Genomic DNA, 57,671 nt, shown 5'->3' on the forward strand with positions numbered 1-57,671 from the left:
TCATTGGACGGTGTGGGTCTAGCTCGGGCTATCCCCACCGACCATTTGGTCTAGCAAGAGCACAGCAGAGCAAGAGCAAGAGCAAGAGCAAGAGCTAATGTTTGGCAACTAACACCCCGCCGACGCCGGGTGAACTCGTCGGCATAAGATAGGGTGATCAGATGTAAAAATTTACATTCGGAGGAATAGGACTGAAAGACAGGCCTGTTCCATCCGGCGAAGACTCATAAGCCGCAAGAGTTCATGCTCCATGCGTGCACCAGATCGAACGCACCGCACGACCGATCGACGATGACCTGCTTGCCGACCAGCATGCCCAACTGACGGAGTTCGGTTGCGGCGGCCACAACACGTCGCGCAAGCGATAGATGTCCTCGTCGAAGGAACCGAATCTCCTGCCCTTCGCTGCGACCGCCGACGAGCCGGAGCTCGAGGTGGTCGCAGCCGGGCATGACCTAACGATCATCAACATCAGGCCTGAGAAAATCGACGCCTGGCTCAACCCTGATCCGTCGAACCTGGCTGCCCTCTATGCCATTATGGATGACAGGGGGAACCCTTATTACGAGCATCGGCTGGCCGGGTAGACACCTGCACAAGGAACAGTTATGACCACGCACCCGGACTGTAGCGCCTGCTCTGAACGCACTTGCACGCATGGGCGCAGACGCTATCTAGCCATTCACGTGCTACAGCGCCCCACCGCAATCCAAGGGCAGGTGATGGTCGTTCGTGCCAAGGAGTGCATGGGCGGGAAATGGGACTCCAAGGGTTAGATAAGCTCTTGGTTCACTGCTGCCGACGTCGAAGGGGTGCGTGCGACGAGGACAGTCAAATTTCGTTGAAGAAGCAAAAGGGGGGAATGAATGTACGGCGAACACGGACATCATGTTGACCGAAATGCAGAAGGCTACCCTTCCTTCATCGACACACAGTTAAGCGCAAACAAGGAAATGTCTCTCGATACATACCTTCGCCTGTGCGGTGTGCGCGAGATGGATTCGGACAAGATATTTTTCTCTCCGAACATACCGGCGAAAAAGTTGGATGGGGCGTTGCGATCCATCGGTCATCTGGTGAAGCCTCAAGACATCCTGGTTGTCATTGATGACACCGTTTTTGGCGGTGCCAAAGAAGGGCTCTTCATCACCAATAGCGCAATCTACGTCAAAGAACCTTTCACGGAATTGGCCGTGTATCCGATGAACTCGATCGGCGTGATCAGAGCTGAAAACACGACGATCTACATCAATGACGACAAGGTCGTTTCTTTGACGCAGCCGGAAAAGATGCCGCTTGGATGGCTTTTCAGCCAACTAGATGACTTTGTCAGGTCGGACAACTGGAAAAGAGAGAAAGTGGAGATCGCGCGCTGGATCCCGTGGGAGGGGCTCCAATACCTCTGTGAAGACTTTCTCACTATTTCCACGAACGGCGAAACCAAGCCCATTTCAAGCATTTATATAGGAGACCGGATCAGTCCGGACATGGCGCTCATGGCCCATTTCAGCATGGGTATGGCTGACGATGAGGCCATCATCGCTGTGTCCGATCTGACACTACATGACGGACATGCCAGAGTTGGGTTTGCATTGACCACAGCGGGCATTCGGGCGAAGTCGCCACGGGAGCCCATTCCTTATCCTGTTTTCATACCCTATGCACACTTGGCCGACGTCCCGGGCGCCGAAGATTTTCAAGAGTCCATTTATCAGGCCGTCCGGCTCTCAAATCATCGAACCATTATCTGCACCAGAATAATGCCGAGTCATCCTGTCCCGGTGGCCGCGATGTTCGTCAAGCTGGCCTGGTTCTGCCACTTTCTCCTTAATCCCGATGACTATGACGACGGCGAAGGCGAAGATGCGGATCGCGACGAATCTGATCAAGGGAATGAAGAGCGTCACGCTGGCGCTACCCATGAGCAAACCAACTTTTACGACATTCTTGGCGTCAGGCCGAGCGCGTCGGTGAAGGAAATCGAGCTCGCGTATCGAGCCCGGCGCGCCCAATACCACCCCGACAAATACGCCACTGAAGATCGGGAAACGATCGCGTGGGCGACGCGCATGATGCAGCAGGTCAATGATGCCTATGCGAAATTGACCAACTGAGTAATTCAAATACGTTCTTCCCACTTACAAAAAGGTAGCCATTGATGAAGGGATTTGTGAAATTCTGGGTAGGCGCATTCATCCTATCGATGATCGTCTACTACATTCCGGTTTATTTGTTCTCGAACAATCTGACTCAGTCCGTGATGTCCTTGAAGTTCGAGAAGGCCGCGCCAGTTGCCATAATCAACGCGCTTCCACCTGGCTTGAACAATGATCAGGTCGAAGGAAAGCTCAAAGAGTTGACAGAAAAGGCTGCCAGTTCGGGCCGTTTTGATACGGACATTTCTCTCGAAGACGCCTTGAAGAACAACCCAAGCGTAAAGAGCGTCGAGCTTGTTCGAGGCGGAACACCGGAGGACTATGTTCCGGCGATTGATCCGGTTTATCACGACCTCGATGTCGGCCTGAAAATCACGTTTCAGGATGGAAGCGGCCTGATTGCGATCTTCGATGCGATCGGCAAAAGCTTTCTCGGCGGCCATGGTGCCAAAGTGTTCCATGTCCAAGCCGGATATCGATTCAATCCCGACGGCCACATGTTTCTCGTGCATGGCGAGGACACGATGACAGGTCTTGTCCTGATGATCTTTGCGAAGGATCACGACGCCCTGCCGGGTCTTTACAACCATGTGTTCGGAACGAAAGTACCGGTGGGCCAGATTGCTGGCGTTCCGCGCGGAAGCGTTGAGGATCAATTGAGGGCAGCAATTGCTGCACCGATTCCGAGTTCCACCACATCATCGTCTCCGTCAGCCGCTGTGCAGGCACCGGCAGCAGCGCCGGCAGCAGCATCGGGAGACACGAAGGCTTCGGCACAGGCTCCGCTTCCTGATCCGAACAGTCCGTGCGTGAATAACTGGGTTGTCGCCTTCCATAAAGAGCAGCCAAACGCCCCTGTGTCCGAAGACCAAATCACTGAATGGCAGCAGTGGTGCGGCCAGGGCAAGCAGGCGCCTCAGTCGTAAGCGCCGACAATTTCTAATAACAGTATGAGCTTACTTCGCAACTTTCGGTGGTGCCAGGCAGCTGAATTGAAACCTTTCGAATGACTGCTTTGCGGCGCCCATTTGCGCCAGCAGAGTGGCTGTAGTTGGCCGATCCCGGCCGGTTCCCTCACGCTGATCAGGATGCCGGTGCGCTGATCATGATCGGTCGGGGTTACTGATCAACTTCATCGGTGTGCGAGCACTCCATGTCCCCCTCTCTTTTTTTGCCCAAGGCGCTGATGCTTTTGCTACCGTGGGATGGAATACACAACATGCTCATCGCGGTCAGCTCGATCAGGATCCGAAATGTGCTATTCGGCGCAAATCTGGGCGGACTTCAGGAAATACGAGCGCATTGGCGGAAAGCTCAACATAAAGGAATTCACGAAGCTCGCGGGCTGGACTAAGAGGAAGGGCAACTGGGTCAAGGTCATCCCGAAGGCGATGCGCCGCGCCATGACCGATGCCACGGGTGGCGTTCTGGATATCGGTACGGTCGAATTGGCGCGCGAAGCAGAAACTGAGGCTATCGCCTTGATCGCCACAGAGATCGGCGTCCAGGAAGCCCGCCTCGTAGAGGCGAACGCCAAGCTCGCGTCAAGCAAGCCGACCAAAAAGGCCGAGAACGACCGCCGCGTCGCAACAAACAAGATCGAGGCAGGAAGGAAGAAGCTGGAAGACCTGGCGTTACCAGCATCGGCCGATGGCATCGACAGGATCTGGCCTGGTCACTTTGCTCCGGTGATGATTCGTGATCCTGAAACGGGCGGTCGTATGGTCGTCCCGATGCGCTACCGTTGTCGCCTGCCCGGCTGGACAGAAGCCGATGAGATCGAGAAACCAGGCACGTACAACGCGCGGCGCGACAAGCTTTCGACCGTATGGCGCAAGGTGTTCGGCTACAACCACGGCATTATGATCGTGGATCGATTCTACGAAAGCGTGTATATCCACAATCTGCAGCAACGACCGCTGGTACCAGGTGAGCGCGAGCAGAGTGTTGAAATCCTCTTCTCGCCTTCGACCGGTGAAGAACTCTTCGTGGCCTGTCTCTGGAACTATGTTGAGGCAGCCGGTGACGATCCGGGGTTCTACACATTCGCCGCGATCACCGATGACCCGTCTTTTGAAGTCGTAGAGGCGGGCCACGACCGGTGTCCCGTTCCGATTCAGGAAGAAGACATCGATGCATGGCTCGATCCGGACCCGAGTGACTACGCGAACCTGTATGCGATCCTTGACCGACGTGTGCGGCCTTACTACGAACATCAACTGGTGCAGCACAAGTAGTTTGCTTCTTCCTACCGCGACAACCGGAAGCTGATGCTGGACAGCTTGTATGTCGTCATCGCTGCCACCCTTCCCGCGCTTATCCGGGGCATCTAGGCTTTCATTAACCGACCCGACCACCGAGGGCGTAAGACGCTATGCAGCAACGGCCTGGATGCACCCGGGCGGCGGGCGGAGGCGTTTCTTGAGTATTCCGGTCTGACTGACCACCCGTTCCGGCAATTTCCGACCACTGTGCCAGTGCTGACTACCGTGTCGGCGGGCTAGGCTGGAGCTGAGGTCAACGGCCTGAACTGACCCGTTGCAGCCGGTCGCGAACGGCTGCTTTGAACGGTCAGTTTCTGTCGATGAGGTGATCCGCGTGGTGATATTCAGTGTTCCGCATGCGAAGATGCATGCAGTCGCGAGGATGGCTTCATTGGCGACGGCATGAACGCTCCGAACAATTCGGAATCATAAAACTTGGGTGTGGCGCTTGCTACGACCGATTTCACGCGCTGCAACGGCTCTATCTATTCGTTTAAGGCGGACGGCTGCGCCGCCGCTTAACCTAAGCGCTAGCCATTACAGAAGGATCTGACCCTCAATGAACCAGCCTAAAACCAAACCAGCCCTAGTCGATCAATGGCGGATAGAGTGCAGTGCTGCAGCTGACGCACACTACGACGCTGCCCGATACTCGGAGAGAATGCATTTTTTTTTAGGGATAGCCTCGGCTTTATTCTCGGCCATAGTCGCGTGCGGCGTAGTCTTGACACTCGACAAGTCGCCTAGCCTCTGGCTTCGTTCTGTCGCAATCCTGCTTAGTGTTTTTGCAGTTGTGTTTGCAGCAGTGCAAACCTTCTCCAACTACTCGGTTCGTGCAGCAGAGCACAAGTCAGCCGGCTCGCGTTTTGATTCCCTTCGTAGAAGCTGTGAGTCCAAACTCACAAATGGCATTCAGCCAAATGAAAGTATCAGCGAACTCGAATCGGAGTTCAAAAACGCGAGTGATTGTGCCGTAGCCGTCCCAGAGAGATTTAAAAAAGCGATCATTGCTTCTCGGCAAGGTGGCTAACAATTCGATCAAGGCGGACGACTACCCGCCGCTTGACTCCAGCCTTAGCCACCACAAGGGAGATAGTCGCAATGCCAGCAAGCTTTTTCTGGACACCCTTCGAAACGGTAATTAATAATTACGCGGATCTCGTCGCAGCAATTGATGGCATTCTCAATAAGGCAAAGGCTGAGAACAAGCAATTTGCATGGCGCGGCCAAGTCAATGCCGGCTGGGCACTTCATAGCTCACTCTATAGGCGCCTGAAACTGACACTTGGATCAAACCCAGTCGAATCGAGATTCAGTTCAGAAGAACAGGGGATCCTAGCAAACCTACACCGCTGGGGACTTTACAATATACAAGGCAGGGGGCGGCTTTCAATTTTGAACCAGCTTGCCATGCTTCAGCACTTCGGGGCCCCCACTCGGCTGATAGACGTGAGCTTCAATGCTTGGGTTGGCGTCTTCTTTGCTGTGGAGCAAAAGTGGTCTAATGCTGAGCTATCGAGCGAAAATGATGACGCCAGATTGTTCGCCATTGACGTAACAAATAAGCTCATCAATGAACATGCGAATCGCCGAGAATGGGAAGATGCCTACTCACGCTCATGGACGGATCCAGCAATAATAAATTCCAAGGAGTGGACAACTTCATTTTTCGCTTGGAAGCCGCCAAGTCTTGATGCTCGGATCTCAGCTCAGAACGGAGGTTTCATTTTTGGCGGAGTTCCGAGCGCCACGGGTCCAAACAACACACGCTTTCAATTCCCGAAAAGCGCGGACTATACGCAGGGATGGTGGCCAATTGACACGGGTCGTGGTGCATGTTCACTTGCGCTTCGGCCGCATAAGTTCTCTGCCAATGTTGGCGCCATTCCAAATAGTGCTTGCTACACATTCAGAATTTCGGCCGCGGCAAAAGAGGACATACGCAAACGTCTTGAGCTCATGTTTGGCTACAAGCACTCAACAATCTACCCTGATTACACGGGATTCTCAGAATTCGCCGTCTCTCACCTCAAGCGCTGGTAGTGGCTAACGACTCAATTGAGCGCCCCCTTCGCGGGTCGCTTAATTTTCACGTTGAGTATCCCCAGTCATTTTGTGTGGCCGCTTTGCGGCGTAGATCTGAGGTAGTCGACCGGCCAGTCTTGGCCGGTAAGCGACCGTTGGTTCGCGGCTGTTGCCCGATGGTCGCTTTGCGACCCATTTCAGCCCATCGCAAGCGTCCGCTTTCAGGAAGGCTGGTCGTCAAGTACTGAATAGGCGGATTTGTCGTCGCGGTGGGTGGTGGCTGCGAAAAAGCCGGTGGGCTGTCCAGAACGATGACGAAAGGTGGTTGAGGACTGCACGTAATTTAGTTTCGTACTAGGCCGGCTCAAGCACCTTCGCAGCCCTGGGCTCGACCATCTGGAGCATCAAAGCAAGTAACAGGCACCCGGCCGAACCAAGCCCCGCTTCGACGGTCAGTCTCCCCATCAGACCACGCCATTGATAAGCGCGCCCGCCCACGACTTTCATGTAAACGATGGAAAAACTCGATGCCGCAATCGGCACACTGAAAGTCGTAGCCGCCAGCGGATTGCTCTGCCCGCTACTGAAAGCGGGGGCGTCGCACCAGCGGCCACGGTGAAGTACAGTCAATCTATGGCCGCCGAAGCAGATCAGGAAATCAGTAAAGCGAGCGCGTATACCCCTTCCGGGTATATGCGCCAAAGACATCCTCACTTGTTCTCGGACTCTTCTGTTGAGTCCGAAAGCTGCCTCACGCGCGAAGTTCTTTCCTATCATCTTGAAACCCTGACCAGCCAAAAACAGGAGGCTACGTTCGAGGCGTTTGCGCACCGAATGTGCGAGAAGTTTGTCGCGCCAAACCTCCGTCCGCAAACGGGACCGACTGGCGGCGGCGACGGCAAGACAGATGCTGAAACCTATCCGGTTGCAGAAGAGATCGCCCTGCGATGGTTCGTCCCTGGGTCACCAAAGACTGGGGAACGTTTCGCTTTCGCTTTCAGTGCAAAGAAGGATTGGCGCGCTAAGGTCAAGTCCGACGTAAAGAGTATCGCCAGCACCTCAAGAGACTACGATCACATCTACTTCGTTACCAACCAGTTTGTTCCTGCCAAGGACTCTGCGTCCGTCCAGGACGATTTTAAGAAGCAAGACCGTATCTCTGTAACCATCCTCGATCGAACCTGGCTGCTGGATCGTGTCTTCGATCATCATAGCCTCAACATTGCGGTAGAGGAGCTGGGTGTTGGTAACGGTACAGAGCGACAAACCAAGAAGGTCGGACCCAGAGACTACGAACGCCAGCAGGAACTCAATGAGCTCGAGCGGGCGATCCAAGATGGGACGAAGTATCAAGGACAACCGCATGCTCTCGCTGAGGACACCCTGCGGGCGGCAATATTGGCGCGCGGGTTACAAAGGCTGGCGCATGAAGTAAACGCCCTCTTCGACCGGGCCGTTCGCATCGCAAGAGACCGCAAGTTGGAGATTCATGAGTTAGCGGCTACTTACGACTGGGCATGGACGTCGTACTTCTGGTTCGAAGATCACGTACGTACAAACGAGCTGTACGCCGAGATCGAGCGCTTAGCTCTCACTTCGGAAGAATCCACTGATCTTGAGCGGCTGAACAATATCTTGCCGCTGCTGCGCATGAGCGTTGCCTCCAATAACCTGTCTAAAGAGGACGCGAAGCTAGACGAGCGAACTAAGGTGCTAATGGATGCTCTCGAGCGTCTGAGCTTTATGACCAGCCGACCAAATAACGCGCTACACGCCAAGGCTTTGCTGCTAATGACGCGCATGACTGCGCGTCTCGCGGCGGATCGGTCCGACTCGTTGGTCGACATCTGGAAGGAATTTACTGTCGTCATCCGGGACGCGGAAGGCCTGGGCACCTTTCCTTTCCTAAGTATCGCAAACGCGCTTGGTGAGATCGGCGAGCATGTACCTGAAAGCACCGAATTCGATACTTTGTACGAAGCGGTCACGGACACTCTGGCCGGACGCAGCGGCGAAGGTGAGGCTGCAACCAAGAATGTTCAGCGAGCGTACCAGAAGCTTCACAAGGGACTTACCCACGAAGCGATCCGATGGTTCGGTCGCGCGGCGCATCTTCTGATCAAAGAGGAGTACGAAGACGAGCTTATCAACGCGCTGATTGGCTCAAGCTTTGCCTACCAAGAAACCGGCTTGCTGTGGGCCGCCAGAAACTTTGCACTCGCGGCGTTGTCCGGCCAGCTCCAAGCGCTCCGAAGAAGTGGTTCCATTTCGGATGTTAACCCCGCCGTAATTCGCCGATACTTTTACTCCGAACTCAAATTGGGGCGGCTCCCGCAGATATTCACCGCGCACGAGCTCGAGTTGATTGTGAGAAACGCACGCGCGCGAACGGACGGAGACCATAAGAAGATCGCAGAAGTCGAAATGGACCATGCGGGGATGATCGGAGCACTTTTGCTGCGCACGCCTTCACAGGAATTCGCTGCCATATGCCGCCTTCCGGATGCGCTGGAGCGTCTCGGAATTTCGTTCGCACGAGCCGCACTGCTCTATCCGATGGGGTACGAGGACGTCCTTCGCACCGAAGGATATATTCCGGCAGAAGAGACACCCGAGGGCGTCACCAGCTTCTTCAACGACTGGTACGCGCAAGGTGCAAAAGCGGGGCTTCCAGACAAGCCCGACTACGCCCTCTGTGAGCGAGTTTTCCTGAAGTCGCGCGTACTCGGATGTGAAATCACGCTGGAGACAGCAAATAATTTAACCTCCACCGGCATTGCTGAGGCCATTCTTGGAGCGCTTGAGGCGCTTCTTGCGACCAGCCTGAACCACCGTATGCTTCCGCTTCTCGATCGGCTGACAATCCGTGTATATCCAGCAGAAATGCCGGGCGTGGTTCCAAAGCTTGAGTTTGTCGATGAGGGTGGCGAGCCGGTCGGTCTGGTTACCCACCCTAAGCTCCTAGTCTTTAAGGATCGTGAGGAGGTTCTCACCTTCCCAAACTGGCTCAGAGACTCGGTCCTCAGCATCATGCTGAAGTTCGCTATGCCGGCCGAACACGAGGCGTGGGGCAAGGTAGTGTTTGAGGATGAAAGTGCGTTTGCCCGTTCGCTGACGTTCTCGAACATTCCTGTAATGCTGGGAAATCTTTTTGGTGAAAAATGCGCGCTTTCGATCAACGACTGGATCGAGAGTGACGATCGATCCTATCCACCCAAAAAACCGGCGGCCTGGATTCCACCGGAGGAGCCAAGTGACGCCAAGACTCTAGGGGAATCGCTGCGAGGGGAAGGTGATCCGCCGGAAGGTTTCTTCGATACTGAGCGACTACGGCATAGCGATATCAAAGTGGTGTCCCCAATTGATGTCGTGAAATGGGATGCCGCGCGTTGGGATGCGGCACTGTTCATGTTCTCGCCTGGCGACGTCCAGCACTATCCTCCTGTCCTTGGGCTTGCCTACAAGAACCGGGAACCTGCCCGTAGCATCTTCGAGGGGCTCATAAAGCGTTTTGGGCAGGACGACGTGGAGAATGCTCTTCGTATCGCGATTGTCCGTGGCATATCCGCTAAGAGCCCGCTGGCGTACGCTGTGATCGTCGGACCAAACATGGACAAGATATCACTGCGTCCCGGCAAGTTCTTCGCGTCCGCTTCGCGCATTCAGACGATGTCTCCCAGTAGTCCAAAAAATCTGGATGGTTTTTTGGAATCGTTCCAGCTCCATAAGCGCTATCTGCTTGTGCCTGCTCACCTGCCTACACGCGAGAGCACACCAGAACCTATGTTGGACCTCGCGCTCGGGAAACATAATCTGACTGTACGCGAAGCCTGGGAGATCGATGAGAACGATCCAGATGGCATGGTTCTGGACCTCGATGACCCGCCGTTTATTCCCCCTGATCAGCCTAACGCTCCGGTGATGAGAGCACTTGAACAACGCCGGCGCATCCGAATGCGCGGGCAAAGCTAGCGACGTGCAGTGGCGAACCAAATGCTGACTGAAGTTGCCAGGACCGAGGCAGAGCGCTCGGCCTAGTGACCTCTATATGACGAAGTCGGCCAGACGACTAGCTTGATCAGCATTAATGGCGAGTCTGGTCTGCTGCTGTGCCAGGCTGGACCAAAGCCGTCGAGCGCAAATACCCCGGCACCTACAACGCCCGCCGCGACAACCTCGAAGAGTTTTGGGGACAGCTGTTCGGCGATCACCACGGGATCTCCCGGCTGATCGCCAATGTATGCTGAGATCAAAGACGCCTATGTCTTACAAACTGAAACCGAAGCTTAATTGAGTACGGCATGGCAAATCACCTGAATCTTTTTGTCCCATACGAAAACGCCGGCGCGTCGCATGAGAACCAGTTAACACGGGCGCTGCTTGTAGTCCTTCGATACAGCCCGCTTGCACACGCTGCGTGGCTCCGACTTGTTGCACCCGAAGTGAATCTTTACGACCTGTCAAAGGCGGATTTTGCTACTCAGCGTCAGCATGTTCTTAGCCCCGGTACTGAGGTGCCCTTGGGCGACGCTGTGCCTGGTATCAGCGTTTGGCTTGCGCCCGATGCCGCGGAGGTCACCGCTCGGATGGCTCCTTCGGATCGCCAGCAAATTCTCGACGGAATCGTCACGTATGGAAACGATCTCGTCATCGTCATCGAAAACAAAATATCGTGGGGCGCGACGACCGACCAGCCGCATCAGATAAACCTCCACGGATCGCCAGTAGAGTTTCGGGAGAAGGTTTGTTCGATCTCGTGGCAACGGCTTCTCGGAGTTCTAGCGGATTTGGCCGAGCACGATCTCGTGTCCGGAGCCGAACGCCTCTTGATAGGAGATTTTCTAAATTTTGTTGAGGAGCGATTTCCCCGCATTGGACCATACGCCACGCTTGTACAGTGCGGTGACAATGTGTTTCGACTTGAGCGGCGCCTAGACACTGTTCAAGGACAGGTCGTAGGCACCGAGGTTGGCAAGGGTTTAGGGTGGCGCGACATCGCTGGCTGTCGAAAGATCTTCATGGCATGGCTGGGACTATCGGAAGACAGCGCGGATGTGAGCCTTCGCATGTATCCCGCCGACACGTTGGGACAGTCACGTGAGTTTTACGGTGACCCGAAGTCGGTGAGCGCAGTTCTTGCCCTCCGCTCTCAGGAATGGTCCGTTAAACCGAACTTCCACTGGGGGTTCATGGCAGGCGGGTATGCGTGGATGAATACGCCGTTGCCAGTAGAGGACTATTGCACCTACTGGATGCGCGAAGTTGGCTCGGCGCGTGAACTCGGTCGCCCTGAGTGGGAAAGCTATTGGGCGCGGCTAGAGTCGGCACGTATTGTTGAAGCAACGGCGAAGGAGGCGTTCGATCAGGAGTTCACACGCAGCCAGCGTCAGAAGGTAAGTCCTCGCCCTGGGTTGTATTGCGAGTACAGGTGGCCGCTTCGTGAGGCACGCAGACTCGACGTCAACGGCAAACTCGTCGAGACTATTCGAACGGGGGTAAACCAGATGTTGGCTGCGCTTGGTGCATCATTGGTCTGAATTGGCCCAGCATTGGGGTGCGCAATAGAAGATGGTGCGTGTGCTCGTGTCCGGAAGGTCTCAATGAAAATCTCGGGATCGCACGTCCAACCCACCGAGCAGCCCGCTCATGTCGAGCAACCGACTGGCAATTAGATGGCACACGCCATCGACCGCCTCCCACCGTCCATCGATTCCCAGCAATTCTGATTCCAGCAATACTCGCCGGTGGGTTTCGGCGACATCGCGCCAGACGATGACGTTGACCATGCCGTGTTCGTCTTCCATCGTCAGGAACGTGACTCCGCTAGCCGTCTGTGGTCGCTGACGCATCGTGACGACGCCCGCAACACGCGCATAGCTGTTGTGAGGGCGCTTGCGCAGCGTTCGCGAGTCTGTGCATCGAGCGGCGCGCAACCGATTCCTGATCTGCGCCACGGGGTGCACCCCCAGCGTCAGGCCGGTTCGCGCGTAGTCCGCCAGCGTGTCCTCGGCCTGTGTCGGCTTCGGCAATGCCACCTCGATCTCCGCCGGACTGATGTTACCGAAGAGAGGCAGCTGCTTCTCTACACCGGCTACCTCCCAATGCGCGTGGTGCCGGTGCCGCGACAGACCCCGTAACGCGCTGGCTTGCGCCAGCAAGTCCTGATGGCGTTTGTCCACGGCCGCTCGTGCGCAGAGATCCGCGATGTTTGCGAACGGGCACTGTGCTCGGGCCGCCATGATCCGCCGTGCTGCTTCTTCGCTGAACCCGCGCACCTGACGCAACCCAAGCTGGATCGCAGGAGCTTCTTCCTGACGAGTGATCAGCGTGTTGTCCCAATCGCTGCATTGCACTTCGATGGGGAAAACGTCGATGTCATGACGTCGGGCGTCTTGCACGATCTGGCTCGGTGCATAGAAGCCCATGGGCTGGCTGTTCAACAGCGCACAGGCGAAAGCCGCCGGCTCGTGACACTTCAGCCAGCAGCTCGCATAAACGATGCCGGCAAAGCTGGCAGCGTGAGATTCGGGGAACCCATACGACCCGAAACCCTTGATCTGCTCGAACAGCTTCTCGGCAAAGGCGGTGGTGTAGCCGCGGTCGGTCATGCCGGTCAGGATGCGTTCGCGGTGCTTCTCCAAGCCGCCCCGTCGCTTCCACGCAGCCATGTCACGCCGTAGCCCGTCCGCTTCGCCTGCTGTGTACCCGGCCGCGATCATGGCCAGCTTCATCACCTGTTCCTGGAAAAGCGGCACGCCCAGCGTGCGCTCGAACACTTCTTTCAACTCTTCCGACGGATAGTCGACGGGCTCCTCGCCTCTGCGCCGACGTAGATACGGGTGCACCATGTCACCCTGGATAGGACCGGGCCGAACGATCGCGACTTGCACCACCAGATCGAAGAAGTTCTCCGGGCGGTGCCGCGGCAGCATGGCCATCTGGGCACGGCTTTCGATCTGGAAAACACCGATAGTGTCCGCACGCTGGATCATGGCGTAGGTATCGGGATCTTCGGATGGCAACGTGGCCATCGAGTAATCCTGTCCGCGCTGCTGGCGCAGCATGTTCAAGCATTTCTGCACGCAGGTGAGCATGCCTAGGGCCAGGCAATCGACCTTCAACAAGTTCATCGTGTCCAGATCATCTTTATCCCACTGGATGATCGTGCGATCGGGCATCGCGGCGTTCTCGACAGGCACGAGCTCGCTCAGGGGCGCATCGGCGATCACGAATCCGCCGACGTGCTGTGACAAGTGCCGAGGCATGTCCAGGATCTCGGCCGTCAGCTTGAGGATGCGTCGGATTACTGCGTTCTCGGGATCGAAGCCGCGCTCGCGAAGCTGCTCAGCAAGTGACTCGTCGCCATCCCACCAGGCAAATACCTGGCTCAACTGGTCGACCTGATCGAGCGGCAACCCCATGGCCTTGGCCACGTCCCGCACGGCACTCTTACCACGGTAACAGATGACGGTGGCCGCCAGAGCAGCACGCTCCCGCCCGTATTTCCGATAGATGTATTGGATGACCTCTTCGCGACGCTCATGCTCGAAGTCGATGTCGATGTCCGGCGGTTCGTTGCGCTCCTTCGAGATAAACCGCTCGACCAGCAGGCTCATCTTCATCGGGTCCACCTCGGTCACACCGAGGGCGAAGCACACCGATGAATTCGCCGCAGATCCTCGGCCCTGACACAGGATTCCTTGGCTGCGCGCGAAGCGCACGATGTCGTGCACGGTGAGGAAGTACGACTCGTAGCGCAGCGCTTCGATCAGCCCCAGTTCGTGTTCGAGCTGTTTGTGCACTTTCTCCGGCACACCCTCGGGCCAGCGCCACCGAGCACCTTCCTCTGTCAGCTGGTGCAACCAGCTGGTGGCAGTGTGGCCATCGGGCACGAGTTCGGCCGGATAGCGGTAACGCAGCTCGTCGAGTGTGAAGGTGCATCGGGCGGCGATTCGCGCGCTCTCCTCAAGCAGGGTCTCGGGATAGAGCTTGGCGAGAACATGCCGACGGCGGAGGTGTCGCTCGCCATTGCGCGCGATCAATGCACCCGCCTCAGCAACCGGCACGCGATGTCGAATCGCGGTGAGCGTGTGCTGCAGGGCCAGCCGTCGCCGGATGTGCATGTGCACGTCGCCCGCCGCGACCAGCGGCATACCGATCTCGCTGCCAATCGCTTCAAGCACCCGCACCCGCCGTGCGTCATTCGGTCCACGATGCAGCTCAACGGCCAGCCACGCGCGGTCGCCGAACGTCTGTCGCACCCATCGGCCATGGGCCATGTCGACGACCAAGTCAGGTGCCCACAGAACCAACGTGCCCGGCAGGCCACTGGCCACATCGGCACGGGTCAGGCGGTAGGTGCCTTTCTCCGATGCGCTCCGACCCTGTGTGATGAGACCACAGAGGGACACGTAACCCTCTTTCGTTTCGCACAGCACGACGATCTTCGGGCCGTCGTCGAGCTGGATCTCCGAACCGACGATCAACGGCACGCCCGTTTGGCGTGAGGCTTCCAGCGCACGGACGATGCCGGCGAATGAACACTCGTCGGTGATCGCCAGGGCCGCATAGCTGCACGTCTTCGCACGCTCGAACAACTCGCGCGCACTGGATGCACCACGGCCGAAGGAGAAGTTCGAGAGGCAATGGAGTTCCGCGTAGGTCGTCATGCGAACCACCCGTGGATCATCCAGCCGGTCTGCTCATCGGGTGCGCAGAACGCCCAGGCTTCCTGCCCCAGTGAGGTCTCGATGACGTAGTAGTCACGACAGACTTGACCGTCATCCCACCAGCCTGTTTCGAGGCGCTCCGGACCGGCGAGGATGATCGGGTTCTCACCGCGCAAGGGGATGGGGCGGGGAAGCAGCCACGTGGGGCGTGGATGCGGCTCGATCGGCGCTTGATCATGCGTAGCCTCGTGCTGCGCACGCTCGGGCCGGGGATCCTGCGTGCTGCCCAGCCGATAGACCGCGCCATCCCCCAACCGCGCGCGCAGTCGTTCACGCACCTGCTCGATTGGCAACGCATTCGCCGGCCGCTCGTCGAACAAATCGCGTCCCGCGGGCACGAAAGCGGGTAGATCACGGGCAATCAGGCGCAGCGCCAGTACCGGCTCAGGCAGCGTCAGGTGTTCCAGCCGGCCACGTGCAAACTCGAACAGCAGAGCGCCATCACGTTCCGAGGCTAGCAAGCCCACTGGCACATCGGTGAAGCGACCTTCGCGGTGCTCCAGACGCAGCAGGAAGCGTTGCACCCCGCCATCGCGACCGGCCAGATACGCGGCCAGATCATCGACCATGCGCCGCACCGGAAAGACCAGCGCGGATTGGTTCTCCACCTCGTGAAGCAACTCAATGTGCAGATCGAAAGTGTCCGGCGGCCGATACAGCTCCAGGCCAGACGCCAGATCGCCCGTCAGACGATCCAGTGACGCCAACAGTTCCGCGCCGAAGCGTCGACGCAGTCCGTCGCGCGGTAACGCCAGCACTTGGCCCAACGTGCGAATGCCCATGCTCGGCAACGCCGCAAGGGCGTTAGCGGGCAATCGACTCCTTGCGATCGGCACCCTTTGCAAGGCGTTGCGCAGTGTGTCGGACGACAGGACCGCTTGTCCGTCGGAAACCATGGTCAGCACATGCGCAGCGTGAGCCGTCGGCGCCGCTGCTATGCGATGGCGGAAACCCAAGTCGGTGAAGTCCGCGCGCAACATGGATTCAAGCCGTGGCCATGGTCCGAACAAGCCCATGCTCTTGCTGACCTCCAACACGATCGCATGCGGCAGCAGGCTGACCTCGGAGCTGTAGCGGTAGGCCACAGCGGCCAGGAACTGGTGCCACCGCTCCACTGACTCGCGGTCGTACGGGATCGCTTCGAACTGCGACAGAAGCGCCTGCGCGGCGCTCAGCCGTTGACCGACATGCAAGCCTGCCGCTCGGGCGGTTTCATTGGCTGAAACGATCGTGCGCGCATTGATTGGCCCGTCGACGAGTACCAACGGTCCCTCCGTGGGACGGCGTCGGAGAATTCCGTCCAGCGCCAGACTTGGCAGGTAGATGCAGAGCCAAAGCATGTCTGGCCGGCATCAATGAACAGAACGCGGCAAGGGAATGGCTTGGGCGGGTACGGCCCCGCCGCGGCATTTGCGCACCCAGATCTGCGGACGCGGCGGGGCTTCCAGTTCCAGGCGCAGCGCAGCCGGCGATGCGTTGGACAGGTGGGAGCGATCGCGGAATACGAAGGCAAGCGTCTGCCCGGTGACCGCGGCGACCTGCAGACGACGCAAGGCACGATCGTCGGCGTGATGCGGCCACGCGAGCACGGCGGCGCAGCTTCCTGATCGCAGGCACTGCTCGGTGGCCCAGAGCACATCCTTCTCGCCAGCATCGACGAATTCTACGCGACGCATGTTCACGCCTTGCTGACGCCAGCCCGCCACGCATGGCGTATATGGTGGCGACACGATCACGACGTTGCGCTGACCTTGAGTCAACCGTGCAAGTGTGGGGAGCACAAGGCGAAGTTCGCCCACGCCATCGACGGGCAACAGGATCTCGGACAACGAGGCTTCGGGCCAACCGCCTGCTGGAAGCACCGCATCGAGTGCGCGCCAACCGGTGGGCTGATCACCGACCCGCACCTCGGGAGTTCGACCACGCCAGACCTGACGAGCATCGAGCAATGCGGACAGTGGAACCACGGCGTTCATCAGCAGCCCCGCAGCAGGCCTGCAAACAGACCTTCAATCGCGAAGTCTTCGGTGGGGTCCACGTCGATGGGTTTGAAGCCAGGACTGTTTGGCATCAACCGGATCACATCGCCTTTCCAGTGAAGGCGTTTGATCGTGAAACGGTCGCCCTCCACGCGCGCGGCCACCACTTGGCCGTGACGGGCCACCGGCGTGGCGTGCACTGCCACCAGATCACCGTCCAGGATGCCTTCGTCGCGCATTGAGTCGCCCACTACCTTCACCAGATAGTCCGGCCGCAACCGGAACAGCGAGCGTGACACGCGCAGGCTGCGATCGACCCGTGACTCCGAAAACAGGGGTTCGCCGGCGGCAATGCGACCGATCAGCGGCAGTTCCAGCGTATCGGCATCCAAGGGATCGGACTCGCGCACCAGTCGGATACCGCGGGCATGGCCGGGTTCGATCGTCAGCCGGCCTTTTTCTGCGAGCGACCGGACGTGTTTGAGCACCGCACTGACGTGGCCGATGCTCAGTGCATCGCCGATTTCTTCAAGCGTGGGCGCTTGTCCATCCCGCTCAATCCGGGCGCGGATGAAAGCAAGGACATTCAATTGGCGCTGGGTGATCCGGATGGTCATGGTTCGCATAGTTTCACCTATTTAGGTGAAAATGGAAGATGAAAGAAAATCCCGCCAAACCATTTGAGTTGGATCAATGGCTTAGCGCGGTGATCGCAGACGGCTTGGAACGCGACTTCAGCCGCAGCGTCACCCGAAGTGATCTCACGGGGTGAGATCACTTCGGGATTCACTGTTCTCCTCATCAGCCCAGGCCACCGCATGAACGCTCTTCCTGATCGCTACGCCTCCGATGCACTGGTCCTGCGCGACCCGAGCGACGGCGGCACGCTGGCGCAGCGCCTCACGAAGCGCTACGCGGCGAGGATCACCGGTGCTTTCGTAGTGCCCGGCCGTGAAGGATCATTTGCTCCGTTACCCGACGATCTGCCACCTGCGCTCGCGCAAGCCTTGCGCTCACGTGGCATCGACCAGCTGTATAGCCACCAGGCCGAGGCGTGGGCGGCGACGCAATCCGGTGCCCATGTCGCCATCGTCACGCCCACCGCCTCTGGCAAGTCGCTCTGCTACACGCTGCCTGTCATCACCGCTGCGATGACGCAGCACGCCAAAGCGCTGTATCTCTTTCCGACGAAAGCGCTGGCGCAGGATCAGGTGGCTGAGTTGCTCGAACTCAATCAAGCCGGCGATCTGGGCGTCAAAGCCTTCACCTTCGATGGCGACACGCCCGGCGACGCACGCCAAGCCATCCGGTTGCATGGCGACATCGTGGTCAGTAATCCCGACATGCTGCACCAGGCGATCCTGCCGCATCACACGAAGTGGGCTCAGTTCTTCGAGAACCTGCGCTATGTCGTGATCGACGAGGTGCATACCTACCGCGGCGTGTTCGGCTCGCACGTCGCCAATGTCATCCGCCGGCTCAAGCGTGTGTGTGCGTTCTATGGCGTGACACCGCAGTTCATCCTCTGCTCTGCCACCATCGGCAACCCGAAGGAGCACGCCGAAGCACTGATCGAGAATGCCGTCACTGCGATCACCGAAAGCGGTGCACCGACCGGCGACAAGCACGTGCTGCTGTGGAACCCGCCCGTGGTCAATCCCGATCTTGGTTTACGCGCCTCGGCACGGTCGCAGACCAACCGCATCGCACGCCTGGCGATCAAGTCGGGGATGAAGACCCTCGTGTTCGCGCAGTCGCGCACCATGGTCGAAGTGCTGACCAAGTATCTGAAAGACGTGTTCGACAGCGATCCGCGCAAGCCCGCACGGATCCGAGCCTACCGCGGTGGCTATCTGCCCAAGGAGCGCCGCGCCGCGGAACGTGAGATGCGCGCCGGCACCATAGACGGGATCGTGAGTACGTCTGCCTTGGAGCTGGGCGTGGATATCGGCAGCCTCGATGTCGTCGTGCTCAACGGGTATCCCGGATCCGTTGCCGCCACCTGGCAGCGGTTCGGCCGCGCCGGTCGCCGGCAGCAGGCGGCGCTGGGGGTGCTGGTGGCGAGCTCTGACCCGCTTGATCAATACCTTGTGCGACACCCGGAGTTCTTTCAGGGCGCGCCCCCGGAACACGCCCGCATCCAATCCGATCAGCCACTGATCCTGCTCGACCACATTCGTTGCGCTGCTTTTGAGCTGCCCTTCATCGGCGACGAGATGTTTGGCACCGAAGTGGCGACGCCCTGGCTCGACGTGCTGGGTGAGGAAGGCGTGCTGCATCGCGAAGGCGAGCGTTGGGAATGGATCGCCGACAGCTACCCCGCGATTGCGGTGTCCCTGCGCTCGGTCGCCGATGGCAACTTTGTGGTGGTCGATCGCACCAACGGACGCCAGACGATCATTGCCGAAGTCGACTACACCGCTGCACCGGTGACGCTCTACGAGGGCGCCATCCACATGATCCAGTCTGTGCCCTACCAGGTGGAGCGGCTCGACTGGGAGGGCCGCAAGGCCTACGTCACCCGCACCCACGTGGACTACTACACCGACGCGATCGACTACACGAAGCTCAAGGTGCTTGACTGCTTCGACACGTCCAACGCCGGCTGTGGGCAGGCTCACCATGGCGAAGTGCATGTCGTGCGCCGCGTGCCGGGTTACAAGAAGATCCGGTTCTACTCGCACGAGAATATCGGCTTCGGTCAGGTCAACCTACCGGATCAGGAGTTACACACGACGGCGGTGTGGTGGCAGCTTGAGCAGGTCGTGCTTGATGCCGCCTTCGAAGATCGTCACCAAGCGCTCGACGGTTTTCTCGGAGCGGCTTACGCGCTGCACATCGTGGCGACGGTTGCGGTGATGGCCGAAGCGCGCGACCTCCAGAAGTCGGTGGGCAGCGGTGACGGGGCGTGGTTCGTCAGTGCGGATGTCACGGGGCGCGGACAGATCCGCGGCACTGACGGGCAACCTACCGCTCTGACGCCTGACGCCCCGTTTACGCCAACGGTTTACCTCTACGACGCGTTTCCGGGCGGCATCGGACAAAGCGAACCGCTGTTCAACCGCCGCGAGGATCTGGTGGCACAGTCGGTAACCCTCATTGAACGATGTGATTGCCGCGGCGGCTGTCCTGGCTGCGTCGGGCCAGTGCTTGCCGCCGACGAGGAGGCGGCCACGACGCCGAAGGCCTTGGCGCTGCGCGTGCTGGCGCTGCTGGTGGCCCTGTGAGCGCCTTGGCGGCGCGGCTGCGCCAGTTGCGCACACAATCTGGCCAAGCGTCTGCGGTGGCGCTGCCGAAGCCCACCCTCGCGCCTGACGTGCTCCGACTAATCCAGGGTCGCTCTCGCATGCAGGGCGTAACGCAGCGTGCCTCGTCCAGTGACCGATTCGTGCCCGGGGTCGAGATCGCACCGGGGCTGTTCTTCACCGAAGCGACCATGGATTGGGGATGCCCGTCCCCCATGATTGATACCGCGTTCGCACGTTGGCAGGAACCTGTCGCTTACGACCGGCTGCTGCATTTCGACACCGAAACGACCGGTCTGGCCGGAGGCACTGGCACTCGCGCGTGGATGATCGGAGCCGCGGATTGGCTGACTGACGGTCGCTTCCGCGTACGCCAGCTAACAACGACCACCATGGGTGCAGAGACGGCGATGTTGCGGACGTTTGCTCAGTGGCTGGAGCCAGACACAGTGCTCGTCAGCTACAACGGTAAGAGCTACGACTCGCCCCTGCTAAAGACACGCTACCGCATGGCCCGGTTACCGGATCCGCTCTCTGGGCTGGGTCATCTGGATCTACTCCATCCCGTGCGCCGCCACTGGAAAGGCGTGTGGGAGAACTGCCGTCTCGCCACCGCCGAGCGGGAGCTGCTTGGCGTAGTGCGGGAAGACGATCTGCCGGGCTCCGAAGCTCCGGCAGCCTGGCTTAGCTATCTACGCGGCGGGTCTGCTGTGAATCTCAGACGAGTGTTGGTGCACAACAACCAGGACCTGAAGAGCCTGGCAGGCGTACTGCTCCACTTGGCCCGGTTGAACTACTCGTAGGGTTCACCCTCACGCATTACAGATCCAAGCCGCTAAACTTTTAACTGGAAGGCAAGCTGGGCACAAGTAAGCCGGTTTGCTGGAACACTGGCAACAATCGATGCAGGGAAGGCCGGGAATGCAGGTGCTGCGAGCCTTACCGAAGTCACTCGTACTTACCAACCAGGCTTTGACTGCGCCAAGGCTCAGGCGCCAGCAGAAACCACGATTTGCGCCGACCCTTTGTTAAGTGCTCTTGATTTCGATGTTGCTGCTCAGTACCGCGCCCTAGCTAAGCAGGCCGACCCCTCACAGAAGAGTGCCCTACTCTCCTCACAGCGCGACTATCTTGCCACTCGAAGTGTTTGTGGAAGCGACCGGGCCTGCCTAGAGCGACAGACTCGCAGTCGCCTACATGACCTGCGTCAGCAGGCAGCGCGAACGCCTGGAGTTCTGATTACGACACTGAAAAGTGATCACGTGTCAGCGCCGTGAGCAAACTTAGGTATGGGGTCAGCTCACGAACCCAATGTGCTGTACGCATAGTTGGCTTCGTTGTAAGCATGAGCCCGTGAGGGCTCATGCTCCTTGTTCCGACTCTCTTTTTTTGATCACTGGGATGATGCCGTTACTATCGTAGGATTGTCGTGGTCCGGCGGATTTCACTCGCCCATCCACTCATCCGCATCCTGGATCAGCTTCGCGTGATCCGGGACCTGCACAAAGTGATCCGCACCGACAACGGCAAAGAGTTTTGCGTTCGCGCGATTCTGACCAGAGAGCACGAGCGTGGCATCACGCCGCGCCATATCGAGCCAGGCAAGTCCAACGAGAACGCCTATTTCGAATCGTTCAACGGTCGCCTACGTGATGAATGATTGAACGAGCACTGGTTCCCCAGGATGGCTCACGCCAAGGTCGTCATCGAGGCGTGGCGGCGGGAATACAACGAGAAGCGACCCAAGAAAAGTCTTGGCAGGCTGGCGCCCGACACCTATGCAAAACAACTGGCCACCAGAGCGGCTACGATGACGCCCGGGCTCTCAAGCTAGACGCTACTAAAGCATGGAGGGGCATCGAACTGGCACCAAACCTGCCGGACACCGACGCGGAGGAGTTGACCCGATCCAGGCCACACTGGGGATTCAATAGATGACCACGTTTATGTTGATGCGTGTCAATTACGACAGCCGGGACGAACTACGGCCTCAGGAACGATATTCAAAGCAGGTTACAAAGAAGCTTAATGCTTGGTTTGTCGAGCGTTATAAAGGTTACAGAGACGGCGGAGACGGCTTCCACGAGGGCTTGAACTTTGCGGAGTGTGCCGACAGCCGCGTTCGGATCTACATTCCACCGAAGCCTCCATCTGAAGGCAGAATCGATGACGACTTCGTCATATTTACCTTCACATATGCCAGCGAGACCGAGGAGGGACGAAATCGGATCATCGGGATGCACGCGGGAGTCACCATCCATCGACGCGACTATAAGTCGCCCCGACCTGACCATGACGGTCGCTTTGAGCGGATTTCGTATCAAGCTTCCGCACCCGCCAATCTCTGCACCCTATTCTTAACGCCGTCTGGCAAGCCTCTTCCACGCAAAGAGGGACGGCATATCTCACCGAACTATCGCTGGGGCACCGGTCACCGCTACTTCGATGTAGGCGACAGGGCGAAGATTCGGCTTCTTCACAACATCCTTACCGACGCACGCAAGGCTGCCGAGGATTCAGCGACGAGCGGATTGAGCGCGGGTGCGCGACGGTATGCCGCTCGGGAAATCACCGTCATCGATCGAGTGCTGCGTCTACATTTTTCGGCACAGGTCACCAAACGGGACAGCGATGACATCAATGAACTGTTTGGCAAAGGGCGCGCGACGACCCGGAAGCAATTGATCGAGGCTCGGCTTGGGCAAGGTAGCTTCCGCCGCGGTCTTGAGGAGCGCTGGGACTGTGCTTGTGCCTTAACGGGCTGCGATCTTCGGCAAGTTCTTCGCGCATCGCATATGAAGCCCTGGTCGAAGTCAAAGCAAAGCGAGCGGCTTGATCCCCGCAACGGCCTGTTGTTAGAAGCCAACATTGACGCGCTGTTCGATGGCTATCTCATTTCATTCGCAGACAATGGATCGATGCTCTTGTCCAATCGGCTGACTGCACAACATCGAAAGTCGTTGGGACTTAACATAAGACAACTGAGGAAGCCGCTCGAACACAAGGAGCTTTCCTTCCTCCACCATCACCGTAAGGAATTCGACAAGCAGAATAGGAACTGACTTCGGGCTGATCAAACAGAAACATGTCGACGCCTGGCTCAATCCGGATCTGCGAAACTTGGCGGTGCAACACGCCATACTCGATGACTGCGTCGATCATCGTCATGAGGAAGCGCATGACGACGATCGGGTACGCGTTCTACGGCATCGCACACAATCCATTCTCTGCTCCGCCAGGATCGGCAACCCAAGATGGCTCAAGAGTTCAAGCAATTTGTGCAGTTCCTTTCTCAGCTACCGGAACAAGCTGGAAAGCAGGTTTCGCTTTCAGACGCAATTTTCCTGAGAAAATTCGCAGAGCATCGCCATCAACCCCACCCCGAAGACGAGAGCCGTACCTGGCTCTCCGTACTTATGCGCGATGGCATGACCGATGACATCAGACATCAGCTCTATCCCAGTCGTTTCGACCTTGGCAATACTGACGTCGACAGCGGCAAGAAAGAAACGCTCAAGACTTTAGTTGCTGACATCAATGGCTCTTGTCGCAAGAAGCTCCAAGGGGAAAAACTAAGCGAAAAAACCAAACGAGACCTAGGAACTGTCCTGAGGGGAATTCAGAAGATCACTGGACGAAATATAGCCAACGAACCGAGCGAACGATCCCTGCAAAACCTAAAAGTCGTCAAGTTGATGTACCGGCTGACCAAGGAACGGCACAGCCATCTTTTCAGTTTCATCGGTCGCCCACGCAAAGCCAAGTATCACAAGCTCAAATTCCAAGATGCGTTTCCCCACCCCAGAGACCAACTTGGTGCTTTGCTTTTCGCTGACCTGCTGTCCTACATCCGCGTAGAGATCAGCGACGACAGACTGGCACGAATCAACGGCAACCTACGCAACCTGCCGGAAACGCTTCTGGCGGTAGAAAAGCAGAACGCAGATATAAGCAGAATATTGAGCTTGAGGTTCCCAGATGATCTTCAAGCAAAGGCATTGGCCTATCGAAGGCTCGCAGAATCCATCAACACCTATGTCCCGTATCACGCGCAGTCAACGAACACGTTGGATGAGGCCGTCTATACCTATCTTCGTACGCTAGGGTTTGTACACTTCGCAGGCGGGTACGAGCAAGCCATCAAAAAATCGGTGATCTCTCGAGAAATTACTCCCGTCGAGCCTGACCTAGAACTACTTTGCCTTAGCATCAGCAAGAGCATGGGCCATCCCGTCTTCGGGTATACGCTGGTCACATCATTAAATCAGTTCCCCGAATTCGTCAACGCATGGGCGTCCCAGGTCATTAGTTTGATCGAGAAAGCCACTGGCATCGAAGTCGAGAAAAGACACCTTCCAAAGATAACCGAGCGTGCGAAGCGAATACTCCACTTATATTGCTATTTCGATGTCAGCGACAAAGACAGTGATGCCGCATGCCTGTCGGTATTGGACTGCGTCGTCGCGCTTTGTACCGTTCACCACGAGCAATTCGAAAAAACCACGCATCAAGCCTACTGGCACGGACAGCGCACGCAAGCCAAGAATGTACTTCTGCAACTGCAAATAGACCGACGCATCGAAGACCTCTATATCGAAGACTATGTACCGCACGGGATCAATCAGATTCTCTACAACCGCTGGTGCTACATGCATGCAGCACTTGTGATGACCAAGGACGGCCAAGACTACTTGGACGCTTGGATGTCTCTTCAAGTTGCAGGGATCAAGAAGTATGCCGAGTGCCTACGATCAAACGACGTTGACGTAATATCGAAATGTCTAGTCAAGTTCAACATTGATTGCCTAAGTATGGCAGCCAATTCAGACGTCCAATCTACTGCCGGCACCGTGTCCTTGTTCGATAAGATGGATCGTTGGCTGTCTTATTCAAACAGCTAAGAGCATAAGCAAGTCTATACAGCGGATGCTCATGTATTTTCTTAACGTGCCAGAGGTAAGTATATGGAGATGGATTCATTGAGTAGATAGACCACAAGCATTGCTTGCACAGCAGACTACGACCAGTGATGCAGGGGGGGATTACGGATGCGCACATACCGTTTCTCCCCAACACCAGTCAAAACAACCTGAAACCCATCTCCCAGGCAGACGAAGATGACAACCCTCGTCGTTTTTTATTGACCAAGAGAATGGGTAGTACACCGATGGCCAGCTTCCATGATCGAATCAAGAGTGGCAAGAAGGGAACCGCCAGAGAACACGCGGTATACATTGAACGGCTGGGCAGATACAGCGACCGCGAGGACTTGGTTCACGCAGAATACGGGAACCTACCTGGCTGGGCCGAGGGAGATCCACTCAAGTTCTGGAAAAACGCAGACACGCACGAGCGCGCCAACGGCGCGGCATACCGTGAACACGTGATCGCCCTGCCAAATGAACTGAGCACGGAGCAAAACTGCGTGCTTGCGAAGCGACTGGCCCGGGAACTGGTTGGAACCAAGCCCTTTCAGCTTGCGATCCACGCACCCGAGGGCAAGTTGGGTCGCATAACGAACCCGCACATGCACCTGATGTATTCGGACAGGTTGCAGGACGGGATCGATCGACCCCCAGAGCAAATGTTTTCGCGGTACAACCCGAAATACCCAGAGATCGGTGGGTGTCGCAAGGACAGCGGCGGCAAGAGCCCCATGATGCTCCGCGATGAAGTCATCGCCACACGAAAGAAGATTGCCGACATCCAAAACCAAGCGTTGGCTGAGCACGGTTTCGATGCGCGAGTGGACCATCGCAGTCTGCGTGAGCAAGGCCAAGAGCGCCGTCCTGAGCGCCATCTGGGGCAAGGCCGCATCCGCGGCATGTCGGCAGACGAGAAGGCCGCGTACGCCAATGCTAGGGCGCTCCGCGCTGGTTTCTAATATGGTGGCCGCAAATCCACGCTATTTTGCGATTAGTAGCAAAAAATAGCGTGGGTTTTCAGCTTGTTTCGTCAATCCAAACGAAAAACCCCGGTCGAATCGACCGGGGTTTTGAGCGTCAAGCTACTGCCATGCCTGCGAAGAACGGGTCGTGCAGGTTGACGAACAACCGCTTGGTTTTCTCGTCCTTCGTCATCCAGATCGCGGACTGGGCAATCAGGATGCCAAGCGCCTCGTTCAAGCGGTAGCGACCACGAACAGGGCCGTACTGGAGCAAACGGTTTTTGGGGATCCACGTCTGTGATCCCACACCGCGCCACCAGCGGGTGCGCAGCCACAGTGCCAAGTTATAGGCATCCACCTGCTCTGGCGGCATCACGGGATGGGGCGCAAACAGTCGCTTGAACTCATCCACGTGCCACGACACGATTTCGATAGCACGCTCCAGCGTGTCAAGGGAAATCTTGCCGTCATCACCGGAAAAGTAGTGCATTGACGCAGCCAGTCGAGCAATGATCTCCATCGTTTTTGACGCGAAGTCGTCGATGTCGCTCAGGTATTCGCCAGGACGAATCATCCATTCCGTATTGTTTGCCTGCTGAATCCAGCGTGCTTTCGCATCGTCCGAGAACTCGATCACCTCGCGCTCGATCTTGCCCGACGCCATCTTGTCCCGGAACTGCACCAGCAGTTCGCGGATGCGCGCGTGGAATTTCGGTAGCTTCTCCCAGACGAGCTCATCCGGCGCCATCCACCGGGTCCCCTTCGTCGTCTGCGGGAAGCCGACGAGATACCGCGCCCAGTGTCCCGACCCCTTGGCCAGCTTGCCGCGTTTCTCGCAATAGTCCCGCAGTACATCTTCTTGGACCATGATCCAGATCGACACTCGGGGATTCAGTACCGAGACGTGCTCCTGTTGCGCACGATCCAGCGGCATGGTTTTCGGCGAATCCCAGAGCCGGTTCAGCACGCCAAGGTTGCTCATCGCGCCGCCTTTGAACAACGACTCACCATCGTCGGTCATGATGACAATGGATTCACCGTCGCCTTCCAGTGCATTCATGATCGCGCGCTGCGTGATGTCGCTGCGCATAAGAATGCGCAGCTTCGGCTTCTTCGGTTTAAACTTGGCGTGCGCGGCAAGCTTCGCTTTCGCCTCACTCATCCCTTCGTCGTCGCGGAAAGCCTTGTCGATCTCACGACGAATGCTGTTGTTCACGGTCTGCCACCAGTCATTCTCGATTTGGCATGTTTCGAGAGCAGCTTCATGCGCCTTCTCGGTCAACGCATCAACATCACGGAACGGTTCGAACACGTGACCATCCACTGGGGTCTTCCGTTCGCCGGATCCGCCGACAACGAGCATATTCTGTGTCACTGCACGAATCTGACCGATCGGCAGCTTCACTGTGATCAATCCCTGGCAAGCCATCGTGACTGCACTGGCCAGAGACATGCCAATCATTGCGTCAGGCGCTTGCACGTTGCGCTGCAGTTCGAACCCTGCCTCGCGCACGACTACAAGGAATGCGCCCATCGGATACGGGCGCGGAGCAAAAAAATTACTGGACATGATTCTGCTCCTCTGCATCGGTCCCGTCCTCAGCCACCTTGATGGCGCGAAGCAGTGGTTGACCACAAGCCGAGCAGGCCACAACTTCGCCGCATCCATCACGACGCTTGCGTTCCTCATCCAACATCTTGCGGAAACCCAGCGGGTGGAGGGTGTGGCCATAGGCCGTGTTGAACTTCTCCAAAACCACCTTCTGGGGCACCTTACGTGCCAGATGTTGCTCCATCGTCGGGTACGCCTCCGCGAAGTCGGCGTCCTTCTTGTGCTTGCCATTCACCGCAGCCGTCTCAAGCGACTGGCCGAAGATCATCAAACGCGAGGCGTCTTTGTCGACCTCGGTGAATTTATGGGGAATACTCATGCTACGTTTCCTTTCTGAAATTGGCGTTTTTTGTTGGCCCGGCCTTCAATCCATGCGATCGCTTCGTGCCGGTAGAAAGCCTTCGGCGAACGGGGCGAATCGAACAGCGGGAATCCGGTCGGATAGTCGGGATCGAACCCAGGGCTTTGGGGATTCATCAGCGTGTAGGCCTTGCTGCGCCCTACACGCGTGATGCTGAGCAGTTCGCGAAAGCGGATGACCGGCTCTTCCACATAACGCCGCCACATCTCGTTTGGACGAATCTCGTCTGGACCCAATTTTGCTGCGTTCTTATCGTGATTTTCGATAGGGACGGGGTCTGCTTTCTTGTTATTGCGCATATCAACTCCTTAGCTGAAAGTTCCGGTCGACATCGACCGATGACAAAGGTATGCGCCTATCCAAACGTAATCAGCGGAATTTTTTTCAAGGTTTTTGCAGTCTGTCCCGGACAACCTTCAATCCCGCCAGTACCGGTCTGCGCTCTCTACGGACACAAAGAAAAATCGTTCGCACTAAGACTGGACGAGAAGCGAGCCTGCCCCATCCTCTGGTGCCACGTCTTTGTCCATGGCCATCGCCGTACACCGCGCAACCGTTAGGGGCCGCGCTCATTCAGTCCCTGTCATGACTACCAGGCTTGGCCTATTTGGAGCGAGTTTGTCTTCCAACACCCATATGGCTGTTGCCGCAGATGTAACGGACCTCGGATGCTTCGATCTGCCAGTCAATGCCCGCTTGCTTCTTCCATGTGTCGATGGATTACTGGAGGAAAATTAGCTGCTAAGGCCATGCCACAGCTTCTCGCCGGCATAGACCATCGTTTCGACCAAATTCATTGTCGTTTCTTCGCAAGTTGGCGGCATGAACGCACAAGGCCCGGACATGCCGGGCCTTGTGCGTGTGCTAGTGACGGAGTGGATCAGGGGCTTTGAAGCTGTCGCAGGTGGTGCACATGACAATGCCAGCCAGAACTAAAGGTTGCCACGAACAGGACGCAGTGGATCGTGTCGAGTCTGTCTCTCATGCCATAGGACAAACATCACAAACGCTGCTACGCGGCGCGTCCAAGCAAAGAACCGATGACTACCAGCTTCGCGTGGAGAATATGGGTCTGCGATTGCGTTAGATCGGAGACCTTACCTTTCGAGACGCAGCAGCTTTCCTGCCGTTGCGCGTCGGATCAATCAGGAAGTCTGCCCATTCCTGCATCATCGCCTTACGCTCATCCATGTATTCAGCATGGTTATAGCTCGCACGAATCTTGTCCCGCTCGGCGTGTGCCAGCTGACGTTCAATTACGTCCGGGCGATAGCCCATCTCATTGAGGATGGTCGATGCCGTGGCGCGGAATCCATGAGCCGAGAATCCGATGCTGTCCTTGCCATTGAATCCCATACGTTCCAGTGCACGATTCAAGGTGGTGGCAGTCATGCACTCCTTTGGTCTGCGGTAGTTTGGGAACAGGGAGCCACGCCCTCCCGTGTAGGTATGCAACTCTTGCAATAGACTAACTGCGTGTTTCGACAACGGGACGATGTGCGGTTCGCGCATCTTCATGCGTTCCGCGGGGATACGCCACTCGGCGTTATCTAGGTCGAACTCCGACCACTCTGCCTTGCGAAGTTCGACAGTGCGCACAAAAGTAAGCAACATCAGTCGCAGTGCAATCACGGTCGTGCGATAGCCACCGTACTTCTCCAGCGCCTTGGTAAAGTCGGCAATCTGACTGCGTGAAAGTGGTTTGTGATGTTCGACCTTCGGGCGGTGAATGGCCCCTTTAAGTGCGGCGGCAGGGTCTCCATCGGCGCGCAGCGTGGCAACGGCATACCTAAAGATGGCTGAAGACCACTGACGGACCAACAAGGCTACCGTTGCCGCTCCCCGCTCCTCGATGCGGCGAATGATCTCAAGCAAATGAGCCGCCGTTACGCTTCTGATCGGCAACCTGCCCACGTAAGGAAATACATCCGTCTCCAAGAACCGCTCTACTTGGCGCAGGTAGTAAGGGGTCCACCTTGGTGCCTTTTTGGAAATCCATTCCCTCGCAACCGCCTCAAACGTATTCGCGTTCGCCTTGTGGTTCGACAGCCGCTCGGCTTGTCGGTTATGTGAAGGATGTACACCCTGCTTGACCAGCACCCGCGCCTTAGAGTGCTCGGTTCGCGCCTCGGCAAGGGCGATGATCGGGTACTCGCCAATGGCGAAGACGTTCTCCCTGCCAGCGATGCGATAGCGGAAACGCCACAGTTTCGCCCCGGTCGTACGAACCTCTAAGTAGAGGCCACCACTATCCGCCAGCTTGATCGGTTTCGGGCCTGGCTTGGTGTTGCGGATCTTAGCGTCGGTCAGCGACATGGTGCGGGTATCGGAGTTTCGATACCCGCAACGGTACCCGCTATTTCACTGGCTTACAATGGACGCTTGCGGATGCCATAGGCCTTTAAACCCCTATTTTTAAGCCATTTCATCAAGACATCGGACGATCTTGGATCACAGCGGATGTCGATGCTAGTTATCGATCATCAGCAGCATGTCGCTCGGATCCTGTCGATTTGCAAGCACGCATATGCGCGGGCATTACTCACCGGCGCGGCATGACATGACTTGCTGTTTCAATGGCAGTCGCCAGATGGCGAAGGCGTTCATTGTGCGCGAAGCGGGCTGATGGCGTCATCCTGATCGCTGCCGCATCGCATGCTCCGGCAATCCGACCCTGATTCGAGCGTGCTCCTTCACGGCTCAGGCACGGTCGCGTCACGCCGTGAGGCGACTTCGACCGTTCGCAAGTTCTTGACATGTACCACTCATTAAATGAGAATGACTCTCATTAATGACTGCGCCGCTGTCACAGCGCATGTACTCACATGCAGGCACCGACAGTGCACTTTTGACAATCCAGGGAATTGCCCCCGTGACGATCCTTTGCGCACTGCTGCTCAGCATGGCCGGCGCCAGCCTCATCTACCTGGCCAGCACGCAACAGAAGCTGCTGTCCGCTCCATTGCACGCCAGCGCACGCCTTGCTGCCGCGGTGGCGATGACCGGCGGTGGAGTGGCCTGGCATGTGGCTGCAGGTACCGGTGCAGGCATCGCCGCTACCTTGACCACCTGGATGCTGACCTGGGTGGTGCTGCCGTACCTGGCCTGGTGGCGTGGCGCACCGGCTTCCACGCGTACGGGTACCCGATGATTGCCCGTTGCCTCGCCGGCACCCTGCTCGGGTTTCCGCTGGCTGCCGTCCTGCTGAGTCTGCTGTTGCACGCGCTGCCGCAAGACGGGGCCGACTACGTCATTCCCGCGCTGATCCTGTTCTTCCCGTTGTGGATCGCTTTCATGATCGGCGCCTACGTATTCCGCAGCGGTACCCGCGCATGGCTGACGCTCGGCAGCGCGAATGCCGTTACGTTCTTTGCGCTCTGGCTGACCCGCCATGCGGCAGGCTTCTGAGGAGCGCGAACGATGAAATCCGCAACCATCCGAACCTTCCAGACGGTGCACACCTGGACCGGCCTGATCGCCGGCTTCGCGCTGTTCGTGGCGTTCTACGCCGGCGCGCTCACCGTATTCCATGATGACATCGCCGCATGGCAGAACCCGCCGTGGCGTAGCGCGCAGGATGCCGACGTTCCGGTCAGCAGCTTGATTGATCGACTGCTCGCACAACATCCGGAGACGCGCGACGACTTCGGCATCGTGCTGCCCAGCGATGACGCCCACGCCGCATACGCGTACTGGCAGGACAAGGACAATGCCCGCTTCGCCAGCGCCAGCCAGATGGCGGCACCCAGCGATGCCGCACGCTCCGGCGACCTCGCCGACTTCGTCTACGCGCTGCACGACTCACTCGGCCTGCCCGTGGTCGGCCTGTACCTGATGGGCATCGTCAGCGTGCTGTACGGCCTGGCGCTGGTATCCGGTCTGCTGATCCACCTGCCGCAACTGGTCAAGGACCTGTTCGCGATGCGCGTGGGGCACAACATGAAACGCCTGTGGCAGGACGCGCACAATGCGATCGGCGTGCTCAGCCTGCCGTTCCACCTCATCTTCGCGGTGACCGGCTCGATCCTCTGCCTGTTCACCCTCACCGTCGCTGCACTCAACGTCATCGCATTCGACGGCAAGCTGTTCGGTTCGTTCGCCCAGGCGATCGCGACAGCGCCAACGCTGACCGCGAGTGGTACACCCGCGGTGATGCTCACGCCGGAGCAACTGATCGAACGCGCCCGTGCGACAGCACTGACGACCGGCGTCACCAACTTCGAGCCGGATTACCTGCACTACACGCACTACGGCGACCGCAATGCGGTGGTGGAAGTCCGCGGACTGTCGCAACACACGCTGGGTACCTACGGCACCGTCGCGTTATCCGGCGACGACGGCCGAGTGCTGGCCACGCACGTCGGCACCAAGCTCAGCATCAATGGCATCAGCAACTCGTCTCTGTATGCCCTGCACTTCGGCAGCTACGGGGGCCGCGCGGTGCGCTGGCTGTATTTCGCGCTCGGACTCGCTGGCGCGTTCCTGTTCTATTCCGGCAATCTGCTGTGGATCGAATCGCGACGCAAGCGGCGCCATGTCGATCAACCACGGCGCACACGGATCATGGCGCGCGCCACCATCGGCGTTTGCGTGGGCACGTGTCTCGGGATTTCCGGTGCGTTCGCGGCCACGCTGATGGCTGCGCATCTCGGCATCGACACGGCAATGTCGCAAACGCTCGCCTGCTATGGCCTGTTCCTCGCCGCTTGCGCCTACGCCTTCGCGCGACCGATTCCGCGCGCTGCCATCGAATTGCTGACGGCGACCGCCACGCTGACCATCGCCGTGGCCATGGCCGATCTGCTCGGCAACACAGCGGCATGGACGCATGCATGGGCGCCCGGCACGGCTTCCGTACTCGGCGTTGACCTCACTGCCATCGTCCTCGGCATCACCTTCGCACGTCTGGCGCACGCCGCGTTGCGGCGTGCACGCCACGGCGATGCAAACAGCGTGTGGGCGCTACCGGCACCGCACTGACCATATACCGCATCACCCTCAACCTCCGGCAAGCCGCCGCCAGCCGGGCATGGATCAATCAAGGAGTCTCATCATGCCCCCTGCCCTTTCCGGCAGTACCACGCGTTGCCTCGGTACCCGTCGGCGCGCCGTCGTACTCACCCTCGCCGCCTTGGTGGCCGCGACCGCGCATGCGCGCGATGCCGATCCACAGGATGCCAAGACGCTTGGCCAGGTGAACGTCACCGCGACCAGCACCCTCGACCTCTATCGTGCGAACGAAGCCAACACCGGCGCGCTGGGCCCGCGCAGCCTGCTCGACACGCCCTTCAGCATCGACACGGTCACCGCCGATCTGCTGCAGAACCGGCAGGCGCTGGATATCAACGACGCCTTCGCCGCCAGCCCCGGCGTCACACCACTCGGCACCGGCTATGCCGGCGAGGCAGCCGGCATAGCCGTGCGCGGACTGCAGGTGGACTCGCTCAACGGCTTCAAGATGGACGGCCTGTCGATTCCTAACTGGGGCAGCGACATGCCACTGGAGCCTTTCAGCCAGATCGAACTGCTGAAAGGCCCGGGCGGCTTCATGTACGGCTTCGGCCAGCCGGGCGGCATCCTCAACTTCGTCTCCAAGCAGCCGACCTTGCAGCCGTACACCAGCTTCACGCTCGGCTACGTGTCCGATAGCGTGTTCAAGGAAGCCGTCGATCTTGGTGGCACGTTCGGCGGCCAGGGTGGCTGGGGCTACCGCATCAACCTGGCGCACGAGGATGGCGACACCTTCGTCGACGGCGGCCACATCAAGCGCAATGCCGCCTCGCTGGCGCTGACCAAGGACATCGCACCGAACCTGCACTGGCATTTCAACAGCATCTACCAGGATCGCGACGTGCGCGGCGCCTACTACGGCATCATCCTCGGCCAGGATTACGGCATGGCTACGGGTGTGCGCGTCCCGGCACCGCTCGACGGCGACCAGCGCGTGAGCCAGCCATTCACCGGCTACCAGACCTCGTTCCGCGTGGCCAACACCGGCGTGAAATGGGACATCTCGCCCGACTGGAACTTCAGCGTCGACTACAGCTATGCGCGGCAGACCCGCGAGAACCACGACAGCGCAATCATCCTCACCGACAACCAGGGCAGTTACACCGACCTCAACTACCTGGGCTACTCGGTCTACAACTACCAGCAGTGGCAGGGCATGTTCAGCGGCAAGTTCGAAACGGGTTCGATCCGGCACGACGTGGTGTTCGGTGCGTCCTGGCAGGGCCTGGACGAGCATTACCCGCTCGACTTCGCCGACCAGGTGCTGGGCGAAGGCGACATCTACAACATACCGGTGTTTGCCAATCCAAATGTCGCGGTCGGCCACGGCAATTACCTGGCGGAATCCACCACGCAGCGCGCGCTGTTCGCCAGCGACACGGTCACGTTCTCGTCGCAGTGGTCGGCCCTGCTCGGGCTGCGCACCATGGACTATGACGACAAGACGTTCAATGCCGGCAGCCCGGCAGTCGTTGCACGTTATGAAAAAAGTCCGCTGACGCCGACCGCGGCGCTGATCTACAAACCCATCGCACAGGTTTCGCTTTACGCAAGCTATGTGCAGTCACTGGAACAGGGTGGCAGCGCACCACAGACCGCCGTGAATGCATACCAGACCTTCGCGCCCACCATCAGCAAGCAGTTCGAAGTCGGCGCCAAGACCGAGTTCGATACCTGGAGCACCAACCTCGCGCTGTTCCGCGTCGACCGCGGCCTGCAATACCTGAACTCCGATAACGTGTACGTGCAGAACGGCCAGACCCGCTACCAGGGCATCGACCTGTCCACGCAGATGTCGCTGGCCAAGGACTGGACCCTGATCGGCGGCGTGATGTATCTCGACGCCACCAATGTGCGCGCCGCCGCCGACGTGGACGGCAAGCGCGCCTACAGCGCACCGCGCGTGCAAGGCAATCTCTACGTCGAATATGCGGTGCCGCAGCTACCGGGACTGGTGCTCAACGCCGGTGGACGCTATGTGGGCAACGAAGCCGTCGAAGCCGACAACAGCAACTTCGTCGGCGCGTATCACACCTTCGACATCGGAGCACGCTACAGCACCACGCTGGGCAGTCACGCGATCACTTACCGCGCCGGCATCGACAACCTCACCAACGAAAAATACTGGCTCACCAACTGGGGCTTCATGCTCAACCAGGGCACGCCACGCACAGTACGCGCCAGCATGACGTTGACGCTGTAGTCGCACGAACGACGTATTGCGTGTGGCAGGCGTCGATTCGACGCCTGCCACACGCAGGGAACCTTGAAAAACCGAACTCTTACTCGTCATTCCTGCGAAAGCAGGAATCCAGTGACTTCCAGTGATTGAATCCTAAGGCACTGGGTCCCTGCTTTCGCAGGGATGACGAAAGCTTTCGAGGCTCCCTACGCCCAGCTCAAGGGCGAACCAAAACATTAGCGGTATAGCTCTCGATTACCAGACTGAAAGGCTGATTGTCCTGCGTATACAGCAGCGCACGGTGCTGCAATACATGCGCCGGAATCGCCAGCAGCTTGTCGCTGGATGGCGGCAGCGCTGCACCGCTGTCCCAGCCATTAGGCAACGGCGACCACAACAACTCTGCTGAAAGCGTCTGGCGACGAAAATGCAGCGGCTGCACGACCTTGCCGAACGGCACGTCCGAGTTATCGAGTTGCTGATTCATCGCCGCAGTGAGCCGTGCCGGCACATACCAGTTATCCGCATCGGACAGCACCACATCACCACAAGCCAGCTGCACTCGCCGATAGCGCACCGGTCCATTCGGCCCAATGTCCAGCAGTGCACGTGCGCCTTCCGGCAACGGCTTGTCCGCACCCTGCACGCGATGTGCCACGATCTTCGCTTCAGTGGCCAGATGATGCGTGCCGCACCAGTGTTCCAGCGTCGACGTCGCACTTGGATGACTCAGCAGATCGGCATTCAACGTCTGCAACTCCGCCAGCGCCTGCGTACGGGTGAACGGGGTATCCGGCCAGCTTGGCGCAGGCTCGCGGGCCACGACAGGCAATGCGCATAGCCATGTCAGCAGCACGATCGCACTGTTGCGCATCATCGATGGGCTCATGACGTTCCTTGCACAAGGATCGAATGCGAAGCCCACATGATAACGCAGTACCAGACTGCATGGACCGCAGCAGATCAACCGTTGTCCGCGCATGGGGTGAAGGATAACCCACGGATTCTCCTTCCTTCACGGAAGCACCGATGAGTCGGAAATATGGTGACTCGCACCGTTCCTTGAGGCGCTCGTAGTCGACCTCATAAACGCATGTGGCACGTTCTAGATGCCAAAGCATTGGCATCGCAACAACACCTCCGCGTCGAGCTAAAGTTATACCTAACCCTCCCTTCAAATGGGTCCGCCTGCGGAGGCCCGCTTGAAATGCCCATGTCAGATCCAATCACACTCGTATCGGTAGAAAGCCAAGAGCAAGCCGCAACTGCACGCGAACTGTTTCTTGAGTACGCCACCGCGATCGGTGTGGATCTTGAGTATCAGGGGTTCGCCGCGGAGCTTGCTGCGTTGCCGTCACCTTACGTGCCACCTCACGGCACCCTGCTTATCGCCAGAATCAACGACGAGACGGCCGGCTGTATTGCCCTGCGGCGCCTTGACGAGCAAACGGGCGAGATGAAGCGCTTGTATGTAAGGCCTGCGTTTCGCAGTTGGGGGCTAGCCAAACGTCTCATTGGTGAGCTTGCCCAGACCGCTCGCCGCGCTGGCTACACCACGCTCCGGCTGGATACGCTGCCCAGCATGACGGCGGCGCAAGGACTGTATCGTTCGCTTGGTTTTTCCGAGATCCCTGCGTACAACAGCGCCCACTTGCCCGGCACCCGCTTCTATGAGCTGAGGCTTGACGTCTGACCATTCCATCAAGCCGAACCACTTCGCGGGTCAGCTTGATTCAGGCGCTAGCGCAACTCACAACCCCTTCGCCGCCTGCGCCACCGCGCGGAACAGCGCACGACCCTTGTTCATCGTCTCCTCCCACTCGGTGGCGGGATCGGAGTCATAGACAATGCCGGCACCCGCCTGCACGTGCAGGCGGCCGTCCTGGATCACTGCGGTGCGGATCGCGATGGCGGTGTCGGCGTCGCCCCACCAGCCGATCCAGCCGATCGCACCGGCGTAGATGTTGCGCTTGTACGGCTCCAGTTCCTGGATGATTTCCAGTGCACGGATCTTTGGTGCACCGCTGAGCGTGCCGGCGGGGAACGTGGCTTTCAGCACGTCCATGTAGCTGAGATTCGGCTTCGCGGTGCCCTGCACCTGCGAGACGATGTGCATCACGTGCGAGTAGCGTTCGATCGCGAACGAATCGCTGACTTCCACCGTACCGGTCTCGCTGATGCGGCCGATGTCGTTGCGGCCCAAATCGATCAGCATCACGTGCTCGGCGCGCTCCTTCGGATCGGCCAGCAGCTCGGCTTCCAGGGCCTGATCTTCCGCTTCCGTTGCACCACGCTTGCGCGTGCCGGCGAGCGGACGCACGACCACCTTGCCGTCCTTCAGACGCGCGAGGATTTCCGGCGAGGAACCGACGATCTGCGTGTCGCCGAGATCGACGAAGTACATGTATGGCGACGGATTCAGTGCGCGCAGTGCACGATACACGTCGACCGGCCGCGCGTTGAAGCCCACGCTGAGCCGTTGCGACGGCACGACCTGGAAGATGTCGCCGGCGCGGATGTATTCCTTCGCGCGCTCGACCATCGCCTCGAATTCTTTCTTGGTGAACGAGGATTTGAAATCGCCCTCGTCCAGCGCGATCGATTGCGTGAGCTGCGGATACGAGGCGCCGCCCTGGCGCAGCCGGTAGACCAGCGCATCCAGCCGGCGCTGCGCGGCGGCGTACGCCTGCGGCTCAGACGGATCGGCGTGCACGATCAGATACAGGCGTCCCTTGAGGTTGTCGAATACCGCGACTTCCTCGGCGAGCATCAACAGTACGTCCGGTGTGCCGAGTTCGTCGGCACGATCCCACTGCGCCAAACGTGGCTCGATATAGCCGATCGTCTCGAAGCCGAAGTAGCCGACCAGGCCACCGCTGAACGCAGGCAGCTGCGGCAGGCGCGGCACGTCGTACTGCTGGCGCAACTTCTCGATCTCGGCCAGCGGATCGTCGAGGTGGCGGCGCTCGGTGATCTCGCCGGAGTCCTCCACTTCCAGCTCGTGACCGCGCAGGCGATATACGCGCTTCGCCGGCAGGCCGATGATCGAATAGCGCCCCCAGGTGGCGCCGCCCTCGACCGATTCGAACAGGAAGGTGTACGGGCCATCAGCCAGTTTCAGGTACACCGACAGCGGCGTGTCGAGGTCGGAAAACACCTCGCGCACCAGCGGGATGCGCGTATGCCCCTGGGCAACCAGCGCGTCGAATTCGTCTCGGGAGATCACGGTGCAGATCCACGGATGGGGCACATCAAGATATCAGCCCGCGTCTCCGCGAGCACGTTCCCCTGCACCCGCTTGTCCGGTGGCGACCGCCGCACTACTCTCATTGAGGGGGGCCAGGTCAAGGCAGCAGCACGATTGCGTCGGACGATTTGCAGTACACCGACCACGCTGCCAGCGTGCGCGGGAAGGACTGCGGATCCTGCCGTTTGCCGATGCACCAGCTCCAAGGCGAGTCCGCAGATGCCTGCCGCAGGGCGGGTGCTGTGCAAATGCATGCCGATCTTCAGGGGATTCAACGTGACTGACAGTGACCAGATATGGATTGGCCAGAATGGCGAGAAGTACGGCCCATACAGTGCGGCCAACATTCGCCAGTGGCTGAAGGAAGGCAAGCTCGCCGCGGATGCGCTGGCCTGGCGCGATGGCATGGCCGGCTGGGTTCCGCTGACCAGCCTGTTTCCCGCAGAGGCCGGCGACGCGCCAACGCCGCCGCCACTGACGGCCAGCCAGGCTCCACCACCGATAACGGGTGGCCGCCCGGCGACCTGGATCGAGTCGTTTTCGGCGCAACGGGATGAGTCCCGGGCCAATGCTGAAAATGCTCGCGCCACCATGCCCATGCCACCGTCGTTGCACTGGGGTCTGGTCTGGCTGTTCGCCGTGCTCACATTGGGAATCTTCGGCCTCATATGGCCGTTCATCCAGGCCAACTGGGTACGCAAGATCAATGATCGAAGCCACGCCACGCTGCTGCTTGGCCTCGCCATCGGCGCCTTTGTCATCGGCTACGGGCTCTATTTCGCCGGCCTCGCATCGATGACCAGCGGCGGTGGCGGCACGGCCGGGCTTGGCGGGTTGCTGGCACTGGCTGGCTGGGTGCTTTACCTGGTGGCCTATTTCTCGATGGCCGGCTCGATGCGCGACAAGCTCGCCAGCCGGGAGCTGCCGCTGGAAATCGGCGGCGTCACCCTGTTTTTCTTCACCATGTATTACCTGCAGGCCCAGCTGAGCTGGCTTGCCCGCTGGAAGCGCACCGGCCAGACCACGCCCAGGCCATCGAAGGGCGTCTTCTGGGCGATTTTCTGCCTGGTGCCCTTCGTGTTCGCGATCCTCGCGGCGATTGCCATTCCCGCGTACCAGGAATACATCATCCGCGCCCAGGTTTCCGAAGGCCTGGTGCTGGCCGATGGCGCGAAGACGGCCGTGGCCGAGTACTACGCGAACCGGCAGTCCATGCCATCGGACAACACATCTGCCGGTCTGGCACAGAGCACCTCGATTGCGGGAAAGTACGTCTCGAGCGTGGATGTATCGGATGGCAAGATCACGATCGCATTCGATACGCTTCCTGCAAACGTCATGATCCGCAATGACGTGCTGGTGCTGTATCCATCGCCGGACAGCCAGGGCGGAATCCACTGGCGCTGTGGCGGCCCGGAAACCACCGTACCGCAGAGGTACCTGCCCATCGCCTGCCGCGGCCAATAGACAACGCCGTTGCCGATACGGGCCGCGGATGCGGCAGCCGCGGTGTCAGCCGCTCAGCCGCTGCCGCGGCATGCCGTGCAGTTGCAGGGTGAAAGCCACGCCGCTGCCGTCGTCGAGGTTGCGCGCCGATGCCACGCCACCGTGGCGCTCGGCCACCAGCCGCACCACGTAAAGGCCCAGGCCAAGGTGTGGTGCATCGCCGGGCGTGGCCTTGTCGCGCAGGCTGACCAGCGAGTCGAACAACCGTCCCTGCATCGCTTCTGGCAATAGCGGCCCCTGGTTGGCCAACTCGATCTCGGCGCCCGTTTCAATTGCACGCAGACCCAGCCGCAGCCAGCCCTGCTCGGGCGTGAACGACAACGCATTGTCGAGCAGCTTGTCCAGCGCCTGCGCGATCAGCTCCGGCGCGCAGTGAAGATGCAGGGGAGCCTCCGGCAGCATGCAATCGAGCCGGCGCGCACCGATCAATGGACGGTATGCATCGGCACAACCACGCACCACATCACGCAGGTCGACGTCCTCGGGTTCTGCCGCCATGATCGAGCGCTCCATCCGGCTCGACTCGCTCATCGCGCGCACCAGCGTGCCGAGCCGTGACACGCCGTCGCGGGCACGCGCGAGATAGGGCTGCGCCTCAAGCGGCAGCGCCCCCCGCTCCTGCAATGCATGTTCGAGGTTGTCCAGTGACGATTTGACGATCGCCAGCGGCGTATTGAGTTCGTGCGAGAGTTTCGAGGCCAGCGTGCGCAGGTAGTCGGTATAGCCGCCAACCACCTCGAACAGTCGCTCGAAGCTGCGCGCCAGATCGCCGATCTCGTCGGTGGCATCGGTCATCGGGAAGCGGCCCTGTTCGAACAGGCCATCCAGACGTCCATCGTTGAGCTGCGCACGCTCCGCCGCATTGCGCAGACGACCCAGCCGCAGGCTGAGCCGGGTCGCGAACGCCAGCAGGATGCCTCCGGCCACCAGAAGCACGCCGAAGCTCGTCAGCAGCAGGCCGAGCAGCGCGCGGTTGGCCAGCAGCGGCACGGTGCGGCTGGCCTGCTCCAGCAGCAGCACGCCGTCGACCTTGCCGGCATGCTCGATCGGCACGGCAGCCGCCAGCACCACGCTGCCGCGCTCCTCGCCGCTGCGCCAGACACTGACTGGCTTGCCGGTGCTCGCCGTACTGACCTCGCGGGTGTCCAGCCGCGGCACATCCTGCGCCCACAGGTTGGCATCCTCCAGCCGGGTCGCCAGCAGCGAACGATAGATCAGCGAAGCGAACCAGCCTGGCTGGCCATCGCTGCCGGGTGCCGTATCGAGACGGCCGCTGTGCGCGAGCAGCCAGCCTTGCGCTGACAGCACGCGCGCCTGCACCCGGTCGGGCACAAGTTTTGCCAGCTCATCGGAAAGCGTGCCGGAGAACTGCAGCAACGGACGGGTATCGGAAGCCATTGGATCGCCGCCCGTGCTGGCGTCATATACACCCACGCCAAGCGCGGACAACGCAAGGCTGCGCGACAGGCGCAGCTCGACCCGGTAACCGCTGCCATCCTCCTGCCACTGCGCGGTGATCAGATCGGGCAGGCCGGCGACCGCCGGATCCAGCGGCCGCGCCGTCAGCGGTCCCGGTGCCGCACTGGCCAGAAGATAACGGCGCTGCCCGGCAGCACTGGCCAGCGTCAGGATCAGGTGATCGGCCGCCAACGCATTCGCGTCGTCGCCATCGGCGCGGGTGCGCCGCGTATCCGGCACGTCCACATACAGGTACAACCCGTTGTCGTCCTCGGCCAGCAGCAGTTTGCCCCGCTGGCTCGATGATTGAATCAGCGGCTGGCTCCACGGCGTCAGCGGCGCCCAGTCGTCACCGTAACCATCGACCGTGATCTGGTTTGGCGCCTGCTGTACATACCAGCCCTTGCCCTGCTCCGGTGCCACTGCCCCGGTCACCACCAGGCTGCGTGCCACCGCGCGCGCCGACGCCAGCAAGGCCTGTGCCTGACCTTCGCGCAACAACGTCTCCATCTGGCGCACATACAACCAGCCCGCGATCGGCAGGGCCAGCGTGCACAGGGCCACCAGCAGCAGCTTGCGGCGCAGGGTCATCGTGCAGCCACGGAGATCATCGAGGCACCCGGTCAGTGACCAGGCGCGGTCGATGTCGCTGTCGACGCCATATCACGCAGGTAACGCGAGGCCACCACGACCCGCATGAAATCGTCGAGCAGCGGGCGCCGCAAGGGATCGGCATCGTCGAAGGTCATCGACCAGCTCAGGCGGACGCCACTCTCCTTGCCCGGATCGCAGAACACCACCACGTCATCGACATGGTCGCTACCCTGATAGACCGTTGCCTCGCACGGCATGCCGCGATGCTGCACGGTGAAACCCGTCACCTTCGCGGACGGGTCGGTCTGCAGGAAATGCTTGCGGTCCGCCTGCACCTCGTCCGTCAGGGTAGGCAATTTGCGCGGCGACACGTTGAGCACCATCACCCGCTGCGGCTTGCCGGTCCATTCGCCCTGATAAAGCACCGCATCGACGCCGATCGCCTTGGCGTACATGCAGCAGTCACGCGTCCAGCCGGCCGGTGATGCCACGGCAATCGCCCACGCCGGCGCATCGCCGTCGCGTGCACCATGCGCCAGCACATTGTCGGTAGGCATCGACGCCTGCACCTGCAGCGCAAAGGCAAACAGGGCCACCACCCAAACCAGACACCGCATCACGGCGCTCCTCATCAGGGCCGCCACCGGTAGCCGACACCATGCACCGTCTCGATCGCGTCGAACTCCGGCGCCACCGCGATGAACTTCTTGCGGATGCGCTTGATGTGCGAGGTGACGGTGGCATCGTCGACGACGAGTTCGGCCTCGCGCATCAGCTGGTCGCGGTTCTTCACGTGGCCGGGGAAGCGGATCAGGGTGTGCACCATCCAGAACTCGGTGACGGTGAGTGGAACCTCCTCGCCTTTCCAGCTGATCCGCATGCGCTCGGATTCCATCTTCAGCGCGCCATGCTCGATCACCGTCTCGCTGGAAGCTGGCGCCTTGAGCGACTCGATCCGGCGGAACAGCGCGGCGATGCGCGCAGCGAGCTGATGCAGGCTGGTGTCCTTGCTGAGGTAATCGTCGGCACCCAGACGCAGGCCGGAGATCACGTCGAAATCCGAATCGCGCGCGGTGAGAAAGATGATCGGCAACGTGGCTGACTTCGCCCGAAGTTCGCGGCACAGGTCGAAGCCGCCCTCGGGCTCGTCGCCGAGACCGATGTCGATGATCACCAGTTCCGGCAAGCGCATGGCGAACGCGCTGGAGGCTTCCTGTCGCGAGCCGTAACCACGTGCGTCGTAGCCGAAGCGGTTCAGCGCCTCGACGTAGTTGGCGCGGATCAGCGGCTCGTCCTCGACGATGGCAATGCTGCGGCCCATGGTGTACTCCCTGATGATGTGCGCGCAGCGTGCTATGCGCAGCGCCACTGCGCAAGCCATATGGCATCGGTGCCCGCGTTTTGCCACAAGCCAGCGGCAAGCCGGCCCGATTGCGACGGCGCCAGCGCCTTCCCCGGATGTTTGATGTGAACCATGCACCACGCATGGAGCCGAACGATGTCGAAAGCCGAATCCACCGAACGCGATCCGAACGCGGAACTGCGCAGCTTCGAACCCTTGCGGGTGACCCTGGCGCTGGGCGCCCTGTTGCTCGGCCTGATCCTCGGCATCCACTGAATCGGTGTTGGTACCATGCAGACGAACATTTTCAGATTTTCAGCCGTGGAAGGCATGAGTGCGTCCGGCGCGAAGGGAGTCGCGCCGGACGCGGGGCAGGCAGAGCCTGATCCCGATTGGCAACCCATCTAGCCCGCGCGACACCAGCATTCCGTCCGACATGGTGGTTCCTTTCCCCTCTCTGCGAGGGGATTTTTTTTCGAGCCTGACGATCTCGGACCACCGGTTCAGCTTGTTCATGAATTGCCGGGAACCAAACGCAACCAGCCCGGTCAGAACTACTGATTGGTGCCAGTTCCATTTGCCGTGGAATGTGCCGATGCGACCGTGACCCCTCCCTCCGATGCGGTCGTATCGGCACGCACCAGTCCATGGTGTTTCCTCTCACGTCATCCGACGACGTTTATCCCGGCGCATCGATCTCCTGCGCCGGGATTTTTGTGGCTGATGCTCAGCCGATCGCCTTGCGCATGGCGGCGATCTCGGCGCGGTAATCCTTCGCATGGAAGATCGCCGAACCGGCGACGAAGGTGTCGGCACCGGCGGCGGCAATCGCACCGATGTTTTCGGCAGTGACGCCACCGTCCACTTCCAGCCGGATCGAGCGACCGCTGGCCTCGATGCGCTGGCGTGCCCGGCGCAGTTTTTCCAGCGTGCCGGAAATGAACTTCTGGCCGCCGAAGCCGGGGTTGACCGACATGATCAGGATCAGATCGAGCTTGTCCATCACGTAGTCGAGGTAATCCAGCGGCGTGGCCGGATTGAACACAAGCCCGGCCTGGCAGCCCGATTCCTTGATCAGACCAAGCGTGCGGTCGATATGCTCGCTCGCTTCCGGATGGAAACTGATCAGGCTGGCGCCAGCCTTGGCGAAGTCCGGCACGATGCGATCGACCGGCTTGACCATCAGGTGCACGTCGATCGGCGCAGTGATGCCATAACCGCGCAGCGACTGCAGCACCATCGGGCCGATCGTGAGATTCGGCACGTAATGGTTGTCCATCACGTCGAAATGCACCCAGTCGGCACCGGCAGCCAACGCTGCGGCGGTGTCTTCGCCCAGTCGTGCGAAATCGGCGGCGAGGATGGATGGGGCGATGATCGGGGTTTGCTTGCTCATGACGGCTGCCGGTTGGGTTCGTGTGTTCTTGTAGGAACGGCTTCAGCTGCGATGCTTTCGCTATCTGTCCAGGAGCGTCGCGGCCGAAGCCGCTCCTGCACAATGGCAAGGAAATATTTGCGGACAAGTCTATGGCTATTTGAAGCCGCGCTGTTCCTTGATGCGGTCGTAGGCGGCATTGATCTCGCTGGCGCGCGATTCGGCCTGTTTGCGCATCGCCTCGGGCAGGTCGCCGAGGCGGTCGGGGTGGTGTTCGGAAATCAGCTTGCGGTAGGCACGTTTCACCGCGCGGTCGTCCGCACTGCGCTCGATGCCAAGCACCGCATACGGATCCGGCCCCTGCGTCGTGCGCTGCGGCGGCACGTAGCCACCGCCGGTCGAGCCATATCCCTGCTGGCCACGGCCGTAACCACGCTGGCTGCCGCCGGCATTCCAGGCGTAACCCTTCATCGCCATCAGCGCCATCAGCTCCATGTCGCTGACTCGCAGCGCGAACGCAAGCTGGCGCAGGATCGCCATCTTTTCCGGTGCCGGATTGCCTTCGGCCAGCACTGTCTCGATCACCACGTCGAGCACCGGGAACGCATGGTCGCGTCGCAGCCCGACCCACTGGCGCAATTCGTTGATGGTACGGGTGACATCGAATTCCGGCTGCTTGCCGGTGTTGAAGCTGACCACCGCCTGCTTGCGCAGCTCGGCATCCAGGTTCATCCGCGTCATCATGCGTTCGGCAATCGCAATCTCCTGCTCCGACACGCGGCCATCGGATTTCGCCACCGCGCCAAGCAGGGTGAACAGTGGCCCGACAAAGCCGCCGGCCTCCGGCGTGGCGTTCTTGCGCTGGCTGTGGCGCAGGTTGTCGAAGATGAAACCGATCACCGCGCCAGTGACCGCGCCGGGTACGTGGCCGAGAATCAGGCCGAAGAAGGCGAACCACAGCGTGTAGGAGAAGCTCATGGATGTGCCTGGGGCTGTGGTGACTGCGCGCTGTACCAGCGTGCAAGCGCATCGAGGTCGGCGTCGCTGACCGGGCCGATCGCCGCACGCATCAGCGGCACGTCACGGCTGCCGTCCCGATAATGCTTCAAGGCAATGCGCAGGTAGTCCAGCTGCTGGCCGGCCAGGTTCGGCACGCCGGGCATGACGGCATGGCCGGTCTCGCCATGACAGGCCGCGCACAGGCCCAGCCGGCTGGGTTGCAGCGGTGTTGCAGTCTGGCTCATGACCTGTACTGGAAGGGTTGCGGCCAGGCAAAGCACCGCGATCGATAAGGTTCGCATCGGCAACAGATGGGGCTAAAGGTCGCCAATTCTAGCAGCGGCCATCAAGGCGGCTGTCGGGTGCGACTTTCCGGCATTTCCGGCGGCAGCGGCTAGAATAGGTCGCCTCCCCCTCTGTGGAACCTGCGTCGTGCCCACCACCCTGCTGCAATCGAACCTGCCTGGCCTGGAGCTGATCCATCGCGGCAAGGTGCGCGATGTCTATGCGTTGTCCGACGAGCGGCTGCTGATGGTCGCGACGGACCGGCTGTCGGCGTTCGACGTGGTGCTGCCCAACCCGATTCCGGGCAAGGGCGAGATGCTCACGCAGATCTCCAATTTCTGGTTCGGCAAGACCGCACACCTGGTGCCCAACCATCTGCTCGACGTACCACTGACCGACGTGCTGCCGCCCGGCACCGACCTGGCGCTGTACGAGAAGCGCGCGGTAGTGACGCGACGGCTGAAGCCGGTACCGGTCGAGGCCATCGCGCGAGGCTACCTGATCGGCTCGGGCTGGAAGGATTACCGCGCCACCGGTTCACTGTGCGGCATTCGCCTGCCCGAGGGGCTGCAGCAGGCGCAGCAGCTGCCCGCGCCGATCTTCACGCCATCGACCAAGGCCGCCGTCGGCGACCACGACGAGAACGTCAGCTACGACGTGGTGGTCAATGCTGTCGGCGCCGAACTGGCCGGCAAGGTGCGCGACGCCACACTGGCGATCTACCAGTGGGCCGCGGCCTATGCGGCCGAGCGCGGCATCATCATCGCCGACACCAAGTTCGAGTTCGGCACCGATGCCAGCGGCAAGCTGTACGTGATGGACGAGATGCTGACGCCGGACTCCTCGCGCTTCTGGCCCGCTGACGAATACCGGGTCGGCATCAGCCCGCCCAGCTACGACAAGCAGTTCGTGCGCGACTGGCTGGAAACGCAGGACTGGAACAAGACTGCGCCGGGTCCGGTGATTCCGGATGAGGTGATCGCACGTACCGCCGCCAAATACGCCGAGGCATTGCAGCGGCTGGCCGGCATCCAACTCGACTGACTAACCGGAGTGGGCACCATGCGCGACATGCAGAGCTGGCTCGACAGTTACAGCAGCGACCATCAGAACCCGACCAACAAGCTGTTCCACTGGGTCTGCGTGCCGCTGATCGTGTGGTGCGTGATCGCCTTGCTGTGGACGATTCCGGTACCGGCCTCACTGGCCCGCCCCGGCGCATGGTCCGTGCTGGTGATGGTGCTGGCGTTCTACTGGTACTGGAAACACTCGCGCCGGTTGGCGATTGCCTTGCTCATCGCATTCGCCGTGATGGGCGTGATCACCAACCTGCTGTTCAGCCAGCTGGGTGGTTCGTCGCTGCGCTGGCTGGCAGTCGGCGTGTTTGTCGTGGCCTGGGTGGGTCAGTTCATCGGGCATATCTTCGAGGGGCGCCGCCCGAGCTTCTTCACCGATCTCGCCTACCTGCTGATCGGCCCCGCCTGGCTGATGGCCAAAGTATTGCGCAAGCTGGGATTCCAGAAAGCCGTATGACGACCCTGCTCACCCTGATCAGCACCCTGCTCTGGTGGGTGCTGTACAGCAGCATCGGCGCACTGTTCTTTGCCCTGATCGGCTGGTCGGTATTGCGCTGGGCCGAACGCTGCGCGGTGGTGTTCAACCGCATCTACCTGGCCTGCCTGCTGTGGACCATGATCGGCCTGCTGCTGGTCGTCGGCGTGGCCGCGTACGAGGGCCACCTGCATCCGCCCTATGCGCCATTGCTCAATTCGGGCCTGCTGCGCTGCGCCCTGGTGCTGGACATGCTGATCGGCACGATCCTGCTGTGGCGGCTTACCCCGCGCATCGATGCGCACCGCATCCGTCCCGGCAGCGCCTGCATGGCAGTGGCCGCGATCATGGCGATCAGCTTCGGTGTTGCCACCAGCCTGGCCTGACCGACGCCGAAGCGCCGCCAACGAACACTCAATGCATGCCGTGCATGATGGCGCTGAAGGCCATGGCCAGCACAAAGCCCGCCCCCATGAAGACCAGTTGCACCAGGCTGGCCCTGGCGTAGCCGATGCCGCCGCCGGTTCGGGACATCAGCAGACGGTTCACCGCCCAGATGCCAACCACGAACCCCGCCGCCACGGCGATCGGCAGGCGATACGTGTCGTCCGGCAGGAGCATGCCCGAGACGACCACCGCTGCCGCCATCGCCACCAGCGTCAAGGCCAGCACGGCGATCGAGCGCGTGTACGACGGCACGTAGCCGACCACGATCCGAAACGCCAGGCACAGCAGCAGCGCGCCCAGCAACAGATCGATGATGCACAGGACGAAACTGCCAAGCATGCCCACATTGGCCAATGCGTCGAACAACGAAGTACCCATAAACCCCTCCCCCTTGATGCAACAACGGACCGCGCCCCCGCGCGGTCCGTTGCCGCCAGCCTAGCCGATCCCGGCGCGAGCGGCAGCAACGCCCGTCTCCCCGCGCGAGATCCGGGTGCGCTATATCATCGGACCGCTTACGAGATGTCCCATGAGCCTGCGCAGCCTGTTCGTCGACTTCAACAGTTACTTCGCCTCGGTCGAACAGCACGAGGATCCGAGCCTGCGCGAGCGACCGGTCGGCGTGGCGCCGGTGGCTGCCGAAACCACCAGCCTGATCGCCGCCAGCTACGAGGCGAAGGCGTTCGGCGTCGGCACCGGCACGCTGGTGCGTGAAGCACGGCGGCTGTGTCCCGAGATCCAGATCCGCGTGGCACGACCGGAACGTTACGTGGTCTGGCACCACCGCCTGATCGAGGCGATCGACCACGCCATTCCGATCGCCCGCGTCGGCTCGATCGACGAGGTCGCCTGCGAACTGGTTGGCCGCCAGCGCCGGCGCGACATCGCCGAAGGGATCGCGCAACAGGTGAAGAACGAAATCGCGCTGGCCGCACCCGGGGGTGCGATCCGCTGCTCGATCGGCATCGCGCCCAATGATTTTCTGGCCAAGACCGCATCGGACATGCGCAAGCCCGACGGCCTCACCGTGATCGAACTGACCGACTTGCCGCAGGCATTGCATGGGCTGGAGCTGCGCGATCTGTGCGACATCGGCCACTCGATGGAAGCACGCCTGCACGAAGCCGGCATCACCACCGTGGCGCAGCTCACCGCCGCCGACAAGCACCGGCTGCGGCACGCCTGGGGCGGCATCGAAGGCGAGCGCATGTGGGGGCTGCTGCGTGGCGCCTGGTTGCCGACCGCTCCAACCGAACGCGGCTCGATCGGCCATTCGCATGTACTGGGACCGGAACTGCGCACGGCCATCGGTGCCCGCGCGGTGCTGAAGAAACTGCTGGTGAAGGCGGCGATGCGCATGCGTCGCGAGGAGATGCTCAGCGGTGCACTGGCGGTACGCATCCGCTTCATTGGCCACGACCAACGCTGGGAACGCGACCTCGCCTTTGACCCCACCGACGACAGCCGCGAACTGCTGTGGCTGTTGAACGGCGTGCTGGACAGCGGCAACCGACGACACCCGCTGCCCGGACCGGGGAATGCCACGCCGCTGTCGGTCAGCGTCACCCTCATGCGCCTGGTACCACGCACGCAAAGCAGCGGCTCGTTGTTCGCACCGGTGCAGGACACTCGCCGCGTCGATGCCCTGGTCGACCGCATCAACGCGAAGTTCGGCTACAACAAGGTCTACTTCGGCAGCATGCAGCTGGCGCTGGAACACGACGCCGCGCCGATGCGCATCCCGTTCAACCGCATCCCCGACGCCGGGAGCGAAAACGAAGCCACGCATGAAGGCGATGCCAGCCAGAACGCACTGTGGCTGCAGTCATTCAACCGTTACAAGGTGATCGCCGAGGGCGAGCATCGCAAACGTGAACGCGACAAGCACGGTCAATGATCCACGGCGTTGTTCGCCGCATGCACCGCCGCGACAAAACCACCAAACGGGATGTCCGTAATGCCGACCAGGCCGATATGGCTGTTCTCGCCATCGAGCAGGCGCCCGGTCACCGGCTGGTCGGTGTACTCGAACCAGTGCGCACCGACGATATCCGGGTCGCTTGCCGCCGCCGCGATGAATTTTGCGTACGCCTCGCCGCGCTGCCGCTCGTCCCACACCGACACCACGCCCTTGCCGAACGGGCCGCGGTCGTCGGAGCCGAAGTGGAATTCGCCGATCAGCACCGGCTTGTCGAGCTTATGCATCGCGGCCACATCGAAACCGTGCTGGGGCAGGTCGGCGTAGACGTTGAAGCTGACCACGTCGCAGTACTGCGCGCAGGCGGCGACAGCTTCAGGAGTGTTCACCGCGAAGCGACCACCGAGGAACAGGTGATGCGGGTCGTGCCGGTGGATCGCCTCGGCGACCACGCGGAAATAGGCATCGGCATACTCGCGCAGCCACGTGCTGTAATCCTCGGCGATCGCCGGGTGGGCTTCGTCCGGATTCGGCGGCACGAAACCTGGCGCCTGCAGCATGTCCCAGGATGTCAGCGGCAGATTCCACGCGGCGCCCAGCTTGCCGGGGTCAACGTATTTCTTCTTCAACATGGCGATGTAGGCCTGCTTGGCTGGGCTCTTTGCATCGCCACGCAAGGTACCGATCGCCAGCCCCAAGCGACCTTGTGGCCCCTGTCCGGCCCATGCCAACTCGTTGTCGGCGAAGTAGCCGAGAAGGTACGGATCGTCACTTACGTTCGCAGTCGCCTTCACCACAGCCTGCTCGGTGGCCTGCACGAAGCGCGGATCGAACGGATCTGGCATGCGACCCCAGTAGTCGTAACCGCTGGAGACATTCGCGTAGTTGCCCGCGATATTGATCGAGCGCGTATATGGCAAGCGGTGCGCACTACCCAGCGCATCGTCGCTCCAGTTGCCGATGGTATTGAAGCCCCACGCCTGCAGGCGGTCGAGCGTGCGCGTGCGCCACGCGGCCAGCCAGTTCTTGCCGTCGACGCGATAAAGATTCGCCGCGTAGAGGTCGAACCAGCGGCCGTGGTTGTAGCCGATGCCGGCACTTGCCCCCTGATCCGTCCGGCGGTTGTCGCTGCCACCGTAGAACGCCGTCCATTCGCCGTGATCCGGCGGAAGATCCTTGAACATGAATTCGCGATCCTGCACGTAAGTGCGGTCGCCATCGGCCACCACGGCATTCACGCCGAGCGAGAAGAACGCATGGCCGTCCGGTGTCACGAGTCGCCAACGATCACCTAGTTTCTGCGTGTGGAACCAGCCACTCGGCTTCAGGCCATGGACATCCAGATGCCCCCCGTAACGATCCAGATCCTTCAACACGATGCCAGTCTGGGCGATCCCAGCCTTTACCTGGGCGGCGCGTAGTGCATCGTCCGAATCGACCTTCTCCGGCCAGTGTCCGCGCGTGTACTGTCCGTAGCGATCGACGATCCCGGCATAGGCGTCGCGCAGCGTCGCATCGCCGGAAGCCGTCTCGACACGTCCCAGCAACAGGGTCTGCGCCGCCTGCGGTGCGGACATGCCGATACGCACGGCATGAACCTCGTGCAAATCCAGCGTACCTTCCACCGTGGTCGCCAGCAGGATGGCATGACCGGCTTCGTCGAACGGCATCGGCGGCCCGACCTGCATGCCGAATGCACGCGGTGATGTGGCATGCAACGGGATCACCAGGGTCTGCGCCGGCCCGGGCACCACGCCCACCACCGCGTGGAGATGCTGACCGGCGCCGGCACCGTCGATATCCACGTTCAGCGTCACCGCCCATGACATGGCGTTCTGCACACGCAGACGCAACTCACCCTGCGTCGACCAGTCCCAGGTGCCGCTGGTCGGTGCCAACACGATTTGCGGTTGTGTCGCCGGCTGGAATACATAACGCTGCTGCGCCACACCGTCGGCTGCGTGTTCGACGGCACCCACGCGCTGCACCTGATCGAGAGTTACCTTCGCGATGGCATCGGGACTGGCGAGATCCTCGACAGCAGGGCTGCTCGCCGCATGACAGGCACTCAGACAGCATAGGCACAGCCAGATAGATACTCGACGGTTCATGTGCGTCAGGCCTCGTGACGAGATGTCTGGCCATTATGCGGCGGCCGGATGAATTTCAACGTGCAGGGTCCGACGCCGGAATGACGGGATCTGTAGGAGCGGCTTCAGCCGCGATGCTCTTGTTCGAACCGTGCCGCTGAAAGCATCGCGGCTGAAGCCGCTCCTGCAGGATTACGAACGCCGGCGCGACCACCACTGCCAGCCGTAATACACCGGCACGCCCAGCGCGATGATCAGCAGACTCATGCCGGCATCGCCCGGCGCGTGAATGGCGCTGGCCACGATCACGCCGAACACGGTGATCACGAAGATCAGCGGCAGCAACGGATAGAACGGCACCCGGTACGGCGCCGGCTGGTCGATGAAGTGCTTGCGATACCAGAACAGCGTGCCGATGCCGAACATGTGACCCAGCCACTCGCCCACCGTGGTGTAGTTGAGAAGCTGATTGAAGCTGCCCGACACGGTCAGCACGATCGCCCATGCGCCGAGTACAGCCAGCGCGATCTGCGGTGCTCGCGTGCGTGGATCGACGCGTCCCGTCGCGCGAAAGAACACGCCGTCCGCGCCCATCGTCTGCAATACGCGTGCGCCGCCGGCGATCGCGATGCTGCAGTAGCCGAAGGTGGAGCAGGCAATGCCGACCTCGATCACGGTGGCGCCGTGCACACCGAACAGCTTCTGCATCAGATCCGCCGCCGGTGCCAGGCTGGTCGCGAGGCCGGCATGGCCGAGCCCGGCCAGGTACGCGAAGTTGACCAGCACATAGCAGAGCACCACGCCGGCCATGCCCATGCCCAGCGCGCGCGGCAGGGTGCGTTGCGGATTGCGCACTTCGCCGGCCAGATCGTTGAGGTAATGAAAACCACCGTACGCGAACAGCACCGGCAGCAAGGCGCCGGCAAAGGCCCACGACGACGCCGGCTGCGTGGTATCCGGCACCAGCACCAGTCCCAGCTGGCCATGCGCCAGCACCAGGCCGGCCACCACCAGCAGGGCGATCGCCAGCACCTTCAGCACGGTGAAGATGTTCTGCATCCATGCACCGGCGCGGATGCCGAACAGATTGATGCTGACGATGAACACGATCGCACCGACCGCGACCGGCATTTCGTAGAGTCGACTCAGGCCCAGCGCCCGGCAGAAATAGACGGCGAACTTGGTCACCACCGCGGCCACGCTGCCGGGATAGTTGATCAGCGCCATGGTCCAGCCGAACAGGAACGCCGGCAGCAGACCGAACGCCTCGCGCAGATATACATAGATGCCACCCGCCTGCGGCCGTCGCGCGCCGAGCTCGGCGTAACACAGCACGCCAGCCAGGGTCAGCAGGCCACCGATCGCCCACAGGATCAGCACCTGCATGCCGGACGAGGTGTTCTGCGCCACCGTGGCCGGCGTGATGAAGATGCCTGCACCGATCACGCCGCCGATGACGATCATCGCGGCGTCCCAGGTGTTCAGGCGACGGGCATAGGCATTGGCGGGTTCGGTCAGCATGGCCGCTACCTTGCCATTGTGGATGGTGTTTCAGCCAGTCCCGGATGACAGGCCTCCAATTTGCCCGAACCACGAATGAAAGAAATTCGCACTGGCGTGTATATATTCGGGAAGGCGGCCATCCGGTCACCGCGAGGGAAACGCATGAAGCACGCACTCCGACTCATCTTCGGCTCGGCCCTGTTGCTGGCGCTGGCGGCTTGCCGGGCACCCACCGACGACCACACCAAGCAGGCCAATGCTCCGATGGAGCTGAGAATCTATGCCGTGCCGCCGGAGCAGACCCCCAATCTGGCCGATGCATTAGGCAATGCATTGGGAAAAATGGCCAATGTCACAATGCCTGCGCCGGGCAAACTGCTGGTCTACGCTCCTCACGATGCGCAGGCATCAATCAGCACAGCGATCGCCAGCTTGGGCGAAGCATCGCCTGCGGACCAGAAGTCCGCACAAGTGAACTTGCAGTTCTGGATCGTCGATGGTGCGACCGGCCCCGGTAGCGATGACGCGGCCTTGCAGCCGCTGTCGACCACGCTCGACACGGTGCGCAAGGCGATGGGGCCGCTGCATTTCCGACTGGACCAGACACTTGCCGCGATGGCGTCGGCCGGCCAAGACGGCTCAATCAGAGCCTCAACAGATGCTGGCTATGCACGCAACATCGACTTCACGGTCCATGCCGTCAATGACAACAACATCAACCTGTGGGTGCGCTACGGCGACGACAGCGGGTACGGTCTCACCATGCTCAAGACCCAGATTGATGCCGAGTCCGGCCACTACGTGGTACTGGCGCAAGCCCCCGGGGCCTGCATCCCTGCGTTGCCAGGAAAGCCTGTCCAGCCCTGTCCTGAAAAGCCTGCCTTGCGCCTGTTCATCGTCCGCGCGGACCGCTTGCCGCCACACGCCTGAATCAGCGGCATGACACTGCGCCAGGAAGCGCTGTACGCCAGCTATCGTCGACTGGAACGGCCGCTCTACAACGTGCTCTATCGCCAGCTGTGGCAGGCCGAGGATTGTCAGGACATCGTCCATGACGCCTACGTGCGCGTGTGGGAGCGACGCAGCAAGGTCGACGAGGTCACGCTGGATGCACTGGTGTGGACCACCGCGCTCAACCTGGCGAAGAACCGCCTGCGCTGGCGCCTGCTGCGGCGACATGAGGAGCTGGACGAGGAGTCGCTACCGTTGACCGCCGATGGGCAGCCGCAGGATTTTCTCGCCACGCGCCGGCTGCACCAGGCATTGCGGCAACTGCCGCGCGCCGCGCAACAGATCCTGCTGCTGTCGGAATTCAGTGGTATGCGCGGCAACGAGATCGCGACGGTGCTGGGCATTCCTGCCGGCACGGTGGCCTCGCGCAAGCACCAGGCGCTGGAGAGATTGAAAACCTTGATGGGAGCGTCCCTCGATGCATGAATCCGACCGCCTGTTCATCGACCTGCAGCCGCCGCCGGGTGGACTGCGGCGCCTGCAGCGCACCGTCGCTACCCGATCGGATCGTACGCGTCGACACAGCCTGCGCGTTGCCGGCGCCAGTGCGTTCGCGATGTCCCTGCTGGCACTGGCATGGCTGCTGCCGGGAGCCATCGTCCGGCACCGCGAAACCACCCGGCTGATGTCGGCCCTGCACGCCGCCGTGACTCCACCAAACGATGGCATCCAGATCGTCGACGGTGCCGCGATCGAGCTGCCCAGCGGACAGGCCGGTGTGCGTCTGTTTCTGGTGCAATCGGCCACCCCGGCAGCACGCACATCGTCGAATTGAACGACACCGCTTGGCCACCGACGATCTAGTCCCTCGCAAATTGACAAGCATCATCCACCTCGGAACACTGTCGCCGGCAGCGCCATGTGCGCTGCCGGTTTGTACGCAGCGGTGATCCCGCCGCGTCATCGCTGCCGAGGGGTGCTGCAGCGGATCCCGGTCCGCCACGCTCGGCAGGCGACTCCTCGCAAGGGCGCCCTTTCCACTTACTGGAGATGTCGCCATGCCTGCTCACCCTGCGTCTCGCCGGCTCGCTTTCGCCACATCCACGGATTACCCGTCCATCCAGCCGGACGATGCCCATCTGGCGGCGTCGCTGGAGCGCCTCGGCCTCGAACCGATCGTCTGCGTGTGGAATGACCCGGACGTCGACTGGTCGGCGTTCGATGCGGTGCTGATCCGCACGATCTGGGATTACTTCAAGCACCATGCGGCGTTCCTGGCCTGGCTCGACCGGCTCGACCGACTGGGCATCCCCACCATCAACGACAGCGCCCTGCTGCGCTGGAACAGCGACAAGCGCTATCTGCTCGAACTCGCTGAACGTGACGTCGGCATCATCCCGACGCAGCTCGCCAGTGCGCATGAGTTGGGCGACGTGCTGTCGACGATGCCGGCGCAGCAGGTGGTGATCAAGCCGGCGATCAGCGGCGGCGCCTGGCATACGCTGCGCGGCACCGCAGGCGACGAGAACTTTGCGCAGGCGCTGACACGGCTGCCGCGTGACCACGATTATCTGGTGCAGCCGTTCGTACCGGAGATCGTCAGCGACGGCGAATGGTCGTTGCTGTATTTCGGCGGCGAGTTCAGCCATGCCGTGATCAAGCGTCCGGCCGCTGGTGACTATCGCGTGCAGGGCGAATACGGCGGCAGCGCCGATCCGATCGTGCCGAGTGCGGCGACGCTGGCCGCCGCCGAACGCGCACTGGCTGCCGTCGCCAAGATCGGACATGGCGATCAGGCCTACGTGCGCGTCGACGGGGTGATCTGCGGCGGTCGCTTCCTGATCATGGAGCTGGAGCTGATCGAGCCGTTCCTGCATCTCGCCGGCTATCCGGCGGCGGCCGAACGGCTGGCGCAACTGGTGGCGGCGCAGTTGAAGGAGGACTGAAGAATCCGCAGCGAGGCTTCGCTTGGCGCCTTCGACGCCGCGCCCGGCCCGAACGGCTACGTCGAGCAACCGCCATTTTGTAGGAGCGCACCCTGTGCGCGATGCTCTTGACATCATTTACCTCAGAGCATCGCGCACAGGGTGCGCTCCTACATGGGTTGCGCCGGACCGATAGAATCAACGCATGCCTGCCCCGCCCGCACGAAAGATCCTGCACATCGACATGGACGCGTTCTATGCGTCGGTGGAGCAGCGCGACGACCCGTCGCTGCGCGGCAAGCCGGTGGCGGTGGCATGGCGCGGTGCGCGTTCGGTGGTGTGCGCGGCGAGCTACGAGGCCCGCGTGTTCGGCGTGCGCTCGGCGATGCCGGCGATCCGCGCCGAACGGCTGTGTCCGCAGCTGGTTTTCGTACCGCCGGATTTCGTGCGTTACAAGGCGGTGTCGCGGCAGGTGCGCGAGATCTTCGCGCGACATACCGACTTGATCGAGCCGCTGTCGCTGGACGAGGCCTATCTCGACGTCACCGTGACGAAGAGCGGCCTGCCCTCGGCCACGGCTACCGCCGAGGCGATCCGTGCCGCGATCCGCGAGGAAACCATGCTGACCGCATCGGCCGGGGTGGCGCCGAACAAGTTCCTGGCCAAGATCGCCTCGGATTTCCGCAAGCCGGATGGCCTGTTCGTGATCCGCCCGCAGCAGGTCGAGGCCTTCCTCACTCCATTGCCGATCGGCCGGCTGCCCGGCGTCGGCAAGGTAATGGAGGCGAAGCTGGCCGTGCTCGGCATTACCACCGTGGGCGAACTGCGCGCGTTTGCGCTGGCCGAACTGGAGCAGCGCTTCGGACGCTGGGGCCGCCGCCTGCACGAGCTGGCGCGCGGTATCGACGAGCATCCGGTGCAGCCGGAGCGCCTCACCCTGCAGGTCTCCGCCGAAGACACCTTCGAGCACGACCTGCTGCTCGACGAACTCGAACCGCACATCCGCCGGCTCGCCGAGAAAGCCTGGGCC

General features: G+C 60.7%; 46 protein-coding genes, 2 pseudogenes and 1 riboswitch (1 of these 49 running past the window's edge). Of the genes and pseudogenes, 29 read left to right on the forward strand and 19 right to left on the reverse strand.

Annotation, left to right across the window (positions count from 1 at the left end; translation table 11 throughout):
• Nucleotides 1–374: 374 nt before the first annotated feature.
• The 8 genes and pseudogenes from B0E50_RS00480 to B0E50_RS00510 form a co-directional block, all read left to right on the forward strand.
• Nucleotides 375–587: pseudogene (locus tag B0E50_RS00480) on the forward strand (hypothetical protein); the annotation flags it as partial.
• 279 nt (nt 588–866) lie between these two features.
• On the forward strand, nt 867–2,114 hold the full coding sequence (locus tag B0E50_RS00485; RefSeq protein WP_077439119.1) for a J domain-containing protein: 1,248 nt from the start codon (nt 867–869) through the stop codon (nt 2,112–2,114).
• Nucleotides 2,115–2,158: 44 nt separating this feature from the next.
• The gene (locus B0E50_RS00490; RefSeq protein ID WP_077439121.1) at nt 2,159–3,082 is read left to right on the forward strand and encodes a hypothetical protein; all 924 of its coding nucleotides are present in this window, start codon (nt 2,159–2,161) and stop codon (nt 3,080–3,082) included.
• Nucleotides 3,083–3,409: 327 nt separating this feature from the next.
• A complete protein-coding gene (locus B0E50_RS00495; RefSeq protein WP_077439123.1) occupies nt 3,410–4,393 on the forward strand; it encodes an SOS response-associated peptidase family protein in 984 nt (327 codons plus the stop codon).
• A gap of 586 nt (nt 4,394–4,979) precedes the next feature.
• Nucleotides 4,980–5,450 carry an SLATT domain-containing protein gene (locus tag B0E50_RS17795; RefSeq protein WP_139350695.1) on the forward strand — a complete coding sequence of 157 codons (471 nt, stop codon included), beginning with the start codon at nt 4,980–4,982 and terminating at the stop codon, nt 5,448–5,450.
• A 71-nt stretch (nt 5,451–5,521) separates the two neighbouring features.
• The gene (locus tag B0E50_RS00500) at nt 5,522–6,463 is read left to right on the forward strand and encodes an FRG domain-containing protein (protein WP_077439125.1); all 942 of its coding nucleotides are present in this window, start codon (nt 5,522–5,524) and stop codon (nt 6,461–6,463) included.
• Nucleotides 6,464–7,078: 615 nt separating this feature from the next.
• The gene (locus tag B0E50_RS00505; protein WP_139350696.1) at nt 7,079–10,417 is read left to right on the forward strand and encodes a hypothetical protein; all 3,339 of its coding nucleotides are present in this window, start codon (nt 7,079–7,081) and stop codon (nt 10,415–10,417) included.
• Between the two features lie 329 nt (nt 10,418–10,746).
• Nucleotides 10,747–11,982 carry a hypothetical protein gene (locus tag B0E50_RS00510; RefSeq protein ID WP_139350697.1) on the forward strand — a complete coding sequence of 412 codons (1,236 nt, stop codon included), beginning with the start codon at nt 10,747–10,749 and terminating at the stop codon, nt 11,980–11,982.
• A 60-nt stretch (nt 11,983–12,042) separates the two neighbouring features.
• Here B0E50_RS00510 and B0E50_RS00515 read toward each other — a convergent pair whose 3' ends face one another.
• From B0E50_RS00515 to lexA, 4 genes are read right to left on the reverse strand one after another with little or no spacing between them, the layout of a single operon-like run.
• Entirely contained in the window at nt 12,043–15,114 is a 3,072-nt protein-coding gene (locus B0E50_RS00515; RefSeq protein ID WP_077439130.1) for an error-prone DNA polymerase, read from the reverse strand.
• Entirely contained in the window at nt 15,111–16,514 is a 1,404-nt protein-coding gene (locus B0E50_RS00520; protein ID WP_077439131.1) for a DNA polymerase Y family protein, read from the reverse strand. The genes B0E50_RS00515 and B0E50_RS00520 overlap by 4 nt, the downstream gene beginning before the upstream one ends.
• 12 nt (nt 16,515–16,526) lie before the next feature.
• A complete protein-coding gene (gene imuA / locus B0E50_RS00525) occupies nt 16,527–17,150 on the reverse strand; it encodes a translesion DNA synthesis-associated protein ImuA (RefSeq protein WP_077439132.1) in 624 nt (207 codons plus the stop codon).
• Nucleotides 17,150–17,770: a transcriptional repressor LexA gene (gene lexA, locus B0E50_RS00530; protein ID WP_077439133.1), complete on the reverse strand. Its 621-nt coding sequence runs from the start codon at nt 17,768–17,770 to the stop codon at nt 17,150–17,152. Before lexA ends, imuA begins: the two co-directional genes overlap by 1 nt.
• 201 nt (nt 17,771–17,971) lie before the next feature.
• On the opposite strand from lexA, the gene B0E50_RS00535 reads away from it, so the two are divergent.
• The 6 genes and pseudogenes from B0E50_RS00535 to B0E50_RS00570 all read left to right on the forward strand — a co-directional run bounded on the left by B0E50_RS00535 (nt 17,972) and on the right by B0E50_RS00570 (nt 26,282).
• Complete coding sequence (locus B0E50_RS00535) at nt 17,972–20,380, forward strand: DEAD/DEAH box helicase (RefSeq protein WP_077439134.1); 2,409 nt, start codon at nt 17,972–17,974, stop codon at nt 20,378–20,380.
• Nucleotides 20,377–21,201 (forward strand): ribonuclease H-like domain-containing protein, encoded by an 825-nt coding sequence (locus tag B0E50_RS00540; protein ID WP_343124513.1) that lies wholly within the window; start codon nt 20,377–20,379, stop codon nt 21,199–21,201. Before B0E50_RS00535 ends, B0E50_RS00540 begins: the two co-directional genes overlap by 4 nt.
• 650 nt (nt 21,202–21,851) lie before the next feature.
• Nucleotides 21,852–22,232 (forward strand): annotated as a pseudogene (locus tag B0E50_RS18305) (integrase core domain-containing protein); the annotation flags it as partial.
• 100 nt (nt 22,233–22,332) lie between these two features.
• Nucleotides 22,333–23,460 (forward strand): HNH endonuclease, encoded by a 1,128-nt coding sequence (locus B0E50_RS00560; protein ID WP_077439138.1) that lies wholly within the window; start codon nt 22,333–22,335, stop codon nt 23,458–23,460.
• Between the two features lie 192 nt (nt 23,461–23,652).
• Nucleotides 23,653–25,299: a hypothetical protein gene (locus B0E50_RS00565; RefSeq protein WP_077439139.1), complete on the forward strand. Its 1,647-nt coding sequence runs from the start codon at nt 23,653–23,655 to the stop codon at nt 25,297–25,299.
• 128 nt (nt 25,300–25,427) lie between these two features.
• Entirely contained in the window at nt 25,428–26,282 is an 855-nt protein-coding gene (locus B0E50_RS00570; protein ID WP_254427123.1) for a MobA/MobL family protein, read from the forward strand.
• A gap of 118 nt (nt 26,283–26,400) precedes the next feature.
• Here the strand turns inward: B0E50_RS00570 and B0E50_RS00575 are convergent, their stop codons facing one another.
• The 4 genes from B0E50_RS00575 to B0E50_RS00585 form a co-directional block, all read right to left on the reverse strand.
• Nucleotides 26,401–27,855 (reverse strand): YfjI family protein, encoded by a 1,455-nt coding sequence (locus B0E50_RS00575; RefSeq protein ID WP_168170761.1) that lies wholly within the window; start codon nt 27,853–27,855, stop codon nt 26,401–26,403.
• Nucleotides 27,845–28,216 carry a hypothetical protein gene (locus B0E50_RS18105; RefSeq protein WP_168170762.1) on the reverse strand — a complete coding sequence of 124 codons (372 nt, stop codon included), beginning with the start codon at nt 28,214–28,216 and terminating at the stop codon, nt 27,845–27,847. Before B0E50_RS18105 ends, B0E50_RS00575 begins: the two co-directional genes overlap by 11 nt.
• Nucleotides 28,213–28,557: a hypothetical protein gene (locus B0E50_RS00580; RefSeq protein WP_139350699.1), complete on the reverse strand. Its 345-nt coding sequence runs from the start codon at nt 28,555–28,557 to the stop codon at nt 28,213–28,215. The genes B0E50_RS18105 and B0E50_RS00580 overlap by 4 nt, the downstream gene beginning before the upstream one ends.
• A gap of 784 nt (nt 28,558–29,341) precedes the next feature.
• The gene (locus B0E50_RS00585; protein WP_077439142.1) at nt 29,342–30,574 is read right to left on the reverse strand and encodes an integrase arm-type DNA-binding domain-containing protein; all 1,233 of its coding nucleotides are present in this window, start codon (nt 30,572–30,574) and stop codon (nt 29,342–29,344) included.
• A gap of 556 nt (nt 30,575–31,130) precedes the next feature.
• Here B0E50_RS00585 and B0E50_RS00590 point away from each other — a divergent pair.
• From B0E50_RS00590 to B0E50_RS00605, 4 genes are all read left to right on the forward strand, one after another.
• Entirely contained in the window at nt 31,131–31,409 is a 279-nt protein-coding gene (locus tag B0E50_RS00590; protein WP_139350700.1) for a hypothetical protein, read from the forward strand.
• Nucleotides 31,406–31,666: a hypothetical protein gene (locus B0E50_RS00595; protein WP_077439144.1), complete on the forward strand. Its 261-nt coding sequence runs from the start codon at nt 31,406–31,408 to the stop codon at nt 31,664–31,666. The genes B0E50_RS00590 and B0E50_RS00595 overlap by 4 nt, the downstream gene beginning before the upstream one ends.
• 12 nt (nt 31,667–31,678) lie before the next feature.
• A complete protein-coding gene (locus B0E50_RS00600) occupies nt 31,679–33,238 on the forward strand; it encodes a PepSY-associated TM helix domain-containing protein (protein WP_077439145.1) in 1,560 nt (519 codons plus the stop codon).
• A gap of 73 nt (nt 33,239–33,311) precedes the next feature.
• Nucleotides 33,312–35,471 carry a TonB-dependent siderophore receptor gene (locus B0E50_RS00605; RefSeq protein WP_168170763.1) on the forward strand — a complete coding sequence of 720 codons (2,160 nt, stop codon included), beginning with the start codon at nt 33,312–33,314 and terminating at the stop codon, nt 35,469–35,471.
• Between the two features lie 196 nt (nt 35,472–35,667).
• On the opposite strand, the gene B0E50_RS00610 is transcribed toward B0E50_RS00605, so the two are convergent.
• Complete coding sequence (locus B0E50_RS00610; RefSeq protein WP_254427124.1) at nt 35,668–36,339, reverse strand: hypothetical protein; 672 nt, start codon at nt 36,337–36,339, stop codon at nt 35,668–35,670.
• Between the two features lie 324 nt (nt 36,340–36,663).
• On the opposite strand from B0E50_RS00610, the gene B0E50_RS00615 reads away from it, so the two are divergent.
• Nucleotides 36,664–37,143, forward strand: coding sequence for a GNAT family N-acetyltransferase (locus B0E50_RS00615; protein ID WP_077439285.1), 480 nt, complete (start codon nt 36,664–36,666; stop codon nt 37,141–37,143).
• Nucleotides 37,144–37,200: 57 nt separating this feature from the next.
• Here the strand turns inward: B0E50_RS00615 and trpE are convergent, their stop codons facing one another.
• Complete coding sequence (gene trpE / locus B0E50_RS00620) at nt 37,201–38,676, reverse strand: anthranilate synthase component I (protein WP_077439148.1); 1,476 nt, start codon at nt 38,674–38,676, stop codon at nt 37,201–37,203.
• A 297-nt stretch (nt 38,677–38,973) separates the two neighbouring features.
• Between trpE and B0E50_RS18465 the strand changes: the two genes are divergently transcribed.
• Nucleotides 38,974–40,164, forward strand: coding sequence for a pilin (locus B0E50_RS18465; RefSeq protein WP_168170764.1), 1,191 nt, complete (start codon nt 38,974–38,976; stop codon nt 40,162–40,164).
• Nucleotides 40,165–40,209: 45 nt separating this feature from the next.
• Here B0E50_RS18465 and B0E50_RS00630 read toward each other — a convergent pair whose 3' ends face one another.
• From B0E50_RS00630 to B0E50_RS00655, 6 genes are all read right to left on the reverse strand, one after another.
• A complete protein-coding gene (locus B0E50_RS00630) occupies nt 40,210–42,252 on the reverse strand; it encodes an ATP-binding protein (RefSeq protein WP_077439150.1) in 2,043 nt (680 codons plus the stop codon).
• A 32-nt stretch (nt 42,253–42,284) separates the two neighbouring features.
• Nucleotides 42,285–42,872 (reverse strand): hypothetical protein, encoded by a 588-nt coding sequence (locus B0E50_RS00635; RefSeq protein ID WP_077439286.1) that lies wholly within the window; start codon nt 42,870–42,872, stop codon nt 42,285–42,287.
• Nucleotides 42,873–42,886: 14 nt separating this feature from the next.
• Nucleotides 42,887–43,576, reverse strand: coding sequence for a proteobacterial dedicated sortase system response regulator (gene pdsR / locus B0E50_RS00640; protein ID WP_077439287.1), 690 nt, complete (start codon nt 43,574–43,576; stop codon nt 42,887–42,889).
• Nucleotides 43,577–44,324: 748 nt separating this feature from the next.
• Nucleotides 44,325–44,993 carry a ribulose-phosphate 3-epimerase gene (rpe, locus tag B0E50_RS00645; protein ID WP_077439151.1) on the reverse strand — a complete coding sequence of 223 codons (669 nt, stop codon included), beginning with the start codon at nt 44,991–44,993 and terminating at the stop codon, nt 44,325–44,327.
• Nucleotides 44,994–45,128: 135 nt separating this feature from the next.
• On the reverse strand, nt 45,129–45,950 hold the full coding sequence (gene djlA, locus B0E50_RS00650; protein ID WP_077439152.1) for a co-chaperone DjlA: 822 nt from the start codon (nt 45,948–45,950) through the stop codon (nt 45,129–45,131).
• Complete coding sequence (locus B0E50_RS00655) at nt 45,947–46,216, reverse strand: c-type cytochrome (protein WP_254427125.1); 270 nt, start codon at nt 46,214–46,216, stop codon at nt 45,947–45,949. The genes djlA and B0E50_RS00655 overlap by 4 nt, the downstream gene beginning before the upstream one ends.
• Nucleotides 46,217–46,403: 187 nt before the next feature.
• Here B0E50_RS00655 and B0E50_RS00660 point away from each other — a divergent pair, with 187 nt between their 5' ends.
• From B0E50_RS00660 to B0E50_RS00670, 3 genes are read left to right on the forward strand one after another with little or no spacing between them, the layout of a single operon-like run.
• A complete protein-coding gene (locus B0E50_RS00660; protein WP_077439154.1) occupies nt 46,404–47,300 on the forward strand; it encodes a phosphoribosylaminoimidazolesuccinocarboxamide synthase in 897 nt (298 codons plus the stop codon).
• 18 nt (nt 47,301–47,318) lie between these two features.
• Entirely contained in the window at nt 47,319–47,789 is a 471-nt protein-coding gene (locus tag B0E50_RS00665; RefSeq protein WP_077439288.1) for an Mpo1-like protein, read from the forward strand.
• Nucleotides 47,786–48,193 (forward strand): hypothetical protein, encoded by a 408-nt coding sequence (locus tag B0E50_RS00670; protein ID WP_077439155.1) that lies wholly within the window; start codon nt 47,786–47,788, stop codon nt 48,191–48,193. Before B0E50_RS00665 ends, B0E50_RS00670 begins: the two co-directional genes overlap by 4 nt.
• A gap of 28 nt (nt 48,194–48,221) precedes the next feature.
• On the opposite strand, the gene B0E50_RS00675 is transcribed toward B0E50_RS00670, so the two are convergent.
• Nucleotides 48,222–48,632: a hypothetical protein gene (locus B0E50_RS00675; protein WP_077439156.1), complete on the reverse strand. Its 411-nt coding sequence runs from the start codon at nt 48,630–48,632 to the stop codon at nt 48,222–48,224.
• Between the two features lie 151 nt (nt 48,633–48,783).
• Between B0E50_RS00675 and B0E50_RS00680 the strand changes: the two genes are divergently transcribed.
• Nucleotides 48,784–50,151 carry a hypothetical protein gene (locus tag B0E50_RS00680; RefSeq protein WP_077439157.1) on the forward strand — a complete coding sequence of 456 codons (1,368 nt, stop codon included), beginning with the start codon at nt 48,784–48,786 and terminating at the stop codon, nt 50,149–50,151.
• Here B0E50_RS00680 and B0E50_RS00685 read toward each other — a convergent pair.
• Together B0E50_RS00685 and B0E50_RS00690 are read right to left on the reverse strand one after the other, a co-directional pair.
• Nucleotides 50,145–52,283 carry a beta-agarase gene (locus B0E50_RS00685; RefSeq protein WP_077439158.1) on the reverse strand — a complete coding sequence of 713 codons (2,139 nt, stop codon included), beginning with the start codon at nt 52,281–52,283 and terminating at the stop codon, nt 50,145–50,147. The two genes, B0E50_RS00680 and B0E50_RS00685, sit on opposite strands and share 7 nt — an antisense overlap.
• Before the next feature lie 171 nt (nt 52,284–52,454).
• Entirely contained in the window at nt 52,455–53,783 is a 1,329-nt protein-coding gene (locus tag B0E50_RS00690) for an amino acid permease (protein ID WP_077439159.1), read from the reverse strand.
• Nucleotides 53,784–53,966: 183 nt separating this feature from the next.
• On the opposite strand from B0E50_RS00690, the gene B0E50_RS00695 reads away from it, so the two are divergent.
• From B0E50_RS00695 to dinB, 5 genes are all read left to right on the forward strand, one after another.
• Nucleotides 53,967–54,695, forward strand: coding sequence for a hypothetical protein (locus B0E50_RS00695; protein ID WP_139350702.1), 729 nt, complete (start codon nt 53,967–53,969; stop codon nt 54,693–54,695).
• Between the two features lie 9 nt (nt 54,696–54,704).
• Complete coding sequence (locus B0E50_RS00700) at nt 54,705–55,202, forward strand: sigma-70 family RNA polymerase sigma factor (RefSeq protein WP_077439161.1); 498 nt, start codon at nt 54,705–54,707, stop codon at nt 55,200–55,202.
• Nucleotides 55,195–55,551, forward strand: coding sequence for a hypothetical protein (locus tag B0E50_RS00705; protein ID WP_077439162.1), 357 nt, complete (start codon nt 55,195–55,197; stop codon nt 55,549–55,551). Before B0E50_RS00700 ends, B0E50_RS00705 begins: the two co-directional genes overlap by 8 nt.
• A 130-nt stretch (nt 55,552–55,681) precedes the next feature.
• A riboswitch (S-adenosyl-L-homocysteine riboswitch) is annotated at nt 55,682–55,757 on the forward strand.
• Nucleotides 55,758–55,774: 17 nt separating this feature from the next.
• A complete protein-coding gene (locus B0E50_RS00710) occupies nt 55,775–56,662 on the forward strand; it encodes a hypothetical protein (protein ID WP_077439163.1) in 888 nt (295 codons plus the stop codon).
• Nucleotides 56,663–56,846: 184 nt separating this feature from the next.
• On the forward strand, nt 56,847–57,671 hold the 5' portion of the coding sequence (dinB, locus tag B0E50_RS00715; RefSeq protein ID WP_077439164.1) for a DNA polymerase IV. It continues 279 nt past the right edge of the window; the window shows 825 of its 1,104 coding nt (coding positions 1–825); it begins with the start codon at nt 56,847–56,849; its stop codon lies off the right edge, out of view.

It is taken from the genome of Rhodanobacter sp. C01, from assembly GCF_002001045.1.
In the GTDB taxonomy this organism is placed as follows: Bacteria; Pseudomonadota; Gammaproteobacteria; order Xanthomonadales; family Rhodanobacteraceae; genus Rhodanobacter.

Coding starts and splice junctions, on each gene's coding strand:
- B0E50_RS00495 (WP_077439123.1), top strand. CDS start 3,410: ATGTGCTATTCGGCGCAAATCTGGGCGGACTTCAGGAAATACGAGCGC.
- B0E50_RS00585 (WP_077439142.1), bottom strand. CDS start 30,574: ATGTCGCTGACCGACGCTAAGATCCGCAACACCAAGCCAGGCCCGAAA.
- B0E50_RS00595 (WP_077439144.1), top strand. CDS start 31,406: ATGATTGCCCGTTGCCTCGCCGGCACCCTGCTCGGGTTTCCGCTGGCT.
- B0E50_RS00690 (WP_077439159.1), bottom strand. CDS start 53,783: ATGCTGACCGAACCCGCCAATGCCTATGCCCGTCGCCTGAACACCTGG.
- B0E50_RS00570 (WP_254427123.1), top strand. CDS start 25,428: ATGCAGGGGGGGATTACGGATGCGCACATACCGTTTCTCCCCAACACC.
- B0E50_RS00615 (WP_077439285.1), top strand. CDS start 36,664: ATGTCAGATCCAATCACACTCGTATCGGTAGAAAGCCAAGAGCAAGCC.
- B0E50_RS00670 (WP_077439155.1), top strand. CDS start 47,786: ATGACGACCCTGCTCACCCTGATCAGCACCCTGCTCTGGTGGGTGCTG.
- B0E50_RS00575 (WP_168170761.1), bottom strand. CDS start 27,855: ATGTCCAGTAATTTTTTTGCTCCGCGCCCGTATCCGATGGGCGCATTC.
- B0E50_RS17795 (WP_139350695.1), top strand. CDS start 4,980: ATGAACCAGCCTAAAACCAAACCAGCCCTAGTCGATCAATGGCGGATA.
- B0E50_RS00500 (WP_077439125.1), top strand. CDS start 5,522: ATGCCAGCAAGCTTTTTCTGGACACCCTTCGAAACGGTAATTAATAAT.
- B0E50_RS00510 (WP_139350697.1), top strand. CDS start 10,747: ATGGCAAATCACCTGAATCTTTTTGTCCCATACGAAAACGCCGGCGCG.
- B0E50_RS00635 (WP_077439286.1), bottom strand. CDS start 42,872: ATGCGGTGTCTGGTTTGGGTGGTGGCCCTGTTTGCCTTTGCGCTGCAG.
- B0E50_RS18105 (WP_168170762.1), bottom strand. CDS start 28,216: ATGAGTATTCCCCATAAATTCACCGAGGTCGACAAAGACGCCTCGCGT.
- B0E50_RS00565 (WP_077439139.1), top strand. CDS start 23,653: ATGGCTCAAGAGTTCAAGCAATTTGTGCAGTTCCTTTCTCAGCTACCG.
- pdsR (WP_077439287.1), bottom strand. CDS start 43,576: ATGGGCCGCAGCATTGCCATCGTCGAGGACGAGCCGCTGATCCGCGCC.
- B0E50_RS00610 (WP_254427124.1), bottom strand. CDS start 36,339: ATGAGCCCATCGATGATGCGCAACAGTGCGATCGTGCTGCTGACATGG.
- B0E50_RS00535 (WP_077439134.1), top strand. CDS start 17,972: ATGAACGCTCTTCCTGATCGCTACGCCTCCGATGCACTGGTCCTGCGC.
- B0E50_RS00605 (WP_168170763.1), top strand. CDS start 33,312: ATGCCCCCTGCCCTTTCCGGCAGTACCACGCGTTGCCTCGGTACCCGT.
- B0E50_RS00630 (WP_077439150.1), bottom strand. CDS start 42,252: ATGACCCTGCGCCGCAAGCTGCTGCTGGTGGCCCTGTGCACGCTGGCC.
- B0E50_RS00485 (WP_077439119.1), top strand. CDS start 867: ATGTACGGCGAACACGGACATCATGTTGACCGAAATGCAGAAGGCTAC.
- B0E50_RS00655 (WP_254427125.1), bottom strand. CDS start 46,216: ATGAGCCAGACTGCAACACCGCTGCAACCCAGCCGGCTGGGCCTGTGC.
- imuA (WP_077439132.1), bottom strand. CDS start 17,150: ATGAACGCCGTGGTTCCACTGTCCGCATTGCTCGATGCTCGTCAGGTC.
- B0E50_RS00675 (WP_077439156.1), bottom strand. CDS start 48,632: ATGGGTACTTCGTTGTTCGACGCATTGGCCAATGTGGGCATGCTTGGC.
- rpe (WP_077439151.1), bottom strand. CDS start 44,993: ATGAGCAAGCAAACCCCGATCATCGCCCCATCCATCCTCGCCGCCGAT.
- B0E50_RS00700 (WP_077439161.1), top strand. CDS start 54,705: ATGACACTGCGCCAGGAAGCGCTGTACGCCAGCTATCGTCGACTGGAA.
- B0E50_RS00705 (WP_077439162.1), top strand. CDS start 55,195: ATGCATGAATCCGACCGCCTGTTCATCGACCTGCAGCCGCCGCCGGGT.
- B0E50_RS00560 (WP_077439138.1), top strand. CDS start 22,333: ATGACCACGTTTATGTTGATGCGTGTCAATTACGACAGCCGGGACGAA.
- B0E50_RS00680 (WP_077439157.1), top strand. CDS start 48,784: ATGAGCCTGCGCAGCCTGTTCGTCGACTTCAACAGTTACTTCGCCTCG.
- B0E50_RS00515 (WP_077439130.1), bottom strand. CDS start 15,114: ATGACGACCTACGCGGAACTCCATTGCCTCTCGAACTTCTCCTTCGGC.
- B0E50_RS00665 (WP_077439288.1), top strand. CDS start 47,319: ATGCGCGACATGCAGAGCTGGCTCGACAGTTACAGCAGCGACCATCAG.
- B0E50_RS00505 (WP_139350696.1), top strand. CDS start 7,079: ATGGCCGCCGAAGCAGATCAGGAAATCAGTAAAGCGAGCGCGTATACC.
- B0E50_RS00490 (WP_077439121.1), top strand. CDS start 2,159: ATGAAGGGATTTGTGAAATTCTGGGTAGGCGCATTCATCCTATCGATG.
- B0E50_RS00600 (WP_077439145.1), top strand. CDS start 31,679: ATGAAATCCGCAACCATCCGAACCTTCCAGACGGTGCACACCTGGACC.
- djlA (WP_077439152.1), bottom strand. CDS start 45,950: ATGAGCTTCTCCTACACGCTGTGGTTCGCCTTCTTCGGCCTGATTCTC.
- B0E50_RS00520 (WP_077439131.1), bottom strand. CDS start 16,514: ATGCTTTGGCTCTGCATCTACCTGCCAAGTCTGGCGCTGGACGGAATT.
- lexA (WP_077439133.1), bottom strand. CDS start 17,770: ATGACCATCCGGATCACCCAGCGCCAATTGAATGTCCTTGCTTTCATC.
- B0E50_RS00685 (WP_077439158.1), bottom strand. CDS start 52,283: ATGAACCGTCGAGTATCTATCTGGCTGTGCCTATGCTGTCTGAGTGCC.
- B0E50_RS00580 (WP_139350699.1), bottom strand. CDS start 28,557: ATGCGCAATAACAAGAAAGCAGACCCCGTCCCTATCGAAAATCACGAT.
- B0E50_RS00710 (WP_077439163.1), top strand. CDS start 55,775: ATGCCTGCTCACCCTGCGTCTCGCCGGCTCGCTTTCGCCACATCCACG.